Annotated in this window: 57 protein-coding genes and 1 CRISPR repeat array (2 of these 58 running past the window's edge); of the genes, 25 read left to right on the plus strand and 32 right to left on the minus strand. The window is 59.8% G+C overall.

What is annotated here, in order from left to right:
• From recN to moaC, 12 genes are all read right to left on the minus strand, one after another.
• On the minus strand, window positions 1-143 hold the 5' portion of the coding sequence (gene recN / locus KJA79_RS19500) for a DNA repair protein RecN (protein WP_213043763.1). 1546 nt of this gene lie to the left of the window's left edge; only the first 143 of its 1689 coding nucleotides appear in the window; the start codon lies at window positions 141-143; its stop codon lies beyond the left edge, outside the window.
• An 18-nt stretch (window positions 144-161) separates the two neighbouring features.
• Window positions 162-509 carry a thioredoxin gene (gene trxA, locus KJA79_RS19505; RefSeq protein ID WP_213043764.1) on the minus strand — a complete coding sequence of 116 codons (348 nt, stop codon included), beginning with the start codon at window positions 507-509 and terminating at the stop codon, window positions 162-164.
• A 108-nt stretch (window positions 510-617) separates the two neighbouring features.
• Window positions 618-1157 (minus strand): hypothetical protein, encoded by a 540-nt coding sequence (locus KJA79_RS19510; protein ID WP_213043765.1) that lies wholly within the window; start codon window positions 1155-1157, stop codon window positions 618-620.
• 65 nt (window positions 1158-1222) lie between these two features.
• A complete protein-coding gene (locus tag KJA79_RS19515) occupies window positions 1223-3706 on the minus strand; it encodes an LPS-assembly protein LptD (RefSeq protein ID WP_213043766.1) in 2484 nt (827 codons plus the stop codon).
• A gap of 1 nt (window position 3707) precedes the next feature.
• Window positions 3708-5003, minus strand: a complete 1296-nt coding sequence (locus KJA79_RS19520) for a bifunctional folylpolyglutamate synthase/dihydrofolate synthase (protein WP_213043767.1) — start codon at window positions 5001-5003, stop codon at window positions 3708-3710.
• Between the two features lie 170 nt (window positions 5004-5173).
• Entirely contained in the window at window positions 5174-6010 is an 837-nt protein-coding gene (gene accD, locus KJA79_RS19525) for an acetyl-CoA carboxylase, carboxyltransferase subunit beta (RefSeq protein ID WP_213043768.1), read from the minus strand.
• Between the two features lie 9 nt (window positions 6011-6019).
• Window positions 6020-6808, minus strand: a complete 789-nt coding sequence (locus tag KJA79_RS19530) for a 3',5'-cyclic-nucleotide phosphodiesterase (protein ID WP_213043769.1) — start codon at window positions 6806-6808, stop codon at window positions 6020-6022.
• Between the two features lie 210 nt (window positions 6809-7018).
• Entirely contained in the window at window positions 7019-7726 is a 708-nt protein-coding gene (locus KJA79_RS19535; RefSeq protein WP_213043770.1) for a HoxN/HupN/NixA family nickel/cobalt transporter, read from the minus strand.
• 59 nt (window positions 7727-7785) lie between these two features.
• Window positions 7786-8850 (minus strand): GTP 3',8-cyclase MoaA, encoded by a 1065-nt coding sequence (moaA, locus tag KJA79_RS19540; RefSeq protein WP_213043771.1) that lies wholly within the window; start codon window positions 8848-8850, stop codon window positions 7786-7788.
• 49 nt (window positions 8851-8899) lie between these two features.
• Complete coding sequence (locus KJA79_RS19545) at window positions 8900-9373, minus strand: molybdenum cofactor biosynthesis protein MoaE (protein ID WP_213043772.1); 474 nt, start codon at window positions 9371-9373, stop codon at window positions 8900-8902.
• 12 nt (window positions 9374-9385) lie between these two features.
• A complete protein-coding gene (locus KJA79_RS19550) occupies window positions 9386-9646 on the minus strand; it encodes a MoaD/ThiS family protein (RefSeq protein ID WP_213043773.1) in 261 nt (86 codons plus the stop codon).
• Window positions 9647-9685: 39 nt separating this feature from the next.
• Window positions 9686-10186 carry a cyclic pyranopterin monophosphate synthase MoaC gene (gene moaC / locus KJA79_RS19555; protein WP_213043774.1) on the minus strand — a complete coding sequence of 167 codons (501 nt, stop codon included), beginning with the start codon at window positions 10184-10186 and terminating at the stop codon, window positions 9686-9688.
• Window positions 10187-10397: 211 nt separating this feature from the next.
• Between moaC and KJA79_RS19560 the strand changes: the two genes are divergently transcribed.
• The gene (locus KJA79_RS19560) at window positions 10398-10709 is read left to right on the plus strand and encodes a hypothetical protein (protein WP_213043775.1); all 312 of its coding nucleotides are present in this window, start codon (window positions 10398-10400) and stop codon (window positions 10707-10709) included.
• 89 nt (window positions 10710-10798) lie between these two features.
• Here KJA79_RS19560 and KJA79_RS19565 read toward each other — a convergent pair whose 3' ends face one another.
• Window positions 10799-11827: a Tim44 domain-containing protein gene (locus KJA79_RS19565; RefSeq protein WP_213043776.1), complete on the minus strand. Its 1029-nt coding sequence runs from the start codon at window positions 11825-11827 to the stop codon at window positions 10799-10801.
• A 201-nt stretch (window positions 11828-12028) separates the two neighbouring features.
• Between KJA79_RS19565 and KJA79_RS19570 the strand changes: the two genes are divergently transcribed.
• The 4 genes from KJA79_RS19570 (at window position 12029) to KJA79_RS19585 (ending at window position 13284) form a co-directional block, all read left to right on the plus strand.
• Window positions 12029-12178, plus strand: a complete 150-nt coding sequence (locus KJA79_RS19570) for a hypothetical protein (RefSeq protein WP_213043777.1) — start codon at window positions 12029-12031, stop codon at window positions 12176-12178.
• A gap of 183 nt (window positions 12179-12361) precedes the next feature.
• Window positions 12362-12598 (plus strand): hypothetical protein, encoded by a 237-nt coding sequence (locus KJA79_RS19575; RefSeq protein ID WP_213043778.1) that lies wholly within the window; start codon window positions 12362-12364, stop codon window positions 12596-12598.
• Window positions 12591-12935, plus strand: a complete 345-nt coding sequence (locus KJA79_RS19580) for a type II toxin-antitoxin system PemK/MazF family toxin (protein ID WP_213043779.1) — start codon at window positions 12591-12593, stop codon at window positions 12933-12935. The genes KJA79_RS19575 and KJA79_RS19580 overlap by 8 nt, the downstream gene beginning before the upstream one ends.
• Window positions 12936-13089: 154 nt before the next feature.
• A complete protein-coding gene (locus KJA79_RS19585) occupies window positions 13090-13284 on the plus strand; it encodes a type II toxin-antitoxin system HicB family antitoxin (RefSeq protein ID WP_213043780.1) in 195 nt (64 codons plus the stop codon).
• 208 nt (window positions 13285-13492) lie between these two features.
• A CRISPR array of direct repeats spans window positions 13493-17554; the repeat unit is 29 nt; unit sequence CGGTTCATCCCCACTCGCGCGGGGAACAC.
• A gap of 78 nt (window positions 17555-17632) precedes the next feature.
• Here the strand turns inward: KJA79_RS19585 and cas2e are convergent.
• The 9 genes from cas2e to KJA79_RS19630 are packed head-to-tail and all read right to left on the minus strand — an operon-like array spanning window position 17633 to window position 26374.
• On the minus strand, window positions 17633-17947 hold the full coding sequence (gene cas2e, locus KJA79_RS19590) for a type I-E CRISPR-associated endoribonuclease Cas2e (RefSeq protein ID WP_213043781.1): 315 nt from the start codon (window positions 17945-17947) through the stop codon (window positions 17633-17635).
• Window positions 17928-18848 (minus strand): type I-E CRISPR-associated endonuclease Cas1e, encoded by a 921-nt coding sequence (gene cas1e / locus KJA79_RS19595; RefSeq protein WP_213043782.1) that lies wholly within the window; start codon window positions 18846-18848, stop codon window positions 17928-17930. Before cas1e ends, cas2e begins: the two co-directional genes overlap by 20 nt.
• 24 nt (window positions 18849-18872) lie before the next feature.
• Complete coding sequence (cas6e, locus tag KJA79_RS19600) at window positions 18873-19547, minus strand: type I-E CRISPR-associated protein Cas6/Cse3/CasE (protein WP_213043783.1); 675 nt, start codon at window positions 19545-19547, stop codon at window positions 18873-18875.
• Window positions 19523-20215 carry a type I-E CRISPR-associated protein Cas5/CasD gene (gene cas5e / locus KJA79_RS19605; RefSeq protein ID WP_213043784.1) on the minus strand — a complete coding sequence of 231 codons (693 nt, stop codon included), beginning with the start codon at window positions 20213-20215 and terminating at the stop codon, window positions 19523-19525. Before cas5e ends, cas6e begins: the two co-directional genes overlap by 25 nt.
• Window positions 20216-20218: 3 nt before the next feature.
• Window positions 20219-21379, minus strand: coding sequence for a type I-E CRISPR-associated protein Cas7/Cse4/CasC (gene cas7e, locus KJA79_RS19610; RefSeq protein ID WP_213043785.1), 1161 nt, complete (start codon window positions 21377-21379; stop codon window positions 20219-20221).
• Window positions 21376-21900, minus strand: coding sequence for a type I-E CRISPR-associated protein Cse2/CasB (gene casB, locus KJA79_RS19615; protein ID WP_213043786.1), 525 nt, complete (start codon window positions 21898-21900; stop codon window positions 21376-21378). Before casB ends, cas7e begins: the two co-directional genes overlap by 4 nt.
• A complete protein-coding gene (gene casA / locus KJA79_RS19620; RefSeq protein WP_213043787.1) occupies window positions 21897-23417 on the minus strand; it encodes a type I-E CRISPR-associated protein Cse1/CasA in 1521 nt (506 codons plus the stop codon). The genes casB and casA overlap by 4 nt, the downstream gene beginning before the upstream one ends.
• The gene (gene cas3, locus KJA79_RS19625; protein ID WP_213043788.1) at window positions 23414-26056 is read right to left on the minus strand and encodes a CRISPR-associated helicase Cas3'; all 2643 of its coding nucleotides are present in this window, start codon (window positions 26054-26056) and stop codon (window positions 23414-23416) included. Before cas3 ends, casA begins: the two co-directional genes overlap by 4 nt.
• Before the next feature lie 33 nt (window positions 26057-26089).
• A complete protein-coding gene (locus tag KJA79_RS19630) occupies window positions 26090-26374 on the minus strand; it encodes a hypothetical protein (RefSeq protein WP_213043789.1) in 285 nt (94 codons plus the stop codon).
• A gap of 548 nt (window positions 26375-26922) precedes the next feature.
• Here KJA79_RS19630 and KJA79_RS19635 point away from each other — a divergent pair.
• From KJA79_RS19635 to KJA79_RS19670, 8 genes are all read left to right on the plus strand, one after another.
• On the plus strand, window positions 26923-27831 hold the full coding sequence (locus KJA79_RS19635; RefSeq protein ID WP_213043790.1) for a caspase family protein: 909 nt from the start codon (window positions 26923-26925) through the stop codon (window positions 27829-27831).
• A gap of 48 nt (window positions 27832-27879) precedes the next feature.
• Window positions 27880-28398: a hypothetical protein gene (locus tag KJA79_RS19640; RefSeq protein ID WP_213043791.1), complete on the plus strand. Its 519-nt coding sequence runs from the start codon at window positions 27880-27882 to the stop codon at window positions 28396-28398.
• Window positions 28399-28588: 190 nt separating this feature from the next.
• Window positions 28589-29074 (plus strand): hypothetical protein, encoded by a 486-nt coding sequence (locus KJA79_RS19645; RefSeq protein WP_213043792.1) that lies wholly within the window; start codon window positions 28589-28591, stop codon window positions 29072-29074.
• Window positions 29075-29165: 91 nt separating this feature from the next.
• A complete protein-coding gene (gene folB / locus KJA79_RS19650) occupies window positions 29166-30095 on the plus strand; it encodes a dihydroneopterin aldolase (protein WP_213043793.1) in 930 nt (309 codons plus the stop codon).
• On the plus strand, window positions 30092-30940 hold the full coding sequence (locus KJA79_RS19655) for a PHP domain-containing protein (protein ID WP_213043794.1): 849 nt from the start codon (window positions 30092-30094) through the stop codon (window positions 30938-30940). Before folB ends, KJA79_RS19655 begins: the two co-directional genes overlap by 4 nt.
• Before the next feature lie 140 nt (window positions 30941-31080).
• Entirely contained in the window at window positions 31081-32478 is a 1398-nt protein-coding gene (locus KJA79_RS19660; RefSeq protein ID WP_213043795.1) for a serine/threonine-protein kinase, read from the plus strand.
• Window positions 32479-32485: 7 nt separating this feature from the next.
• Window positions 32486-33322 (plus strand): Stp1/IreP family PP2C-type Ser/Thr phosphatase, encoded by an 837-nt coding sequence (locus KJA79_RS19665; RefSeq protein ID WP_213043796.1) that lies wholly within the window; start codon window positions 32486-32488, stop codon window positions 33320-33322.
• A gap of 9 nt (window positions 33323-33331) precedes the next feature.
• Window positions 33332-34060, plus strand: coding sequence for an FHA domain-containing protein (locus tag KJA79_RS19670; RefSeq protein ID WP_213043797.1), 729 nt, complete (start codon window positions 33332-33334; stop codon window positions 34058-34060).
• An 85-nt stretch (window positions 34061-34145) separates the two neighbouring features.
• Here KJA79_RS19670 and KJA79_RS19675 read toward each other — a convergent pair whose 3' ends face one another.
• The 3 genes from KJA79_RS19675 to KJA79_RS19685 form a co-directional block, all read right to left on the minus strand.
• Window positions 34146-34751 carry a cysteine rich repeat-containing protein gene (locus KJA79_RS19675; RefSeq protein WP_213043798.1) on the minus strand — a complete coding sequence of 202 codons (606 nt, stop codon included), beginning with the start codon at window positions 34749-34751 and terminating at the stop codon, window positions 34146-34148.
• Between the two features lie 127 nt (window positions 34752-34878).
• Window positions 34879-35892, minus strand: a complete 1014-nt coding sequence (locus tag KJA79_RS19680) for a hypothetical protein (protein ID WP_213043799.1) — start codon at window positions 35890-35892, stop codon at window positions 34879-34881.
• Window positions 35893-36041: 149 nt separating this feature from the next.
• Window positions 36042-36455, minus strand: a complete 414-nt coding sequence (locus KJA79_RS19685) for a secondary thiamine-phosphate synthase enzyme YjbQ (protein ID WP_213043800.1) — start codon at window positions 36453-36455, stop codon at window positions 36042-36044.
• 281 nt (window positions 36456-36736) lie between these two features.
• On the opposite strand from KJA79_RS19685, the gene KJA79_RS19690 reads away from it, so the two are divergent.
• The 6 genes from KJA79_RS19690 to KJA79_RS19715 all read left to right on the plus strand — a co-directional run bounded on the left by KJA79_RS19690 (window position 36737) and on the right by KJA79_RS19715 (window position 42243).
• Complete coding sequence (locus KJA79_RS19690; RefSeq protein WP_213043801.1) at window positions 36737-37492, plus strand: SH3 domain-containing protein; 756 nt, start codon at window positions 36737-36739, stop codon at window positions 37490-37492.
• Between the two features lie 156 nt (window positions 37493-37648).
• Entirely contained in the window at window positions 37649-38356 is a 708-nt protein-coding gene (locus KJA79_RS19695; RefSeq protein ID WP_213043802.1) for an HAD family hydrolase, read from the plus strand.
• On the plus strand, window positions 38353-39270 hold the full coding sequence (locus KJA79_RS19700) for a cobalamin-binding protein (protein WP_213043803.1): 918 nt from the start codon (window positions 38353-38355) through the stop codon (window positions 39268-39270). Before KJA79_RS19695 ends, KJA79_RS19700 begins: the two co-directional genes overlap by 4 nt.
• 20 nt (window positions 39271-39290) lie before the next feature.
• Complete coding sequence (gene hpnD, locus KJA79_RS19705) at window positions 39291-40166, plus strand: presqualene diphosphate synthase HpnD (protein ID WP_213043804.1); 876 nt, start codon at window positions 39291-39293, stop codon at window positions 40164-40166.
• Window positions 40163-41488, plus strand: coding sequence for a hydroxysqualene dehydroxylase (locus KJA79_RS19710; protein WP_213043805.1), 1326 nt, complete (start codon window positions 40163-40165; stop codon window positions 41486-41488). The genes hpnD and KJA79_RS19710 overlap by 4 nt, the downstream gene beginning before the upstream one ends.
• Before the next feature lie 83 nt (window positions 41489-41571).
• Window positions 41572-42243 carry a uracil-DNA glycosylase gene (locus KJA79_RS19715; protein WP_213043806.1) on the plus strand — a complete coding sequence of 224 codons (672 nt, stop codon included), beginning with the start codon at window positions 41572-41574 and terminating at the stop codon, window positions 42241-42243.
• A gap of 64 nt (window positions 42244-42307) precedes the next feature.
• Here KJA79_RS19715 and KJA79_RS19720 read toward each other — a convergent pair whose 3' ends face one another.
• The 3 genes from KJA79_RS19720 to tldD form a co-directional block, all read right to left on the minus strand.
• Window positions 42308-42763 (minus strand): hypothetical protein, encoded by a 456-nt coding sequence (locus KJA79_RS19720; RefSeq protein WP_213043807.1) that lies wholly within the window; start codon window positions 42761-42763, stop codon window positions 42308-42310.
• Window positions 42764-42860: 97 nt separating this feature from the next.
• Window positions 42861-44219, minus strand: a complete 1359-nt coding sequence (locus KJA79_RS19725) for a TldD/PmbA family protein (RefSeq protein WP_213043808.1) — start codon at window positions 44217-44219, stop codon at window positions 42861-42863.
• A 2-nt stretch (window positions 44220-44221) separates the two neighbouring features.
• Window positions 44222-45658 (minus strand): metalloprotease TldD, encoded by a 1437-nt coding sequence (gene tldD, locus KJA79_RS19730; protein WP_213043809.1) that lies wholly within the window; start codon window positions 45656-45658, stop codon window positions 44222-44224.
• 398 nt (window positions 45659-46056) lie between these two features.
• Here tldD and uppS point away from each other — a divergent pair, with 398 nt between their 5' ends.
• The 6 genes from uppS to KJA79_RS19760 all read left to right on the plus strand — a co-directional run bounded on the left by uppS (window position 46057) and on the right by KJA79_RS19760 (window position 54625).
• Window positions 46057-46842, plus strand: coding sequence for an undecaprenyl pyrophosphate synthase (gene uppS / locus KJA79_RS19735; protein ID WP_213043810.1), 786 nt, complete (start codon window positions 46057-46059; stop codon window positions 46840-46842).
• Between the two features lie 43 nt (window positions 46843-46885).
• On the plus strand, window positions 46886-47734 hold the full coding sequence (locus KJA79_RS19740; RefSeq protein WP_213043811.1) for a phosphatidate cytidylyltransferase: 849 nt from the start codon (window positions 46886-46888) through the stop codon (window positions 47732-47734).
• A 32-nt stretch (window positions 47735-47766) separates the two neighbouring features.
• Window positions 47767-48927: a 1-deoxy-D-xylulose-5-phosphate reductoisomerase gene (locus KJA79_RS19745; RefSeq protein WP_213043812.1), complete on the plus strand. Its 1161-nt coding sequence runs from the start codon at window positions 47767-47769 to the stop codon at window positions 48925-48927.
• Between the two features lie 25 nt (window positions 48928-48952).
• Window positions 48953-50344 carry an RIP metalloprotease RseP gene (gene rseP / locus KJA79_RS19750; protein WP_213043813.1) on the plus strand — a complete coding sequence of 464 codons (1392 nt, stop codon included), beginning with the start codon at window positions 48953-48955 and terminating at the stop codon, window positions 50342-50344.
• A 6-nt stretch (window positions 50345-50350) separates the two neighbouring features.
• Window positions 50351-52057 (plus strand): proline--tRNA ligase, encoded by a 1707-nt coding sequence (locus tag KJA79_RS19755; protein WP_213043814.1) that lies wholly within the window; start codon window positions 50351-50353, stop codon window positions 52055-52057.
• 255 nt (window positions 52058-52312) lie between these two features.
• Window positions 52313-54625: an ATPase, T2SS/T4P/T4SS family gene (locus KJA79_RS19760; protein ID WP_213043815.1), complete on the plus strand. Its 2313-nt coding sequence runs from the start codon at window positions 52313-52315 to the stop codon at window positions 54623-54625.
• Window positions 54626-54652: 27 nt separating this feature from the next.
• On the opposite strand, the gene KJA79_RS19765 is transcribed toward KJA79_RS19760, so the two are convergent.
• The 4 genes in view from KJA79_RS19765 to KJA79_RS19780 are tightly spaced (at most 46 nt apart) and all read right to left on the minus strand, a layout consistent with a single transcriptional unit that may run on beyond the window.
• The gene (locus tag KJA79_RS19765; RefSeq protein ID WP_213043816.1) at window positions 54653-55612 is read right to left on the minus strand and encodes a tetratricopeptide repeat protein; all 960 of its coding nucleotides are present in this window, start codon (window positions 55610-55612) and stop codon (window positions 54653-54655) included.
• A complete protein-coding gene (locus KJA79_RS19770; protein ID WP_213043817.1) occupies window positions 55609-56598 on the minus strand; it encodes an MlaD family protein in 990 nt (329 codons plus the stop codon). The genes KJA79_RS19765 and KJA79_RS19770 overlap by 4 nt, the downstream gene beginning before the upstream one ends.
• A gap of 46 nt (window positions 56599-56644) precedes the next feature.
• A complete protein-coding gene (locus KJA79_RS19775) occupies window positions 56645-57376 on the minus strand; it encodes an ABC transporter ATP-binding protein (protein ID WP_213043818.1) in 732 nt (243 codons plus the stop codon).
• Window positions 57373-57671: the 3' portion of an ABC transporter permease gene (locus KJA79_RS19780; protein WP_213043819.1), read on the minus strand. It continues 514 nt past the right edge of the window; 299 of the gene's 813 nt are visible here — the last part of the coding sequence; its start codon lies beyond the right edge, outside the window; its stop codon occupies window positions 57373-57375. Before KJA79_RS19780 ends, KJA79_RS19775 begins: the two co-directional genes overlap by 4 nt.

Genomic DNA, 57671 nt, shown 5'->3' on the forward strand with positions numbered 1-57671 from the left:
CCTCCGACCAGCAGAGTGACGGCATCAATGAGGAGAGATTTGCCGGCCCCGGTTTCACCGGTGAACACGATGAAACCAGAGCCGAAGGTGACGGCCAGCTGCTCGATTACGCCAAAATTCGAAATGCGCAGCTCGGTCAGCATGCCGCGGATGGTCTGACGCTAGGCAGCGCCGGAATGTTGCGCGAGCAACGAATCGATCAGCTCTTTGAACTGGCGTTTCGGACGCGCCCCCACGAGGCGTTCCACGGCTTGGCCGTTCTTGAAGAACAAAATGGTCGGAATGCTCATCACTTGATAGCGGCCGGCAATCTCGGGATTTTCATCGGTATTGAGCTTGCGGACCTTCACCTTGCCCGCATATTCGGTCGCAAGTTCATCGACGATCGGAGCGACCATCTGACAGGGCCCGCACCACACCGCCCAAAAGTCCACCATGACCAATTCGGATGCCTTCATGACATCCTGATCCCACGTCGCATCCGTCACTTTCAACGCATCGCCTGCCACAGTACGCCTCCTTCTCCCAAGGAACCTACACGTCCATCGCTGCTATCGTCCCGAAGCCGCTTCGGGCCTATTCAGTCATCCTATACCACGGTTTTACGGAGAGTCAAATTACGGCCGCTCCCACTGCCACTGCGGCGGCGCACTGGCCCACCAATCGTCCGGTCTCGCCTGCCTCCAGGCAGTCTGCTCCTGCCACAACCGCGTCACCAGCGCATGATCCAAACGATTCGCCATGGCCGCCGTCACATCAGCCTGCCGTTGCACGGCCTGTTGGATCACCTCTTTCGCGATGCGCGCCAACACATCCGGTGGATCCAGCAAGTCTTCGGTTCGCGCGGCAGCCAGATTCAAGTACAGCTGTTCGACACGCACCCATTGATCGGTGCCGGCCAGATGTGCCACATACCCATCCAGCGCATGGTACACATAGGTCAGGAAGGTATAACTTCGCGCTGAGGGGAAATCCCGCACTTCCGCCTGACAGGCTTCCACGGCCTGACGATAGTCGCCGGCCATCATGAAGACCGCGGCTCGTTGCAAGTGTGCGGGTGGCTCTGCCGCGTCAACCCGAACAGGGCCAGCCCACTGAAGCGCAAGCCAGAATACCAGCGCCGCCCTCAAGGAGAGACTGCTCAGTCCCGGCCTCATCGGTCTCCCTCCGCCTTCCCATCGCTGATACACGTTCATCCGACGGCCCTGTACACCCGCCTGACCTAATATCGTCCCATGGGCATCGACTGCACCGGCAACGGATTCGTCACCCGTCCATAAGGCCCTCCCGGAGCCGCCCACGGCAACCCACGGTCTCCGATCAACAAGGGCCCCAGAATGGTCCTCGCCACAATCGTCCCGAAGTTCTCCGTCCACCCGATGCCGGTCATACTTAACATGAACGAATAACTCTGACGATCCGGGAACTGCAGGTAATAGAGACCGAGCGACCAGCACTTACAGGGATTCTGGTAGAGGGCTACGACATCGTATTCCGGACTGCGCCCGTTTTTGACATCGTAATACCCCTTCGCCCCGATCGTCCATCCCCACGGGGTTCTGAATCCACCGCCGATCGTGGCGAACTGAATCTCCTTGGTCGGCGCATAGACTTCATTGAATGACACGGGATTCCAAATATCACCACGTCGAACTCGATTTCCGTCGTGGCTGAAACGCTGCCCAACCTCGAAGTACCAGTAGTTCGATTGTTGGATCCGCAGATCGGTGTTCCACTGGCTCAGCGTCCCTCGATAGGGATCCACAAATGCATCGACCGTCAGGTATGAATTCGTCGGCGGCAGGATCTGGCCGGCCATGATGTTTTTTCCCAGCGCTTCCGTTTGCCCGGGGGGGCGGAAAAATTCTGGCGCCGTATTGCCGATCACGGCTCGCAACCACACATCGGACATTTTCCGTCCCTGCACCTCCACCGTGGCCGGCTGCAGAGGCTGCGTCAAGGAGCCGATAAACGGCAAGACTCCAGGCGTAAACTCACGCGCCCGCGTCTGCACCCCCCCGACGTGATAACTCTGCGCCACCGTCAGATCCAGCCAGTTGAAACTCTGCCCGTTGATCTGCTGCTCCAGCAACTTCGTGCGCAGGGAGTAGGTCAATAGATTCTTCTTCGGAATGTCGTCGATCTGGTCGATCTGCGCAATCTTGCTCTGGTCGCTGCCCGGCACATATTCATACATGACGCTGGGCTCGATGGTGTGCAGGAAACTCCCGCCCTCGGCGCCGGTGTATCGGCGACTCAATTTCGACGACGCGTCCATGGCGGCCCAGAAGGTTTCGCGGTGCAGCGGACTGGCTTCCTGGATGCCGCGTGTGTAGTAGACCTCCTTGAATTTGAAATGTGGCATCAACCCGACCACATGCCCGATATCGATCACGTCGGTGGTGATCCCCGGCATGAAATCCATGCGATTCACCGCAAACCCTTGCTCACGATAAAAATTCACAAAATTGGTATCGAGGTTCACGAGAAACGGCAGGCCGAACGGCGACGTGTTCGGCAACACATAGCCCACTTCGGGAAGGCGCTGGAACGTGTCGGGGCCGCCGGAGTTCAACGGCTGCAGATACTGGCCCAGGAAATAGGCGCTCCCGTAGGGAAGCCGCTGCGTGGCGAGCAGCGTCGATTCACCACTGGGGGAGGCCCGCTGAGCGCCTGAATTGCTGAGTTGTTGCAGGTACTGCCGGTCCGATACGAACGACGCCTGCCCGCGAACCAGCAAGGTGTCCGTGACCTGCTGCACATGCTGGCCGCTGATCAAGCCGCGCAACCGCCGCTCATCCGAACTGGACTGATCCACTCCCGACACATTCGGCAGTTTGGTTTGCTGCAGAAAACTCGCGAACCACTGGCCGCTCGATCGACGATCAAGATAATACCGGTACGTAAAATCGCTGCCATACCCGAGGTTGTTGTAGTACGAGGGCGCGATGGTCAGATCCTGGCTGGGGTTGATCGCCCAGAAATAGCCCTGCTGGTAATGCAGACCGAACCGGTTGTCATAGCCCGGCGTGGGAATGAGAAACCCGCTGTGCCGGTTGCTCAGCGGATAGGTCAACGTGGGCACGGGAATGATCGGCGTATCCCGCATGCAAAGCCAGGCGCGCTTCATGCCGATACTCTCCCCGGTATTGACATCGAGGTCCTCGAACGTGAATCGCCAGGCCGGCTTCTCCCCGTCTTTCGCGTCGCAATTAGTGAAGGTCCCTTCCTTGATGCGATAGTGATCCTCGGAGAGGCGACGGATACTGCGCCCGGTGAAAAACGAGTTACTCGGCCGAACATACATCGAGCCGTTCGTGACGACGCCGGCTTCCGTATTGACGTTCAATTCCAGCCGTTCGGACTTCAGGTCGGAGTTAGGATCGTGGAAATGCACATGCCCGGTCGCCACCAGCGTGCCCGGCAGCGAATTGATCGTCACATGATCGGCGGTCAAGCGTAGCGATCCTTGCGTCACCACCACGGATCCATCCGCCTCGTACACTTCTTGTTCCTGGAGATGATCGATGCGCTCGGCGGTAATCGTGAGGGGCTGATTGGTGGGCGAGGCCGTGGTCACCGTCGATTGCGCCCAGACGAAGTCAAGGAGGAGAAGCGGACCGAACAGCAGGGCAACGACCAACCCTACCGCCGAGCGACCGACCGTAGACCAGTGTCTGGAAGCGGCGTAACGGTCTGGCCCCATCTCAACCACGAAGAGGTGAGAGGGAACACCCTCGAAAAAGGGCCTTGATCTCGCCGACCAGCATCAAGGAACCCGTGACACAAATCAGATCGGACGAGGCAGCCGAGCGTGTGGCCATGGCGATCGCATCCGCGGCCGTCGGCACCACCTGCGCCGCAGGCGCAACGTCCGCCAACAGGGCTCGGAGTTCTGAACCGGTGGATGCGCGCGGAAGATCGGCCTGGGTGAGAATCAACGTATCGACGATCGGCAGCAGCGGAGCCAGGAATGCTCGCGGATGTTTGTCCCGCATCATTCCGACAATGAGCGTGATGCGGCCGGCCGGTCTGGCACGCCGCCACTCGGCGAGAGAGTCGGCAAGCACACGGGCCGCAGCGGGATTGTGCGCGCCATCGACCATCACCGTCGGGTCCTGGCCGATCACTTCTACTCGCCCCTCCCAGGCAACCTGCCGTAGCCCCGCACGGACCGCCGTCTCAGGCACCGTCACCCCCGTCTCATGCGCCAGCTCGATCAGGGCAAGCGCACAGGCCAGGTTGTCGAGTTGAAACCGTCCTTGCAATGGACACGTTAACCGTGTGTAGCGTCGCCGCATTCCGGCATAGCCGCAATCCGCCGTTGATTCACCCTCGGAGCGAAAGTCCCGATCCAGGAGATACACAGGCGCGGCCTCCGCCGAGGCACGCTCCTCCATCACCCGGCGGGCCGATGCGTCCATCCGGCCAAGCACCACCGGCACTCCCGGCTTGATGATCCCGGCCTTTTCAAACGCGATCGCCTCGATCGTCGAACCCAGGTACGCCTCATGATCCAACCCGATGGTCGTAATGGCTGACGCCAGCGGCGTCACCACATTGGTGGCATCGAACCGCCCGCCCAAGCCCACCTCGAGAACCGCCACATCCACCCGGCACTCCGCAAAATGCTGGAAGGCAAGCGCGGTCGTGAATTCGAAAAAGGTCGGCGCCAAATCGGGAGTCGCCGCCGCGCGCAGGGACTCCACTAATTCACTCACGCGCGCTTCCGGGATCATGACGCCGTCGACGCGGATGCGCTCGCGAAAATCAATCAGATGCGGTGACGTATAGAGTCCCACGCGATGGCCGGCGGCGTGGAGCATCGAGGCCGCCATCGCCGCCGTCGAGCCCTTCCCGTTTGTCCCGCCGATGTGCAGCACAGGATAGCGGCGGTGTGGATCGCCTACTCGGGCGAGCAGCGCACGGATCGTCTCCAACCCCAGCTTGATGCCGTGCTGTTGCAGGCTGTAGAGGAACTGCACTGTGGCGGGATACGTCATCGTGGTCACGAGACACTCACATAGCATGATGGAATCGGAGCTTCCAATAGGATGCGCAAAAAGTTCGTCCGGCAAGGCCGCAGCGAGCACGGAGGCGAGGCGTACGTTGCTGGTACGTCGAGCCACCGCGCAGAGCGAGAACGCCGGCGGCGGACTTTTTCCACATCCTGCTAGAAATGACCGACCAGCGTACTCACCGCTTCCTTCAGTTGCTTGCGCTCGACGATCATGTCGATCATGCCATGATCGAGCAGGAATTCAGCCCGTTGAAACTGATCCGGCAATTGCTGTTTGATCGTTTGCTCGATCACGCGCGGACCGGCGAAGCCGATCAACGCTTTCGGTTCGGCGATGATGACATCACCCAGCATGGCGATACTCGCCGTCACCCCGCCGAACGTCGGATCGGCCAGTATCGAGATGAACGGCAACTTGGCTTCGCCCAATTTTGCGACCGCCGCGGACGTTTTCGCCATTTGCATGAGCGAGAGGATCCCCTCCTGCATACGTGCGCCGCCGGAGGCCGTCACCAGAATCAACGGCATGCGCCCTTCCAAGGCTCGATCGACCGCACGGCAGATTTTTTCACCGACAACCGACCCCATGCTCCCGCCCATGAACCCGAAATCGAAGACACAGAGCGCCACCTTGCGCCCATTGATCGCCCCCTGGCCGATGACCATGGCGTCTTTGCGGCCGGTCTTCTCCTGCTGCGCCTTGATCCGGTCCTTATAGGTCCGCGTGTCTTGGAACTGCAGGGGGTCTTGCGGCTCCAGCTCGGGGTCCCACTCCTTGAACGTGCCCAGATCGACCAACAAGTTGATGCGTTCGATGACCGAGATGGGAAAATGATAGTCGCACTTCGGGCAGACCTTGTTGTTGCGGTCTACCTCTTTGCGATACACGATCTCCCGGCAGTGATTACACTTCAGCCACATTCCCTCCGCCACTTTGGAGCGTTTGGGGGGCTCTGCCTCCTCGGTTTTGCCTTTTTTAAACCACGCCATCCTGCTCACCTATAGTACAAGGGTTTGGCCCTCTTCAAGCGCGGTCAACCGTTGAATGCCCAGCTGACCGAGCTCCTGCCGGATCCGTTCGCGAAATCGCGGTTTGAGATGATACGCGAAGACCGGCACTTCCGGCCTCGCCATCTTGGCGAACTCCTCAGCCAGCAGCGCCGGCGTCAGATGCTTCGCCACTTTCGCCAATTCACTCATCTCGTCGGGAAACGAACTCTCAATAAACGCCGCCTTCAAGCCGGGCACCCCCTTGGCGACCTGCCAGAGCTCCTCGGTGTGATAGGTATCGCCGCTGTAGAGCACGGTGCGATCTCCGTCGCGGAGCAGAAACCCGACGGTCGGCACCACGTGATTCACGCGAATCGGCGTCACGCCCAGCCCGCACAACTCGGTCTCCCGTCCGGGGCGCAGTTCACACGACACGAAGACCGGCTTGGCGGGATCGGGCAACCGGAAGAAATCGGGGTAGACCGCTCCGTTGAAAATGTGTCGGCGCAGTCCATCCAACACTTCGGGAATAGCCGCGATGACCACCGGCTCATCGATTTCTCCGACCAGATTGTCGGCCAGCGTCGGCAACTCACGAATATGATCAAAATGCAGGTGCGTCAGCAGGACCACCCGAATACGCCGCTGCTCATCGAGGTACAGCCGTGATCCGATCGTACCGGCATCCACGACCAGCCGATCATTGAGCAGAAAGCCGCAGGTGCCGCATTGCACCGGACCGCGCTCGCCGGCGACGAGCTGACCGGACCCGTGACAGCCCAACACCCGGAGATTCATGGCCGTGGCCTTCCGGCTCGGCAGCCGGATCCCGGCGACTGCTCAGAGGCTGATGGATGGATGCTCCGCACTGCGCGGCAGAATAGCATACCTCAGACAAAGGCGCACACAGATTTGCACGGTCGAGGAGAGGGCCGTGCGGCTTGCCCAACGAACTCTGCACAGGCCGGAGCTCGAATGCGAGGCGCTGTGGAAGACCGTCTGTCGATGCTACGACCAGCCGCTCCCGAGGCCGATTCGAACCATCATCAGCACACCCAGCCCGATGCTGGCCACGCAGGCGAGGCCCTGCACGATCCAATAGGCGCGAGGCCCAACTGTCACGGAATAGATCACCGGCAGACTCAGGACCGCGCCGACCCCGACCATCCCCAAAATCGAACCGACGCCGAACACCACGATATACCCGATGCCTTGACCGATCCCGGTCACCGTCGAAAGCACGATCAACATCAGCGCTGCGGAACCAGCCAGTCCGTGGGCCATGCCGATCAAGAGCGGCCGCAACGACCCCTGATACCAATGTCCATGCACATGATCCACCTGCAGGCGGTGGCTATGCAAATGCACGTGCGCGCGTCCGTCATGTTCGTGGAGATGCAGGTGCCATTGCTCTCTGTAGATGCGGCGGGCCAACGACAAGCCGAGCACGACCAACATGACGCCGACAGCAAACTCAAAGACACTGGCCACCGATTCAGGGATCGTGAGGTTCAAGGCCAAGAGGACCGTCCCCACACAGAGCAGCATCACGGTGTGTCCGAGTCCCCAAAACAATCCGATGGCGGTGGAGGCTTGCACGGTCGGCCGCTCCGCCAGGACCGTGGAAAGCGCAGCGAGATGGTCCGCATCCAAGGCATGGCGAAGCCCCAGCGCGAATCCAAGGCTCAAGATGGTCAGGGTGTGGGGATCAAACATCCACGGCTCCGAAGGAGGGTATCGACCGATCCGTCAACGGGAACAGCACGAACCGGTAGTCATCCCCCGCGCGCGTGCATTTCCAGGTGGGGATCTTCACGGAGCCGGTTGATCTCGATGAGGTGCTGTTCACGCCGCCCCACGGCTTCGAGAGCCTTGCGATCTTCAGCGCCACGATCTGCCCGCCCTTCCCAGGCGGCGGTGATCAAGGTCTTCAGTTCCTCACGGCTGCGCCCCTGACGGAGCGGCGCGCGGAGATCGAGGCCGTCTTTGGCATACAGGCAGAGATACCACATGCCGTCGGCCGTCAGTCGGCTGCGATCGCAGGAACGGCAGAACGGCGTCGTGGTTGAAGGAATGATGCCGAACAGGGTGCCGTCCGGTAACAGGAACCGCTCGGCCGGCGCCACACTGTTTTCCACGACCGGTGTGACCCCGCCATAGTGGCGGCCGATGCGTTCCAACATTTCCGCCCGCGAGAGCACCTGGCTCATGGACCAATCCGTGGCCCCGCCGACATCCATATATTCAATGAACCGCACCTCGCCGCCCACTGTCTTGCCGTATTCAAGGAGATCGATCAGTTCATCGTCGTTGTACCCCTTGATGATGACCGTGTCGAATTTCAGCGAGGGAAACCCGGCCTGAATGACGGCCTTGATCCCGTCGAAGACCTGATGATGCAGATCCCGCTTGGTCAACGTACGGAACCGGTCCGCCCGCAGCGTATCCAAGCTGATCGTGACACGGTTCAACCCGGCAAACGACAGGTCGGCGGCCTGGTCCGCCATGAGCACGCCGTTACTGGTGAGGGCGATTTCGGTGATGCGCCGATTCTCGGACAGTTGCCGGACAAACCGCGGCAGATCACGCCGCAGTAACGGCTCGCCGCCGGTCAGTCGTACTTTGTCGACCCCTAGTTCGGTAAAGACCGCCGTCAGTTCGGCCATCTCCTCAAACGTGAGAATGGTGTCGCGCGGCAACCACGCATAGTCATCCTCGGGCATACAATATTTGCACCGAAGATTACAGCGGTCCGTGACGGAGAGCCGCAGGCTGCGGAGCGGACGCCCCAAGCGGTCGTAAATAGGAGGAATTGGTGTGTCGAGCGTGCTCTGGTCCATCGAGACTCGAAGGCGCGGGCCTCTCCTCTCACTGCATGCCGTGGGAGGGCTACGGGTGCTCCTCGACCCACACCTCTCCTTCGGGGGTGTGCTCGAGTTTCCAAATCGGCGTAATTTGCTTCAGTTCGTCGATGGCCCACTTACAGGCCTGAAAGGCCTCCGCTCGATGTTCGGCGCCGGCAATGATCAATACAATGTTGTCGCCGATGCCGATCTCGCCGTACCGGTGCAGGATCAGCAATTCGATCACGCCGAAGTCTTTCAGCGCGCGCTCGCGGATCTCCCGCAGTTTTTTCTGCGCCATCCCCTCGTAATGTTCGAAGGTGATGCCGTCGACATCCTTGCCCTTGGACCGGTCCCGGGCCGTTCCGAGGAAGATGGCAATGCCGCCGATGCGCTTAGACCGCGCGCGCACGCGACGGAGTTCCTCGTCGATCGAGAAATCCTCTCGCTGCACCCGGACCAACATGGCTTCATCGTCGGTGGCGGGCTGGTCGGCTTTGGTGACCTGTTCAAGACTCATGAGATGCTCCTATCAATGACCGCCGCCGCCGGCGAAGGGCGGCAACAAGGCGATCTCATCACCGTCCTGCACTTCAAGGTCTTCGTGCGCGATATCCTGATTGATCGACACGAGCACCTTCTTTTTCTGCAGCAATTCGCCGATCTTCGGGTAGGCCGCGTCGATGACCGCCACCAGGTCCTTCACCCGCCTGCCTTCGGGCAGCGCCAGAGAAAGTGTACCCTGATTGCCGGCCAACATTTTCGTCATGCCGAAGAGCCGCACCGTCACCATCTTACCGCTCCATCATCGCAGGCAACGGACCAACTCTGCTCACACGGGAACCGGGCGCTGATAGGTGCCGGATTTCCCGCCCGATTTCGTCAACAGGCAGATGTCGCCGAAGCTCATGCCCCGGTCCACCGCCTTGCACATGTCATAAATCGTTAACGCGGCGACCGAGGCCGCCGTCATCGCTTCCATCTCCACGCCGGTCGGGCCAGTCGTCTTGGCCGTCGCGGTAATAATAATGGAGCAGCACCCCTGATGGTCCGGCTGGGTGATCTCGTGAAAGGAGATGTCCACGCTGGTCAGCAAAATGGGATGGCACATGGGAATCAAATCCGGAGTCTTCTTGGCCCCCATGACACCCGCCACCTGGGCGACAGAGAGCACATCGCCCTTGGCGATCTTGCCCTGCTGAATTTTTTCAAGGGTTTCCGGTTGAAGAAAGACGATGGCTTGTGCGGTCGCAAGCCGCTCCGTGGAAGCCTTCGCTCCAACATCGACCATCCGCGCCCGCCCCGACTCGTTGAAATGGGTAAACTCGGCCATTCTCTGTGCCAAATCAGTTGGTTGTCGTTCGAAAACCGCCGAATTATAGGAGCCGGTCAAAATGGGAGTCAAGCCACACGCCCAAGCCACACCCGGCAACCATCGACTCACGATCAGTCATCCGCCAACGACACGGCTCCGGTGCAAATGCCGTCCAAGATCGAGTAGAGTGGGACGACACAGATACCTGGATTGAGGGAGCGCACAACGCATGTCGACATCGAGACGACCGGAACTGGAAAAGGATAATCCCACCGCCCCACAGATCTATGTCGGGCCGAGACGGAAACGGGCCCTGGCGCGTATGGCCGCCGCCGTCCCTGCACAGGCCTCGACTGGAATTGAAGCGGCACTGGAGGCGTTGGTGGATGCAGCAGAACAGTTTGCGCACAGCCTGCCTCCGACGCAGGAGACGGACCGCGAACGGCATGCCTTAATGGAGGCCATCTCACAGGCGCAGACGTTTCTATCGCTCGACAGCACGCCGAGTGATCCGGCGCGACCTGCCGCGAAGCCGCGATAGACCGGGTGCTCCAGAAAGACCACGGGGGCAGCCACTCATGTGACTGCCCCCGCATTCCTTGATCTCAGGCCCGCCCCGCGCGCAGCTTGTTAGGCCGCCTGCTGAATCGCGGACAGCAGCCACGTTCCCTTCCCGAACCGCATGAAGGTCCAGACCTCGGTCGTTTTGACCGACCGCTCGGCATCCCCCTCCACGACGTAACCGGCCTCGCCCGGTTGCTTCGTCAGGGAGACAGAGTAGTCACGGGCAGTCCACGATAGGCTGACGGTGGCGTAGCGCGTCGCCCCTTCATTCCAGGACTCCAGCACTTCCGCCCGTCCCAACTCCACATCTTCCACACGATTGGCCACACCCTCGCTGGCCTGTTCGGCCAGTCCGGTGCTGAAATACTCCAGCATTTCCGGCGTCACCAGTCGGCGCAGGCCCGACAGGTCCTGACGACTCCAGGCGGATTGAATATCGGTCAGCGCCTGCTGAAAGGCCGCCTTGTCCGACGACGTGATCTCCTCGTCTTCCACGGCCGCCGTCCCGAATCCTGCGCGCGACGACTCAGCCAGGAGCGAGCCGCTCGCGGCACTGGTTCGAGCCAGCCCGGAAAAATTCGGCGCCGGCGTGCGCCGCGACCGCATATACCACCAGAGCGCGCCGCCACCCATCAGCATCAGCAGCAACAACATGCCGTTGGAACCGCCTCCGGCGGCAGCCTGTTCACCTTCAGCCCCTTCAGTTGTGCGCGCACTCGTGTCGGTCGCCCCAAAAATCATGTGCCCCAGCCAGGTACCCGCGAGACCACCGGCGATCCCGGCGAGCAACGGATTGCGTTGAATCCAGGACGGCTGCGCCGCAGGCGCGGGTCTCGACGTGCTCGAAGCACTCCCGACCGCGGAAGGTGGAGGAGTAGCGGAAGGCCGCGCCGTCGTCGATTGCTCGATCGGCTTGGCCCCGTTGTCCTGATAGGTCCGCGATCCGCGGCTGCCCATGCTGCCCGACGAACTGCCGCCGCGCGATCCGCTGGAGAACCCACCCCCCGATCCACCACGCGCCTTCGCAAAGGACAAGGTCGGCACACCGACCAGGGCACACACCAGACAGGCGGCCATAAGCTTCGTTGTATTCACGCTATGCATCCTTTCTCCTCACGATCGAGTCACTCGACACGTGTCACCATCGTACCAGAAATGGCCCACCACTTCTGAATCACCGGCCGCCCCGATACGACGAGCACAGGACGGCTTGCGTCATGTACACTAGCCTGACAGCATGGGACACAGTCAAGGGCATCCGAGCCTGACACGAACTTCGGAGAGAAAGGCATCGCCGTGAAACAAGGCTATCGCTTGATCGTCGTTGATAAGGATGGAGTACTGGTGTCGGAATTTCAGCTGACCGAACAGGCACTCGCCGCCCCGGACGCGTTCGTGGCGGCGCTCAAGGACTCAATCGAGGCCATTGAAGAAGCGGAGCCGTGAGGGATGGGAGCTATCGTCGAAGAGCTCTGAAATCTCAATTGGCAAAGGACGACCTTATGGTCAAATTGATTCTCCAGCTACTTTGTGGTTGCTTTTCCCGTGTAGCGGTATGACTTGCCGCTTCTTGCATAGTCGATTACAGTGCTCTTCGATCGTACGATCCGATAGCATCGGGAGGTATCGATGAGCACCATTACCGTGACATTGCCGGACGACCTGCTCAAGAACAGCGCACGCTATGCCCGGTCGCTTCGCCTATCGAGGGCGGCCTACATCCGGCAATCCCTGGAACGCATGAACTGTGAAACTGAACGGCACTTGCGAGCGGATCGTCTCACCCAAGCCTCGCGCAAGGTGCGCGGCGAAAGCCTGCGTGTCAATGCGGAGTTCGACGCCATAGAAACCGACCCGCATGCGTAAGCGGGGCGCGATATGGCTCGCCGACCTGAATCCCCGACGTGGGACGGAGCCCGGAAAGACCAGGTCCGTGCTCATCGTCCAAGCTCAAGCGTTGATTGACGCCGGGCACCCTTCCACGCTGATTATTCCTCTCACCACTCAACTCATCGATGACGCGGAGCCGCTTCGACTCCGCGTCCAAGCCCAAGGCAAACTGCGGAAAGATTCGGATCTGCTCTTGGACCAGCTCCGAGCCATCGACAACCAGCGATTGATCGAAGGCCCGCTGACCCGCCTCACGGCCGCTCAACTTCGTACCGTCGCCCGCGCCATTGAGGAAGTGTTGGAACTGCACTGAGGGGATGCTCACGTTCCGCCATCAATCGTCCTCTTCACTTCACGTCGCCATCGACAGGCATGAAGTGATTGCGGCCGGCACAGTACCATCAACGCCTGCATGGATCAGGCAGTCTGTTATGATGACCGGCACTGTCCGAATCAGGGAGGGCCGCATGGACTATCCGATCGTCATCGAACCAGATCCCGAGGCAGGAGGATATGTCGTGTCCTGTTCAACCTTAAAAGGATGTGTCTCACAAGGCGAGACCGAAGCGGAGGCCTTGGAGAATATCAAGGATGCGATCAGCACCTACCTCGCAAGCATCGAAGATCTAACACTCCTCAAGAAATTGAGATCCCCTCTGTAGAAGCCCCTCGCTGGCCTTCGGCCGGTTTGGTTGACACCAACCTACGCTGGTCCGGCCGCCTTTAGAACTCCTTGGGTGCAGCATAAGACCATGTGCACGCTACTTATCACTAGCGAGGCTGGATGCGACCTCGCTAAGCCATTCCGGAGTAAGCGTTTCGCCTCCCAAAATCCGAGAATGCGGTTCTAAGATCATCAGCCAATGTCTCCGGATCATCCCCACTCGCGCGGGGAACACATCGCCTCAGCCTCAGTAATCGGCTCGTTGAGCGGTTCATCCCCACTCGCGCGGGGAACACGTGATCCACTCAGGCGAAACGATTTGCAGGTCCGGTTCATCCCCACTCGCGCGGGGAACACGCGATCGCGACGACTGGCGCGAACACGGTCAACGGTTCATCCCCACTCGCGCGGGGAACACAAGGGCAATATTCTCGGGAATCGCAATATCACCGGTTCATCCCCACTCGCGCGGGGAACACGCCATGAATCCCAAGCACCGCCAGATCGTCGACGGTTCATCCCCACTCGCGCGGGGAACACGGGGATCTAGTCGGCGTGACACATGACGTCACCGGTTCATCCCCACTCGCGCGGGGAACACGGCATACAGTTCATTGATAATGTATGACGAATCGGTTCATCCCCACTCGCGCGGGGAACACTCCAACCGCTCGCGCTGCAGGTCGAGCTGCTCCGGTTCATCCCCACTCGCGCGGGGAACACGGCAAGACCTGGCTTGAACTCGCGCATCGCCTCGGTTCATCCCCACTCGCGCGGGGAACACTTCTGTAGACGTTCTTTACACTCCGAGGTATACGGTTCATCCCCACTCGCGCGGGGAACACATGAAATGGAACGTCTACAGCGGCCCACCCCTCGGTTCATCCCCACTCGCGCGGGGAACACATCACCGAGATGGTGACGGCGCCGCTGATCGGCGGTTCATCCCCACTCGCGCGGGGAACACGCTCTCCCGTCTCGGGGTCCTGTGCCCATGAGTCGGTTCATCCCCACTCGCGCGGGGAACACCGCTCCGGCGCTGTCGCATGGGGCGGTCGGGACGGTTCATCCCCACTCGCGCGGGGAACACTCGACCAGGCTATCACACAGCTGCGGGGGGATCGGTTCATCCCCACTCGCGCGGGGAACACGCACCCATGACGATAGGCAAGAAAGAATGGCGACGGTTCATCCCCACTCGCGCGGGGAACACACCTTCACCATCGCATCGGTTCGGGTGACCTCCGGTTCATCCCCACTCGCGCGGGGAACACGCCTTCAATCCTGACCTCACCGTGTATGTACCTGGTTCATCCCCACTCGCGCGGGGAACACTTGAACACGGCGGCATGGCCGACGATTTGCGGCGGTTCATCCCCACTCGCGCGGGGAACACGCTGTGCCTCGGTTACGATTTCAGGTTGATGACGGTTCATCCCCACTCGCGCGGGGAACACGAGCGTGGCGTCATCGAGCCCGAGCAGTACCTCGGTTCATCCCCACTCGCGCGGGGAACACTGGTCGAGCAGGCACATCAGCTGGCGATTCTCCGGTTCATCCCCACTCGCGCGGGGAACACGCAACACGCCGGACGGTCCCATAATCCCGCTGGCGGTTCATCCCCACTCGCGCGGGGAACACGCGTCGCGCGGTCGGCGTATCAAGGCGGTGCGCGGTTCATCCCCACTCGCGCGGGGAACACGGGTGGCGTGGGTCGATCATAAGCCCACAGCCCGGTTCATCCCCACTCGCGCGGGGAACACTTTCCACCGGATCGTGATTCCAGAGGAGGTCCACGGTTCATCCCCACTCGCGCGGGGAACACCGAGCCAGAAGAGGGCCAGAAGCGCGTTGCAGCGGTTCATCCCCACTCGCGCGGGGAACACGCGCTGGCCGGTGCGGATGCCCTGATAGTTGTCGGTTCATCCCCACTCGCGCGGGGAACACCCAGGGTGGGCGGCTAGGTAGTTGTAGGCCGCCGGTTCATCCCCACTCGCGCGGGGAACACATCATATTTCAGCTGATCGATCAACTCACCAACGGTTCATCCCCACTCGCGCGGGGAACACATCGGCGAGCGCCGTGCGGTGGTCGTCGTGCGCGGTTCATCCCCACTCGCGCGGGGAACACGTGGACACGACTAACGGGAAAGCGGAGAACAACGGTTCATCCCCACTCGCGCGGGGAACACTTGTTCTTGACCTTCCAGTCAATGAAGGTGGGCGGTTCATCCCCACTCGCGCGGGGAACACTACTCACAGGAAGCCATTGAACTAGAACATGACGGTTCATCCCCACTCGCGCGGGGAACACTCTACCTCAAAGCCTGTGGGGAGCAGGTCGGTCGGTTCATCCCCACTCGCGCGGGGAACACGCATGAGTGAGGCGCCATGGAAAATGAAGCCGCGGTTCATCCCCACTCGCGCGGGGAACACGTTGGCTGGCCGCTTCTCGAACTGATCCATCGCGGTTCATCCCCACTCGCGCGGGGAACACGGATAAATCGATCTCCGACTCGCTCATCAAGGACGGTTCATCCCCACTCGCGCGGGGAACACCGGATCGCGCCATCACTACCCCAGCCAACCGCCGGTTCATCCCCACTCGCGCGGGGAACACGGTGGGTTGATTAAAACCGAAGTGACCGTGGCCGGTTCATCCCCACTCGCGCGGGGAACACGCGGCCATTTTTAATACGTACCGTGCGCCAACCGGTTCATCCCCACTCGCGCGGGGAACACGCGGGCTATTCCGCTGAAGCGATGGGGGAAATCGGTTCATCCCCACTCGCGCGGGGAACACTGTTTCACAAGCGTTGGCTCCAGGCTGCGATCCGGTTCATCCCCACTCGCGCGGGGAACACGTTGGCTACGAGCGTGCTGGTCACCATGGGGTCGGTTCATCCCCACTCGCGCGGGGAACACCCTAAACCAAACACCGATTGATCATCCGCATACGGTTCATCCCCACTCGCGCGGGGAACACGTGCTCCACGTAAAACGCAGCAACATGAGGGGCGGTTCATCCCCACTCGCGCGGGGAACACTAGATAAACGCCCCATCTTTGGCAAGGAAGGGCGGTTCATCCCCACTCGCGCGGGGAACACGTATCCCCCCAAAACACCTCAAAATCGTGAGACGGTTCATCCCCACTCGCGCGGGGAACACTCAGTAATCGCTCTAACAACATAGGGTCTCTCCGGTTCATCCCCACTCGCGCGGGGAACACGATGGCGCCGGAGTGCCCACTGCCATACGTGCCGGTTCATCCCCACTCGCGCGGGGAACACTCCATCACCCGGCGTGCCGAGTTCGAAGCCACCGGTTCATCCCCACTCGCGCGGGGAACACGACATTATGTTGAGGATTGTGGACGACCAGGACGGTTCATCCCCACTCGCGCGGGGAACACCGCGTCACCATTGCCAGCGACTCAACCGGTATCGGTTCATCCCCACTCGCGCGGGGAACACTTGACGGAAGATGGACGAGAAGTAGTCGATGGCGGTTCATCCCCACTCGCGCGGGGAACACGCCGGATGGCAGCATGGCGCCGGAGTGGATGCCCGGTTCATCCCCACTCGCGCGGGGAACACGATAACGGCTCACGTGGCAGTTCCACGGCGGTCGGTTCATCCCCACTCGCGCGGGGAACACTCTGCGTGGCCTAACATTCCGGGGGCCTGCAACGGTTCATCCCCACTCGCGCGGGGAACACGTCTGCTTCATCGTGGGATTCTTTTCTGGCGGCGGTTCATCCCCACTCGCGCGGGGAACACCTCGGCGACATGCTTTGCTTCCCGGCTGGCACCGGTTCATCCCCACTCGCGCGGGGAACACAGTCGGACGCACTCAGGAAAGAAAACAAACGGCGGTTCATCCCCACTCGCGCGGGGAACACGTTGTGATAGATGCCGAGATGCGTGGTGGTATCGGTTCATCCCCACTCGCGCGGGGAACACGGCGTTGCCTTCATCATTGATCCGGTAAATGCCGGTTCATCCCCACTCGCGCGGGGAACACATATAGCCAGATTGCCACCGGATCGCCTCATGCGGTTCATCCCCACTCGCGCGGGGAACACGGCGGCGTATATGAAAAGGTATAGGTCAAGGCCGGTTCATCCCCACTCGCGCGGGGAACACCAGTAGGGAAATCTCCCCACGAAGATCCAGCCCCGGTTCATCCCCACTCGCGCGGGGAACACTGTGATTTTGAAATCCAGATCCGTATCATCATCGGTTCATCCCCACTCGCGCGGGGAACACACTTCCTACAAAATATTGATGCACCAGGACAATTTCACGTCCCTAAAATCTACCGACCACATTCACAACCTGGAGATCTTACGAAGAGGGCTGCGAGGACTCCGGCGCGCTTCCACTTTCAGGCAGGAAACTAACAAGTTTTGCGCCGTCCAGCTCCACTGGAATTCGACGATTCGTGCCAAGCGTCACAAAATCAAATCCCGCTTCGTTATTGCTACGCCAGGCCATGACAGCATTGCCTTCTCCAATTCCGGCTTCGACTTGGCTCCACACATGCTCCCGCACCTTAACCGAATAGTTACCGACGTACACCCCTGCCCGGATTTCCAAGAGCCAGACTGCCAGTCGCCCGCGCAACCGCGGCGGCGCATTCTCAAGTACGATGACCAGCATCGCCGATGTTGTCCTGATTCGGAATAGCCGGAAGCACTTGCTCTTCGAACGGCGTAGGGCGAGGAATTTCTCCCGCAGCCAGCATCTCCTCAATGCCCGGGATGATGCGCTCTAACAACTTGGTTTCACGGAATCTATCTCGACAGGCCAAGCGCACCTGCTGTTCAGCATTCGGGGGATTTTTCGCCGCGATCCGGAATGCCAAGGGCACGACCGTCTCAAACTTGTAGATGTCCGCCACATCATAGACGAACGAGAGCGGTTTGCCGGTGTGAATAAACCCGATTGCTGGAGCATACCCTGCTGCCAATACCGCCGCTTCTGTGACGCCGTACAAACACGCGGTTGCGGCCGAGAGGCAACGGTTTGCGATATCGCCCTGATCCCAATCTTCGACATCATAGTTCCGAGCCTTCCATTGCACGCCGGCTTGCGCCGCCACGCGCTTGTACATCTCCCGAACACGAGCCCCCTCGATCCCTCGCAACTGCTCAACCGAGCGGCGTTGGGGTGGCTCCTCGCCAAATCGCAGCGCGTACATTTTACGCACAACTTTCAGCCGCAATTCATCGTCGAGGGCAAGCTTCGCCTGATACAGCAGACGATCTGCCCGCGCACCGCCGGGCTGGCCTGCCGAATACAGCCGCACCCCCGCCTCCCCGATCCATACCAACAATGTTCCGACGCGAGCCGCCAGCGCACAGGCGGCGTGAGAGACCCGCGTGCCCGGTTCCAGCATCAAGCACACCACCCCGCCGACGGGAATGTGTGTGCGCACTCCGTTCTTGTCGACGACGACAAACGCCCCATCCAAGACATCAAGATGGCCGTACTCGATGTAGAGCACGGACAAACGCTCTTTAATCGGGATCGGTTTCAACGGCGGCAGAATGTCAGCCATGCGACGGCTCCAATCCCATTTTCCTCATGCTATCGGCGCCACCGATAGAAGCCCAAGTCCCAATGCTTTGCCATGCCCGATACCCGTATGCAGCACCTTCACAAATGCGTCCGGATCGATCACCGTCAGCAAGCCGTCGTACAACACCGAAAAAATCCGAATCCTATTTCCATGATGTTGCATACCGCTTAGCATCCGCTCTTGCGAGACTGCCACATCGAGGCGCGGCTCTTGCTGTTCTGATCCAACAAACGAGGGAAGCTGAGGAAGCACAAATCCGTGTGCCTGCCCTTTTCGCTGAATCCACTGCTCCTGTTCGACGAGTTGGAGCAAGCCTAGCCGCTTCCCATTGCGACTCACACAGGGGTTGGCTCTGAGCCGAAACCGATACCGCTGGCCAGGTCTGAGCGCATCAAGCTTCAATCGGTTCTGCAGATCAATAGGAGCATCCGCCTGTGCAAGCCATCCCCTCACGCCAATGCCATCCCAGTCTGGGGCCGTGCGGCTTTGCACAAGCAACCGTGGATACCCGTCCGACCCAACTTCCGGCTCAAGTCGCCACAACACTTCGCCTTCAGGACATTTGTGCTCTGGCCGGCTAAACGCGCGGCAGAGCGTGGAATGCAGTTGATACGGATCGGCCAAGTCGCGGCGGGCTTCACGGCAACGTGGGTCTAGATAGATTCTATGGAGAAACATGGGCCACCCCCCTGAGGAAAGGGAATCCACTCCGAGCGGACAAACCGCGCGCCAAAGCGCCGCTCGGCAAACGAGGACAATGGTTGATCCATTCGAAGCACGCCCGAACCATCCTCTGACTCCAGAGACATCAGAAGCTGCTCAGGTAGCGCTTCCCATTTCCGGCGTGTGGCAATCCAGGGATACCGAGCCAATGCTTCGCGCAACGGCATATCCTGCATTGCGTCCGCCATCCAAATAGCTTCGGATGGCACATAGGATTTCCGGCCAAGAGCCAGAGGCCAGACAGGATTACGCAGCGCAGCATGGAGGCTTCCCAGCAACGCAACGTTCTCAGCTCCCACTCCGACTAAAAAAGCTGCGTCCGCCAGATAGTCTCGTGTCGTTACAGCCGTTTCATGAATCTTAGACCTGTCAGCTGAAATGATGTGCTGGGCAGTCTGGTAATCCCGCTTTGGCATGCCCGGCCTATCATGGCGAACACCCAAGGTCAAATGCGTGAGAGGCTCCAGATCAATCCAATTCTCACGATCGATCCCCAATGCAGCGGCCAGTAGACCAACGACACCGGACTTGCTGGGCTCCTTCCCCGTATCGCGTTGGTCAAAACGACTGGTTGTACCCCATGACTGCATGGGACCGACAAGCCGTAGCAACAGAGTGGGCATGAGTTACTCCTTCACGGCAGCGAGACTTTTCTCCAGTAATTCCTTCAAGCTGTTCACCGAGATCCCAAAGCCATCGAGTTTGGTCTCCGTGAGATTCAACACGAAGGTTTGTCCTGCGTTTCCATAGGCTGCGCGTAGCTTCTTTGCTTTGTCGACCAGCTTCTCTGCGGACACCTGGGTAAGCGATTCCTCCTTGCGGACGCGAAGAGCCGTTTCAAAGGCGTTAGCAAGGTTTGACGGCGCAGTATTACGACGAACGGACACCGCCACGAATTCTGGTTGGTTGTGTGCCGCAAAGGTATTCTGTTTGCCGGTCGGTTCGGCAACAACGAAGCCTTCCAGAAATGCCCTCAACCCTTTCTCCGCAAGGTCGGTATCCTCCTGAAGATTCTTCACCAGCCCGTCCCAATCTACTACGGCATACCGATAGAAACAGGCTGAATTGAACTCCACCGTGCCCATCATATCTGCGCCAGCCGTGTCTTCAGGCTTCAAATCGTCCACAGCCGTATAGAAGTCGAACTCCCGCTCAACTGCATGGGTCGAAATCGCATGGGCCACCTGGCAAGCCGCGTGCTGATTCTTCTCCGGCATGTCGGCAAGCATGCGCCCGAAAAGGGCGACATCGACGGCCTTGCCGCCGTTAAATACTTTGTCGAGCGCCTTTTTCAGTTCAGGATCAGCGCCTTGAGCAGCCTGCTTCTTAGCTTTTCCGGCCTTCTTTCCCGCTACAGGAGAGGCATTGTTTGGGCTAATGGACTGCCATTTCTCATGGATGATATCGGCAACGCTGGCGATTTCTCGCTCTCCTAAAAACACTAGATACTCGCTTTTCCCATCCTCCTTAATGGAAAGCTCCACTGCGGCAAGGGCCTGACGCGTTTTCTCGTCAGCCTCAGCTTCACTGTGCCCTTTCGCGACAAGATATTCGGTTATTCGCTCAAGGATACGTTTAGTACGACGAGCCAAATCATCTGAGGCCAGCCCCCCATTCTCCACCAATCCCTTGAAGTGTTGGCGCACCGCCCGCTTGAGACACTGGCTGGAGACGCGCGCACGGCGACTACCACCAAACCAGGCGTCTTTGGGAGCGCCGGTATCGTCGCGGTTGAGATTCGATGGGGCAAAGTTTTGCAAGGCGTGAATTTCGATCAAGGTCTTCATGCTGGCTGCTCCTCCTCGGTAACGGATTCTGCTTCTGTTTCTGTGTCGTCTTGCAGATTTCTGTAGAAATCTCGAGCCCAGCCGTTCTGGGTTCGTTTTTGACCATCGTTCCAATAAACAAGACCTGTCAGCAGCGCCTCAAAATCGATGGAGTAATCTTTGAGTAGCGTAATTACCTGTCGAAGACGGTGGGGCAACTCATCACTGCTCGAATCGAGCAATGTGATGAACCGGCGCTCTGTGCTGGTGGAATCACTTGCCGCTTGGTGAGCGGCACAGGCCTTTCCAATAGTCGTCGGAACTTCTGCATGTCCTTCCCGCCAATGTGCAGCCCAAAGGCCGGCAACCAAATAGTGCATCTCCCGCTTCCATTCATCGCTCTCATTCCGCACAAAGGGTTCGACATAGGGATACGCGGGTGGAAACGCTCCCGGATCAAACGCAAGGCTACGCCGTAATACGGCTCTCACCTTGGTATCTTTCTGATTGAGGCCTTCCAGCCATTCAATAAATCTCCTCATGCTTCCTCCATCGCCGGTGTAAGTTTGAGGATTTCCTCATCGAGTTCTCGTAGCTTGGCTCGTATCGGCCATTCGGCCTTTACCAGCGCCCGGATAGCCCAGGCATCGCCCATTGAAACCGAATTGCGATGCTGTTCCCATGCCTGTTTAAGGACAGCCCGGACTGAGATGAGCCACTGGCAACGGATGTCCCCGGAGTCTCGCTCCCGAGTGTATTCGCGTAGGATCTCGTGAAAATTCGATTCAAGAGTGGACCAGTACCAGGAATTTGCTGTGATCTGCGTTACGAATTTCTTGACGTCGTTCTTGTCTGGTTCTCGCTCCCCTCGACCTAGAATATGTCGCGCGTAGGATCGAGAGGCTAACCAGAGAGATCTTTGTGCATCTTCTGCTTCATGAAGGAGCTGCTTGATTTCCGTTCGGATGAATCGGTCTCCACCTAACGCTTCAGGTAATACAAACCGCTCCATGCGCCAGTACTCGATCTTTGCCTTGTTGTTCGCCTGGCCGAGAACCATCATGGATCGCGGGAAACGTTTCGGGTTGAGTCGAGTTATCGCAATAGCATGTTCTATAACTAGCGGACCTAGATGCGACGAGTCAGGCAGCAACGAATCAAAATCCCGCCATAGACCCCGGTCTCGAAATTGGATTGGCAACTTTCCATTCTTGTCATCAATCCTGTAAGCCAGCATAGGATCTATCTGGCCCTTAGAAGAATCTCCAACCCCAGAGGCAAAACCAAGCTGATCGACCCTACCCGAATCATTCTTCATCAAGACAATAGCTCGAGTTCGCCAGGTATACCGGTCGGCAAAACCATTTGCAGGGCGCTTTACTCCATCCTTCAACGTCTTCACTGATTCAGGCTCTCTCTCCCACAAAGGAAGATCCATAGCGGCAACTTCTCGGTTCTCGGGGATGAGAGAAAACAGAAGGGTATCCTCAAGATCATTTCCGAGCGGTAGAACTATTGCAGCCGTAGCTGAAGGTGCTGTGCCAGTATGTGAAAGTTCACTTTTTCCACAACTTACAGAAAAAGTTTGGGTGGCCAGAATCCAGCGTGCAGCCGCAGCTTCTGAAATGGCGCCAGGTGCCCCTACATCCACATGATCGAACAACACCTTGGCATTGTCGGCATTATGCTCGGCCGCAAGCACTGTCCAGGATCTCCATATGTTCGGCTCAAAGGTTGGAACCTGCCCAAAGGGACGTGTCTCATCAAACAGCCAGAATCGATCCCGCCACTTGGCCAGGTAGGCTGTGACCTTGTCGCTCGGCAAGCCGCTCTTAAATAAATCTTTAGCTTGGTCGATGTCCGTTGGTCCCTCCAGCGCCCGATACAGCACCGCGAGCAGAAATCGATGCAACGCTGCTACTACCAACGGCGACGGGTCTTCGATCGCGGCAATGTCCTTGGCCCGCAGCAGGACATCTTGAATGCCCAGTTCGCCTCGGCTCCCACTAAGGAATCGAACCGGAATCCACTTTTCGTCAATGAGGTTGAAGCGGCTCATTCTGTCTCCTTTGGTTCGTATACGATCCCTAAATCGTCATCGAGTCGCACGGTCGCGTCTTCCTCCCAACGCCCATCAGCGTGCAAGAACAGCGGGAAGCAACTGCGCAAGAGCGGTGATTCCTTCCAACCTTCTGGCACTCCCATTTTTTTGAGTCTCTGGACCACAGCCATTCTCGTAAGATTCACACCCCGCAAGAACCATTCTTTGGATTGCGCGAAATCCGGTGTGGTCTTAGACTCAAAGCCGTCATCAGCCAACAAAGGAATCGCGATAATCGAATCCTCGCCAAGTCTTGTCTGCGCCATGAGGGCTCGATGAATGCCTGGCTCATCTTCATCGTAGAGCACGAACCTCGCCGGATCATTCCACGAAGCATCATCGGGCAAACCAATGATGGCCTGATTTGCCTGTCCCGTGCGTGCAATAGTCTTTCCATCACTGCCCATCAAGGCTTTATCCAATCTCTCCTTCAGCGACTCAGGCACATCCACCTTCTCTTCATACACGGATTCCACGAGCACATCGATTTCATCCGGAAGCGTGAGGTGCTGTTTCCCCCGTAACAGACTCCATGTACGCAACAGGATGTCCTCATGATAGACAGAACCCCACCAGAGAGGTTTCCCGAAGGAAGGTGGTTCGTCGCTTAGTAACCCAGCTACCAGAAGCATCGGCTCGGAAACAGACCTGGTTGTCCTCGCATGCCTCCACAAACGCCCCGCACGTTGAAGGACGAGGTCGATAGGCGCCAAGTCGGTTACAATCATATCGAAATCTAAATCAAGGCTCTGCTCTGCTACTTGAGTGGCAATAAGGATCTTCCTACCACTCCGTGCCCCCAGCCTCCCGAACGACTTCAAGGCCTGCTCTTCCCGCTGTTGCCGCCTGTCTGCTGGGAAACGAGCATGGAACAGGAATACTTCCGTTCCGTCTGACAGACGCTTGCCGACTCGGTGCCCCTCGCGCATCAACGGCTCACCAGCGGGAAACAGCCGGTATACGTCTTGGGCCCGCTGCACCGTATTCAACAACGCCAGCCCCATTCCGCCCTGAGTGAGATGCGACTCTAGTGCAACACGGATATCGGATAGATCTGGAGCGATGGCTTGCAAGCGCACTGTCTGGCGGCGCGCCGGATCAGCCTGAAAATGCTTCTGGAATACTGACTCACCTTGCTGGAAGACGGTGAGCCGAGGGTATGACACCTCTTGGGCAGACATTGTCTTACTTACAACCGAGGCCAACTTTCGACGAATCGAGGGTGGAAGAGTGGCTGAGAGTAAGACCACTGAGGAGCCGAGCGCCAGGAGCCAGCGGAGCAGGTGAATTAAGAGAGTGCCAGTATAGGCATCATAGGCATGGATTTCATCGAAGACAACCACGCGATTCGCAAGACCCCAGAGACGGACGAAGTTGTGTCGCACCGGCAGAATAGGCAACAGCACCTGGTCTACCGTTCCCACTCCATATTCAGAAAGTAGCGCCCGCTTTTTATTCGTGAACCATTCTCCAGCCCGTACCTGCCCCTCTTTCTCATCCCAGATGCCGGACACTTTCAACTTCTGAAATGTATCGTTAAGTAATGCGCCACCATGTACTAATTGCAGATCGAGCCTTCGATTGACTCCTTGGTCACGCAGAAACTTGAGAGTTCGGGTGAACATCGCATTGCCCGTAGCTTTGGTCGGTAAGGCGACATAGAGACCGCGATGCCCAAACTTCCTCTGTAACTCTAGATGGGCAAAGAACGCTGCCTCCGTCTTGCCCTCGCCCATGGGTGCTTCCAGCAATAAAATGGCCGGGGCTGTCAGATCCGCGAGTGCTTCGGCAACCGCCTGCTGTAACGGGCGAGGGGAAAAACCAAATACCTCCCGAAAGGGCTTTGACTCTTTACCAAGTGGCGTTCTTGATCCCCATCCGATTGCATTCAGAGCGTGCTCAGCACAAACGCTTCGAGATTCGAACCACGCGTTCAAATCGCCGCAGTCATGAGGAGTTCCGAAGGCAAACCACTCCTCGTTCGACCCAATCCAATCGGCAAAACTTGTAAGCCCAGACAACAGCATGAAGTCAGGGCCGGACAGATTGCCTTTTGTGGGAGCAATTGTCGGTTTAAGGACCTCTCTAAGGCTTTCAATTAATCCCCGACGCACATCACTCCACTCAGGTTTTCCGATAGCCCGCCTGTTGCCCGTCAAGTCATTGAGCATGCTTGGAGAAGCTCGCTCTCCATGGTGACACCCCACTGCATCAGCGACTAAGTCAGACAAGTCATATGGCCAGTGTTGCTGCTGAAGCCATTCAGCCAAGGCGATTTGACTGACAAAGGCATGATTGATGTCGGTATTCGGGCTTCTTCCTGAATCCAGCCCGGACAGATTCTTCCACTTGCATTGGAACCCAGGACAACCCTTTCCCAAGTCATGACAGGCTATGAGGAGCAATAACCACGGCCTGGCTTCCTCCCACTCCAGCCCTAATATTGCGCCCATCCTCCTACGAGTCGAATCGGGCTCACGAAGCAGAATGGCCTCTGCACTTGCAGCAACATCCAGCATGTGGAGAATAAGCGGATGCCATCGTTCGTCCTGATCGCGAGACGTTTTGGCCCAAAGATTTCGCAGAACGTTGTTCATCACCGACAACATCCTGTATTCATCTGAAAAGGCCTACTCTTCCTTCTCTGCGTCATACGGCTGCTCCATCAGCCCCACCACCCAGCACGACTCATCAGGATCGGCTGCCTCATCCTCCCGCGCCACCGGCACTGCGATGCATCGGCCTTCGTCGCTGTGTCGCCGCGCGTCTGCCTCCGACAGCGCGAGGTGTACATTGCGGTTGCATGCAGCACAATGCCGCACATCGTGCTGCTCCGTCGGCTGCAGCTTGCTCCATTGCTGCGGACAGGTGAATGCGAACCGGCACCTGACCCGCGCTTCGTCATTCCACGCCATGCGGTCCTCCGATCGGCAGCGCACTGTAGCAAGAACCAGGACGCGCGTCCCGCGAGAAATAGGCCATTTCGCACCAGGCAAATACCTAGGGCCGCTCTCGTGAAACGTGCCTCGCATTGCGGACCCATGGTGGATTTTCAATGATGAATGTTCGATCAAACATTGAGCACTGAGCATTGACCCTTCCGGGGAGGCCGAGCGCCGCGTCACTGCCTCCCCCTCGGACCATCAGCCATAGTCCATCAGCACTCCACGGTTCGTTGCCCCCGACCCTACCACTGCGGTGTGACATCCGGGGTCACAGTTCAGGGCGAGCCAAAAATTATTTTTCTTTGCGAATCAGGCTGGGTCTGCGGCGGGCGGTCAGGGCAAGGGGAGAAGACGCCATCGAGTTCGTCGACATCGCGGGATGCCCTTGCATGAAATACCCGTATTTTCCACGCGACTCCGTTGACAGATGTCGTCGTAACGATTACCGTACCGCCCATCATTCGCTATTATTTCCACGTAGCCGCACGACATCGATCCGGTCGACCAAGGAGGGACCCATGGCCAACACCACATCATCATCCGTCAGCAAACCGAAGGCACTGTCGCTGCACATCGGCCTCAATGCGGTGAGCCCCTCCGCCTATGGGGGATGGAGCGGCGACCTGACGGCTTGCGAGTTCGACGCCAAGGACATGGCGGCCATCGCCAAATCGCAGGGCATGAAGTCCACGGTGCTGCTCACCAAGCAAGGCACCCGCGCGAAAACGCTGGCCGCGATGCGAAAAGCGGTGAAGCAGCTGAAGAAGGGCGACCTTTTCTTTCTCACCTATTCCGGACACGGCGGACAGGTGCCCGATGTCACAGGCGAAGAAACGGACAAACAGGATGAAACCTGGTGTCTCTTCGACGGCCAATTGATCGACGACGAGTTGTACCTTGAACTCAGTCGCTTCGCGGCGGGCGTGCGCATTCTGGTGTTCTCCGACAGCTGCCACAGCGGCACCGTGACCCGCGCCAGGCCACGAACCCCCGTTGGCGCCGCCCCGGCCAGCCGTTCGAAGATGATGCCGCCTGCCGTTGCCCTCCGCACCTATCGCGAGCACCAGCAGTTTTACGACAAGGTCCAGCGGGACGTGGCCAAAGTGGCGGGCAAGGCGGCCGTGGATCCGGACAGTGTGCTGGCGCAACTGGCCGTGAGTCCGCGTTTGACGGCGATCGCCAAAAACTTCAAAGCCTCCGTGATCCTGATCTCGGGCTGCCAGGACAACCAGACCTCGATGGACGGCGAGCACAACGGCGCCTTCACCGAACAGGTGCTGAACGTCTGGAACCATGGCACGTATCGCGGGAACTACGCCAAGTTCCACGCGGCCGTCCGGGCCGAATTACCGGCCAGCCAGACACCCAATCTGTTCACGCTGGGAGCCGTCGCGAAATTTCTACGACAGCAACCGTTCAGTGTCTGAGGAAGAAGCGCGGCGTTCCCTGTGAGATGGCTCTGGGAGGTCAGGCTCATGATCGGCAAGTCTCTCGTGACACTCGCCATGACGGTCGTCGTGCTGGCGTGCTCCGTCCTTCTGTATGCGGCGGACATGTCCGGTGTCTGGAAAGGGCTGCTCAGCAGCGCCGACGGCAGCCAGGCTGAGGTCCAGATCGATTTCAGTCCGCAGGGCTTTCCCCTCTATTCGTACACCAACAACAAGGGACTCACGCGGCACGTGGAGCTGTCCCACGTGGGTCAATCGGTGGAATACGTCCCGTCGGGTGGCGGCGTGCAACGGATGGTCGTGGAACGTGTAGAGAAGGGCCCGGGACGATTGACAGTGGGGATCACCGGCTCCTTCGAGCGCGCGAGTCAGGGCTATCTGGACCAACAGCAGGAAGCGGCCCTATTCGAATACACCCTCGTGCCGCAGGGACTGAAGCTGCGGATCACGACACGCACGGCCAGCCACTTCGGCGACAAGGACATGATGGTGGGCGGCGATCCGAACGCCGTCGTCGCGGAAGGCGTCCTGCACCGGCTGCCCTGAGTCACCGCTTCACACCATTGCGGCGCTGCCCGCCCGTCCCGTTCTCCGGCGACCGGTTCAGCATGCCTTGCATCCCGGCAAAACTACTGAGTCGGCGCCTGCAGAAATTCGCTCTTTGCTATCCCGTTCGACCGACCTGTCCTAGAATGTCTCCTGACAACCTTGTTGTTCACGACAGGAGGTATCCGGAATGTTCCGCCCCGCTCGATTGTTCAGTTCGAAAAACCGCCGCGCGCCGCTGCAATGGACGCCCCGCCGCCCGAACGGCCAACCCGTCGACGAACAGATCCGCGCCCTGCAATGCGCATGGGGTGACGCGTTGTCGCTCCCGCTCTGTCTGGCGTTGCTGGCACTGTACGAATGGTGGCGATGGTTGTTTTCCATGACACCGAATCCCCTGTTGCTCACCTTCGCCGCCTCCATCGCCATTCACGCCACCTGGCGACGCCGCAAGCTCTATCGATCGGAGCTGAAGCAGCTGCGCCTCGCCTCCCCCGCGCAACCGATCGCGAATCAAGTGCGGGAACTGCTCCACGTCGTGGGCCTTCGTGCCGCGCAGGAACTGAGGGTACAACTTGCCCCGGCCGCCATGGCTGCCTCACTCCGTCGGCTTCTCTCGCCGGCTAACGGCCTTGCCAAACGTCTCGCCACGGTATTCATGAATACTCCGGGATAGTTTCCGCAGGTACCTTTCACGTTTCCCGTTTGCCCTTTCACGTCCTCCCGCCTTGCTTGACAGTCCAAAAGCCCATCCATGACAATGCGTCATGGCTGCGCGCATCATCATCGAACGCTTGGAGTTTTACGGCCGCTGCGGCGTCACTGAGGAGGAACGCCGGAAACCCCAGTTGATCGCCGTTGATCTTGAATTGGACGCGGCGGTGGAGCCGGCAGGCCTGTCGGACCGCCTCGACGACACCATCGACTACGCGCGCGTGGCCGACCGCGTGGTGGCCCTGGGCGCCAGCCGCACCTGCCAACTCCTCGAAACCCTCGCCGAGCAGTTGGTCGACATGTTGTTCGCTGAATTCCCCGTTACACATCTCCGCATGTGGATTCGCAAACTGCACGCCCCGCTGGCCATGGTGGCCGGATCGGTCGGGGTCCGATTCGAGCGCACGCGCAGCGCGCCGCCACCGACGCAGCCGATGCCCTTGCCGTTCCTTGTCGAGCAACTCGGGCGCATCCCCAAAGGCCACATTCTGGATGTCGCAGCAGGCCGAGGCCGCAATACCCTGTATCTCCTCTCACAGGGATCACAGGTTGAAGCCATCGACCGGGATGCGGAGGCACTGGCCGAACTGGGCGCAGCCGCGAAGGTCAGACATCTTTCCGGACTGACGACACGTGTCCTAGACTTGGAAGCCGACCCCGATCGCCCACCGAGCCTTGGCCAGGCCTGTTACGATGCGGTCATTGTCTCCTATTACTTGCACCGTCCCCTGTTTCCGTCGCTCATCGACGCGCTGAAACCGAACGGCATGCTCATCTACGAAACCTTCACCATCGACAATTACTTCCGCCATCGCCATCCACGCCGATGGGAATTCTGCCTGGCACCGAACGAACTCCTTCGCCTCACGTCTCCGCTACGTGTGCTGCACTATGACGAGGGCGAACACGACGGGGGCCAGGGCAGCGGACCGAGTTATACCGTGCGACTCGTCGCGCAGAAAGCGGGGCCCGAGACAACATGAGCCGTATCGACCTTCATCTCCACACGACCCATTCGGACGGCAGCTTCTCCACGCGTGAGGTCATGGACTTCGCCAAACAGGCCGGTGTCGCCGCGTTGGCGATCACCGACCACGACATCGTCGACGGCATTCCTGAAGCGACGGCGATCGGACACGAACTTGGCATCGAGGTCGTGCCGGGCGTCGAAATCAGTTCACGCCTCGGCGAGAGCGAGATCCACATCCTCGGCTATTTCCTGGATTGGACCGATCCCCTGCTGGCGCAACGCCTGAAGACGCTGCGTGACAGTCGTCATCTGCGCAATCCACGCATCGTGCAGCGCCTGAATGAGCTGGGCATCCCCATCACATATGAGGAAGTACGGGCACTGGCGGGTACAGAATCCGTGGGGCGCCCACACATCGCCCGCCTCTTGATGGAGAAGAAGTTTGTGACCTCGGCGAAGGAAGCCTTCGACCGCTACCTGGCCAACGGCCGGCCGGCCTTCGTCGATCGGGAATTGCCGGAACCGGTCGACGCAGTCCGATGGATTCGTGACGCAGGCGGCGTCCCGGTCCTCGCCCATCCGACCTGGGTTCGCACCTCAGCCGACGGCTTACGTACACTGGTCCGCGACCTCAAGACGGTCGGGTTGGGAGGCATCGAAGTCCACTACAGCACCCATACGCCGAGCCAGACGACCGAGTATCTCGATCTGGCCAAACAATGTGACTTGCTCGTGACCGGCGGCAGCGATTTTCATGGTGTCACCAAGCCGGATATCGAGGTCGGCATCGGACGTGGCCAATTGAAGGTCTCGCACAAACTGCTCGATCCGCTGAAAAAAGCCGCAACCACCGCCTAACGCACGTCGCCCCTGCCTGACACTCCCACTCCTCCCGGGCATGGCCTCACCGCGCCTGCAGTGATGCATGATTCCCTCGTTTCGTTGACACTCCCGGACCTTCCGTTACACTGAGACACAACGACGCATCACGCCAACTCATGAGCACATCCTGGGGCTGGATCGGCCCGTATTTCATCGTCATTGCCCTCGCGTTTCTGGTGGGACCGTTCCTGGCGTCCCTCCCGCTGTTTACCCATACCTTCATTCGCCCCCTGGGCATGAATGTCTCGCAGATCGTGCAATTCATCGCCGACGGCATCTGCCTGCTCATGGTCTGGGGCGTCGCCACTCGAGCCAGAGACGACCTGCGCGACAACGGCAGAGGCCAAACGTTCGTCCGCGCCATGCTGTTTCCTTCCGCGTTGTTACTGATCGTCCTCATCGCCTCACAGGCCTACGAAGCCCACGGCATCCCGGTGCTCGGCCCGCCGAAGCAGCCGCTCTACAACTGGCTGGTGACGGGCGGTCTCATCGGCGCGGCCACCTGGCTGACGTTTGCCTGGGTTCGACATGTCGATGCCTTAACCCAGGCCTTCACGCGACGCCCACGCCGCCAGACAAAACCGACTGCGGTGCCGACACACCAGGCACCGGCAACATCGGCCGCCGCCGAGCCCGCGCCGGCCCGCCAAGTTGGAGCAGCCGCTGTCCGGAACGGCGGGAGTGCGCCCGCCACGCTGGGTCGCTATCAGGTCATGAAGGAATTGGGACGCGGCGCGATGGGCGTGGTGTATCTGGGCAAGGACCCCACGATTCAACGGTTCGTCGCCATCAAAACCATGCGCCTGGATGACATCGACAGCGCGGAGGAGCTCAAAGAGTTTCGTGAACGCTTTTTTCGCGAAGCGGAATCGACCGGGCGCCTGTCCCATCCTAACATCGTCACCGTGTACGACGCCGGTGAGCAGGACGGCCTGGCCTTCATTGCCATGGAGTACCTCGAAGGCACGCTGCTCAGCTGCTATTGTCAGAAATCGACGTTACTCCCCTCCAAACAGGTGCTGCAGATCGTGGCGTCCGTGGCCGACGCGCTTGACTATGCGCATGGCCAAGGCGTCGTCCATCGAGACGTCAAACCCCCGAACATCATGATCCTGAAGCAGCGCGTGGTGAAGGTGATGGACTTCGGGATCGCCAAAATGGCCAGCGCATCGAAAACCCACCCCAGTCTGATCGTCGGCACGCCGCGCTATATGTCGCCGGAGCAGGCAACCGGAAGGGAGGTGGACGGCCGCTCCGATGTGTTTTCGCTCGGCGTCGTGCTGTTCGAGCTGTTGACCGGGGAACGACCGTTCGACGCCGACAACATGCCCGCGCTCGTGACACGCATCACCAAGGCCCCGCATGCGCCGCTTCTGAAGTACCGTCAAGACTTGCCGACACGCGTCCAAAGCATCCTGGATCGGGCTCTCCAGAAGGAGATTCCGAATCGCTACCGTCATGCGAGCGACATGGCGCAAGACCTCCGCGACATCTTCCAGGTCATGCCGAGATAATGCCGCCATGCATGCCTGGCACATCACACATGGAGCCGCCTCGGATATCGGGCTCATCCGGCACCACAATGAAGACTGCTTTCATGCCGATCCCGCCACCGGCCTGTTTCTTGTCTGCGACGGCATGGGTGGGCATCGAGCAGGAGAAGTCGCCAGCAGCCGTACCGTGGCGCTGATCCCGCAACACCTGGCCGCAGCCACCGCCGATCCGACGTTGCCGCTCGTCGGCAGCGTCCGGCCTGAGTGGTCGACCGCAACGAACTGCTTGGCCAGTGCCGTGAAGCTGGCCAATCACCAAGTCCATCAAGAGGCCACGCACCACCCGGCCTATGCCGGAATGGGCACGACGGTGGTCGCCGCCTGGCTTACGGAGTCGATGGTGTCGATCGCCCATGTCGGAGACAGCCGGCTCTACCTCATCCGTGACCAGGCGATTCGGTTGCTCACCCAAGACCATTCCCTGGTGCACGAGCAGGTGCGCTCCGGATTGCTGACCGATGCCGAAGCCATGCGCGCCGCACACAAACATGTGCTGACCCGCGCCATCGGAGTCCACCCCCTGGTGGATGTGGAACTGGGGGAGGTTCCCCTCATGAACGGCGACCTGTTTCTCCTCTGTTCGGACGGATTGACCGCCGGTGTCTCCGCCGACTCGATCCTCCAGGTCGTCCTGGAATCGTCCAATCTGCAGGCGGTCTCGAACCGGCTCATCGCCCTCTCGAACGACGCCGGGGGATCGGACAATACGACTGTTGTGGTGGTCAAGGTGACACGGCGGGAGTCCGGCCTGTGGGACCGCCTCTACGGCCGATTCCGTTTCTCCCCCACGATGGATCCGCACTAAGGAACGTCCATGTCGCAGCCCCACTCACTTCCCACGCTTCTGGCGAGTCCGCCGCAAGGCGGCGTCCGAGTCTATGAAATCTCCCGCACCCCCTTCAGCATAGGACGGAGACAGGACAACGATCTCTGCCTGGACGACATCGCGATCTCGGCCCGCCATGCTCGAATCATCGCGGTGCAAGCCGTGCTGTTCCTGGAGGACCTGGGAAGCGCCGCCGGCACCTTCATCAACGAACAACGCATCGACCGTCGGCAGCTCCATGACGGAGACAATATCCGCCTCGGCACACACCGCCTGATGTTCCGACAGGACTACAGGGCAGCTACGGGATCGACTCCCGCCCAACAGCCGATCAACGGGAACAGAGGCGCAGTCGTGTCATGTCGGGCTGAGGGAAAGGTCCCGGCGACTGATCGCACAATCGGAATCGTGGAAATTCTTTCCGGCAACACCGGGCAGGCACAGTACCATTTGACCAGACAAGTCTCGCTGGTCGGCGCGCAGGATGATGCCGTCATCACCCTCACCGGGTGGTTTGCACCGAAAACCGCGGCGGTCATCAACCGGAAGGGCGAGGGCTACCTCGTGAGCCAGACGGAGAGCGGGAAACGCATTCTCATCAACGGTCGACTGATGCAAGGAGAACAGGCGTTACGACATGGGGATGTCCTGGAAGTGGCCGGGATTACGATGCGATTCCTCCTGCAAGACCGAAACGCACCGTCGCCGAACATCTGAACAAGAGGGTGGCCTTTGCCTTTCGGTACGCCTGCCTCTGCCCACCATCAGCCGGACCCGCCCGCGGCGCCTGCCACACACCGATTCAGTTGAGCAACCGTCCACGCTTCGGCAACAGTTGAAAACACTGGTCGGAAACGGACTGGGCGTGGGACTCCAAACACTGGACCAGCCCCTCGCCGCTCGCGGGCACGTCTCGACAAAACTGACGTCGGTCTGCTTCACACGCGACACGCAGCTGCTGCATGCGCTCTTTCATCCGTACGAGCTTTTCCCGCAGCATTGGTCGACAGGGTTGGGACAGTTGCGCCGTCTTGCGCTGCAAACAAGCGTGACGCTCTCCCTCTTCTTCGGGGCAGAGCGCGGTGATCTCCAGGTCACACTTGACCTCCCTACCCTGCGGGTTGCCCCCGCGTTCCGTCGAGCCCGGACGAGCGGTCTCCTGCACGACCGGCGGCCCCACCGTCTGCGCGACCGCCTGCGGTGGAGGTTCAGTCGGCACAGTGTTTACGAGGGGAGTCGTGGATGAAGGCGAGGGAACCGGTGGGATAGTCGGGGAGACCGGTGCGGTCGCGGGCGGCACCTCGCTCTGCGGCAGAAGCAGGATGACCAATCCCCAGACTCCTCCGAGGACCAGACAACTCAGCAATGTGACCAGAATCACGGCGCCGATTCGGGATGAGCCAGCCAAGGAACTCCGCGGTGACAGAGATTCGGTGCCGATGGATCAGTGGGACACCCAACGTGGCGGCTGAGCGCTCACCGTCGCGTGAACAGCACAACCCGGTTCGCAGCACAGCCCGCGAGCCGGGCACCGGTCAGTTTTCCGGTGCTTCCACGATATGATTTTCGAACCGGGTGCAGCCTTCGGCCAGCAAACGATTCGTCAGCATTTCGCCGGGCCATTCGATCGGGAGGTCTGCCGTGAACACCCACACATCCGGCGACGTCCATACAGGACCATGGTCTTCAGGCAGCTCCGGATCGAAGAGGTCGGTCCAGACCGGCATATACACCCCGTTCCCGCACTGCGTATGCAGATGGACGATGGTGCGCGCCCGCACCATCGGATCGAGGTCGCGCCAAACCGCGGCCGTTTCATCGGCCAATCGATGTAATCGCACCGCATTCTGCGCATCGAACAACGCATAGGAGGCATACACCGGCACTTCCAGCGTATCGGGCGCCAGGGCCAGCTCCGAACATTGCGCCACCAGGCCTTCGAGCAATGCGCGGCGCTCCGGTTCCTCCAACGCCTCCGGCAACCCCGGATCAGGCAGCCCAATCAGTTGGAAAAAGAGAAATGCCGTATTTTCCACCGGGGGATAGAGCCGGGATGCGATAGGCTGGGTTCGTTGAGAATCGGCGATACTGACGAGATGCTCGTTCAAGGCCTGGAGGGTCAAGCCTTCGAGAGTGGCATCCGTCAGCAGGCGAGGCTCCACGCGCACAACCACGCCAGAGGGAACCTGCAAATGCCGATGGAGAAGGTCTGCCGTGGCGACAGGATCGATTTTCAAACCGAGCGGCTGCCCCAGATTGGCCTGCAACGGCAACTCCAACGCGGCCATCACCGCGTAGGCGCCCTTCTCTTCGTCCGGGCCATCCATGATGACGGCGCACGAGGCTTCCGCCACCAGGTCGAACATCCATTCCGCCATCTCTTCATCGAGCGCGGCCAGAACCGTCAACAGATCCTGTTCTCGCCCTTGCTCGATGAACGCCTGCAGCGTATCGATCGCCGCGTCCGTATCCCCATGGTCGTGACGACGGGCATTAATCAGGTGAATCAAATCTCGCGTCAGCGGATCCGGTCGTGACCAACTCAACATGGCTGGCCTCCCAGGTCGATGCGACGTCGCGATGCACAGTATGCGGTCATCCTGTTGTCCATGTTGCCAAACTTTCCGGGACGTGGCAAGCGTGAATGCGGTTCTTCATGGCATCGATCTCGATGCCCGATCCCATAAAGGCCCGCAGCTTACTCTCCGATCACTTTCACCAACACTCGCTTGCGCCGCCGCCCGTCAAACTCACCGTAAAAAATTTGTTCCCAAGGTCCGAAATCCAACTTTCCATCCGTAATCGCCACCAGCACTTCCCGCCCCATCAGTTGTCGTTTGATGTGCGCGTCGCCGTTGTCCTCGCCGGTTTCGTTGTGGCGATACGTCGCCTTCTGTGGCGCGAGCCGTTCGAGAAAGGCATCGTAATCCTGGAGCAGCCCGCCCTCGTCGTCGTTGATATAGACGCTGGCGGTGATGTGCATGGCATTCACCAGCACCAGGCCCTCGCGCACGCCGCTCTTTCGCACGGCGGCTTCTACCTGCCCGGTGATATTCAGATAGGCGCGTCTGGTGTTCGTCTCGAACCAGAGTTCCTCGCGATACGACTTCATCGTCCTCCCCGCTCACATCTGGTGGGCGATTCTGCAACGGCGCTGTTCAAAGTTGCAAGCCCTTGCCCGCTCGACAGGCGCGGCCGATCGCCGCAGTTCTCGATACCGTCGCCGGGTGGTGCGCTCCCGGTTCTCCCCGTTGAAGAGCGAGCCCCCATCCATGCGTTGATCGATACGGGGAACGTATCCTGTCGCTTTCTCGAACAAAATTGACAGGCCCTAGTACCGGTGATAAGTACCTACGATGAGAGAGTGATGGTTCCGAATGAGGAGGTCCTCCGATGGTGTCATCCATGGGCATTCCCGCGATCGGCAGTGAGTGGACAAACTGGCGTCTCCTGTTCGCGAGTCAGCCCGAGCCCGACCTGGAATTTACGGAAGAAGATTTAGAGGAAGCGGCGCCGCCGCCGGCCCCGCCGATGCACGAGCCGAAGCGGTCGAACAAAGGACCGCTGCTGTGGATCCTGCTGCTCCTGCTCGTGGGCGGCATCGGGTACGTAGCCATGGACCCCGATGGAGCCATGCAACTCATCCAGCCGTACATTGATGGTGGAACGGAGACCACTCCGCCGGTGGCCCAACGCCCCGCCCCGCCCGTGCCCAGGCCGGCTGCCGTTCCGACGCCTGCGCCTATCGCAACACCGGCCCCGGCGCCGATGACGAGCGCTCCACCCACGGTGGTTGATAGCGCCCCCGCCGCCCCGGTAGAGACGCCGACCCCGAAGCCCATCCCAGCAACTGCCGCCCCGGCTCCTGCACCGGTCGTCAAGCCAGCCCCGCCGACCATGCGCGTGGCCGGTCCTGTGTTCGCAGAGAGCCAACGTGTGACGGTGGTGGCCGATCCTACTCGACCCAAGGCCCCCATGCCGTTGTTCACCGACGCCATCGGCAGCAAGACCAGCACGACGGTACCGGCCGGCGCGACGCTCACCATTGTAGATGGCGAGTATCAGAAGCGCGGGTGGGTCTATTCCGTACGAACTCAGGACGGCAAAAAGGGCTGGATCTCCGAACGCCATTTGAAGCTGAAACGCTGACGGCTTCTCGATCGTTCGCCTCCCATACCGCGGCCCGTTCCTTCCCGGAACGGGCCGTTGTCTTTTTTTGCCGGTCTACCCTTGCTATAATGCCGCGCCCGCTCTACCGGCCCCAACTCGCGGGGATCTCCGCACAAGGATGTATCTGTACGAACTATGAATGAACTACGCGCCATTATTTTTGATTTCGACGGAGTGATTGCCGACACTGAACCGCTCCACTTTGCCGCCCTCCAGCGGGTCTTGGTCGGCATTGATATCACGCTGACAGAGGCGGAGTACTACGCAGACTATCTCGGCTTCGACGATCGCGGATGTTTCCTGGAGGCATTGCGGGCACACAAGCGCGAGGCCTCACCGGCGCTCGTCGGCGAATTGATGGATCGTAAGGCGCAGGCCTACCTTGCCGCCATCAGGGATCATCTTGCCATTTTCCCGGGGGTGCGCGAACTCGTCCATGACGCCGCCGCGCGCGTTCCACTCGCCATCGCCTCGGGAGCGCTCCGGAACGAAATCGAAGTGATTTTGGAGGAAGCCGGACTTCGGAAGGCGTTTTGTCATATCACCAGCGCCGAGGACGTCATGCGAGGCAAGCCCGCGCCTGACCCCTTTCTCCATGCCATGGCCGGGTTGAATCGACAGCCGGCCCAACCGACGTTGACCCCGCAAGACTGCCTGGTGATCGAAGACTCCTTGCCCGGCATCAGGGCCGCACGGGCGGCAGGCATGAAGGTGCTGGCCGTCGCCAACACCCACACCGTGCAGGACCTGGGTGAGGCCGACGCGATTACCCATTCCCTCGCCGACACACGGCTCTCCGACCTCCAGTCACGACTGTGGGGACCGGCGCAAGGGCACTCATGAACATTTGTTCGCTCGTACCCGGAGCCACTGAGGTCGTGGCCGCACTCGGGCTCCAAGACCACCTCGTCGGCATCAGCCATGAATGTGACACGCCCCAGACCCTGGCCCATGTTCCGGTGATGGTGCGTGGACGCATCGACAGCCACGCGCTTTCGAGCGCAGAGATCGATGCACAGGTCGGCGAGTGGCTTTCAGGTGGTTCCGGGCTCTACGAGTTGGACGAGGCGCGACTCCTGGCCGCCAAGCCGGATCTCCTCATCACGCAGGATCTCTGTGATGTTTGTGCCATCACACCGACACAGCTCGCCCGGGTCATGCAGACCCTGTCGCCGCCGCCGCGCATGGTCACGCTCAATCCGCATCGGCTGGACGATGTGCTGCGCGACATTGAAACGCTTGGTGGTGCAATGGAGCGGGAAGAGGCCGGAAGACAGTTAGCCGCCGCCCTGCGCCGCAGACTCGATGCGCTCCGAACCACGGTACGTGCAGAGCCGTTACGCCCGAAGGTCGCCTGCCTGGAATGGCTCTCCCCGCTCTACAGCGCCGGCCATTGGGTGCCCGACATGGTGGAAGCCGCGGGCGGCACAGATGCGCTGGCGACTGCGGGAACCCCCTCCCGAAACATTGAGTGGGAGGCGCTCGCGGGTTGCGCCCCAGATGTGATCGTGCTGATGCCCTGCGGCTTCACCGTCGCACGCACCAAAGCCGAATTGACCGCAGTGACTGAACATCCTGGATGGCAGCACCTTCCGGCTGTCCAACGAGGCGAGGTCTATCTGGTCGATGCCCTCTCCTACTTCAGCCGCCCCGGCCCGAGATTGGTTGATGGGGTCGAACAACTGGCCGCCATCCTTCACCCAACCTGTTATGCCCGCCGCCTCCCGGCTACCGTCGAACGACTTGCAATGCCGTAGACATCCACCCCGATGACAAAATGATGACACCGACTCAAGCCCAAACCTATTGCACGACCCTCACCAAGAAAAGCGGGAGCAACTTTTACTACTCGTTCCTGTTTCTGCCCAAGGCCCGGCGAGACGCCATGTACACCGTCTACGCATTCTGCAAAGAGGTGGATAACGCGGTCGATGAACCGCCTCCCGGCAGCCACCCCCAAGAGGAGTTGGCACGCTGGCGTCGGGAACTGGCCGCGGCGTACGACGGGACCCCGACCGTTCCAGTCACGATCAGCCTCGCGCAACATGTCCGTGAACTGTCCATTCCTCACACCTACTTCGAGGAACTCATCAAGGGCGTGGAGATGGACCTCACCACCAAGCGCTATGCCACCTTCGATCAGTTATCGCTCTACTGTTATCGTGTCGCCTCGGTCGTGGGGTTGATTTGTCTCCATGTGTTCGGCACCACCTCACCTCGGGCGCAGGACTATGCGGTCAATCTCGGCATGGCGTTTCAATTGACCAACATTCTGCGCGATCTGGGCAACGACGCTGAATGCGGCCGCGTCTACCTACCTCAGGAAGACTTCGCGCGCTTCGGCTATCGGGAGGAAGACCTCCTTCACCGGCGATACAAGCCTGAATTCACGGACCTCATGAAATTCGAAGTCGCGCGGGCGAAGGAGTATTACGCCAAGGCCGCACGGGCCCTGGAGTCGCTGCCGCGGAATGAACGCCAGGCCCTGACCGTGGCTGAAATCATGCGCGGCGTGTACGGCAGAATTCTGCAGCGCATCGAGGAATCCGGATATCGCGTGCTGGGAGATCGCGTCACCCTGTCCTCCAGCCATCGATTGGCGGTGGCCGCCGGCGTCTGGCTACGCTCGCGCTTACCGTCTACCACTCCATGAGCCGTCAGGTGCTCATCTTCGGCGGAGGACTCGCAGGCCTCACCGCGGCCCTGCACCTTGCGACCTCCGGGCATGCCGTCACCATCCTCGAACAGGCCGACCAAGTAGGCGGACGCCTCCGCCATGCGCCGCCACCGATTCTCCTCGAAGCCCACCACGCCACCTGGTCACTCCTTCACAACCTCGGCACCGACTTCGCCGCTCGACAGCTGCGACACACGCCGCTCGAATTCCTGCAAGCCACCGGCGCCCGCGTCCAGTTTCTCCACCTTCCCCTGCCCAGCCCGCTCAATACCCTGCTCGGAACGACTCTCTTCCAAGGCCTCTCCATGCGTGATCGTTGGCACCTGCTGTCCTTTCTCGAGCGGACGTGGGAACAGGATCCGCCCTTGCCGAACGACCTGGATACACGAGCCGCCGACGAATGGCTCACGAGCATCGGCCAGTCCGAGCCGGCGCGACACGGCGTCTGGAACAGTCTCGCCCGGTTGTTGTTGGGAGCCGCGCTACCGATGGTGTCCGCAGGCCTGTTCATGCGTACCCTGCGGCGATGCTTTCTCACCGGCGCCCGCGCCACGAAGCTGATCGTGCCTCCGCAGGGAGTCGATACGTTCTTGCTGGCGCCGCTGAAGGCGCGTCTCGATACACTGGGAGTACAGTTTCGGATGACTGCACCAGTCGCCCAACTGCACTTTGCCCAACACCGTGTGACGAATGTCGAACTGACGGATCGCACCAGGCTCACCGCCGACTGGTACATCTCCGCACTGCCCCACAACCGGCTGACCCCGCTGCTGCCGGAACGGGTCGTGACCCACTATGCCTATTTCCAACAACTGAGCCACCTCAGCGAATCCTCCATGCTGGTGGTTCGCCTCCACCTCGACCGACCGGCTGACCACACACAGCTCGTCCTCTTGGAAGGGAAAACGTTCCATTGGATGATCCGGCACGCCGATGAGACACGACACAACCAGGCGTCGGTGATCTGGGCTATTGCCGTCGGAGAGCCGAGTCTTCTGCCGCAATCGCAAGAGGACCTGATCCGACTCGCACGGGAAGATGTGGCGGCCACCTTTCCGGCAGAGACACCGTCCCGCCATGTCCTGGACGCGGAGATCCTCCGCCTGCCGTCGGCCATGCTCTCGGCCAGACCCGGCGCGCAACAATTCCGACCACTCTCGACCAGCCCCTTCACTAATTTTTTGGTCGCCGGCGCCTGGACCGACACGGGATGGCCGGCCAATCATGAATCGGCCATTCTGAGCGGCCAGCGTTGCGCCACCGCGCTCGCTGCCGTGCCGCCGGATTCACACCGGTAATCTTCGCCGTTCCCCTCCGGCATCACGTTGACAAGACGGGGGACCACGACTAAGATTCGGCTCTCCACCCGGATCTGTCGCCCATGTCCTCACCTCTGATCGCGCTGCAGGAGCTTGCGGCGTCACTGCACAATTGCCAACGCTGTCCCCTCGCCACACTCGGACGGCGACAAGTCGTCTTCGGCGTGGGCAACCCGCAGGCGTCGGTCATGTTTGTCGGGGAAGCGCCCGGATATCACGAAGACCAGAAAGGGGAGCCGTTTGTCGGCGCGGCCGGTCAATTGCTCAATGAATTGCTTCAGTCGGCCGGCCTCTCTCGGGCGGATATCTATATCGCCAACGTGATCAAATGTCGCCCACCCAATAATCGCGACCCCGAACCTCAGGAAGTCGACACTTGCAAGCCCTTCCTCTTGAAACAGATTGCGCTCATCCGCCCAAAGATTGTCTGCTCGCTTGGCAACTGGGCCACCCAGACGTTACTGGAACGTAAAGTCGGCATTACCAGAGTGCGGGGACAGGTGTTCTACCTGAAAGATTTTGTGCTCTTTCCCCTGCTGCATCCAGCCGCAGCGTTGCATCAGGCCGCCATGCTGCCGCCGTTGCGTGAGGATTTCCAGAAACTGAAGGCGTTTCTCGACCGGCACAGCACGCCTGCTAAACCGGAGACAGCAGCCTCGTCCGGCGCAGCACACACGGTCCAGATCGAGCGTCCGGCCGCCGCTGCCCAACAGATGGATTTATTCGGATCGTAGCGAGAAGAAGAAGGGCCGCCCGCCTCGCCTGAACAGGAAGGGCGGACGGCGGCGTGAAGTTCAATTAGCTACGGGCAGAGCTGCTCTCAGTGCCGGCCTCGGAAGCGGTTTCCTCTGCCGTTGGTTCCACTGCCGCCTCATCCTCCGGAGCGCCGAACCACTGCACGAGCATCTCTTCCCACCAGGCCTCATCAATGTCCGGCCCCGGATCGGTTCCCAGAAGGGCAACATCCTCGGCTGTTATCCCCTGCCCGACGAGATGGGGCTGGAACTTTGCCCGATCGATCACTTCTTTCGTGGCATACCCACCGAGAATCCAGGAGTCCGGATCAGCCCGCCTGGACTTGTACGCCTTAAGATTCAACTTCAGGTACAGAAAAATCTGCTGCTGCCGCTCATCACCGACTCCGCTCTGGGGCAAACTGAGCGTCTTCTCAATTTTCTTCCGCCAATGTCGATCGTCGTACCGTGAGGTGATCAATTGCAACATGCTTTTTCCGAGTTCGGCATCCAGCGCCATAATGTGTTTCCTTACTGTCTGCTGATAATTGCTGATCGCCGAGTGCGGAGCGCCCTGAGCATGAGCCCGGCCGCGCATCACCGGCCTTCCAACCGATCTAGTTGCCCGCCACCATCATTTCCGTAATCTTCACAGTCGGGCTGGCAATCCGTCCACGGAACACCAAATCGGACCCGATGGTCTCGATGGTGGCGTACATCTGCTTGAGGTTGCCGGCGATGGTAATCTCTTCGACCGGGTAGGCCAACTCCCCGTTCTCGATCCAAAACCCACTCGCGCCGCGTGAATAATCTCCGGTCACCATATTGATCCCGAACCCGATCAAATCGGTGACATAGAGTCCCTGTTTCACGGTTGCGAGAATCTGCTCCGGCCCGGTGGTTCCCGGCACCATGTAGAAATTGGTTGGGCCGGCGGAGGGACTTTCCCCGATGCTGCGCGATGCATTGCCCGTGGATGGCAGCCCCAGTTTTTTCCCCGAATAGGTATCCAATAAATAACTCGTCAGGCGGCCGCGTTCCACCATCGCCTGCTTCCGCGTCGGGAGTCCTTCACCGTCGAACGGCCGCGTACCAAGCCCACCAGGCATCCGTCCATCGTCATAAATGGTCACAAAGTCCGGCGCGATTTGCTGGCCGAGTTGCCCGATGAGAAAGGAAGCACCTTTATAGAGCGCATACCCCGACAGCGCACTGCAGAGATGACTGAGGAGGCTCCCCGCCACCTCCGGATCGAAAATCACCGGGACTCGACCGGTCGGCACTTTACGCGCCCCCAGTTTTCGGACCGTCCGTCTTGTGGCTTCCTGCCCGATGGCCTCCGGGCTCTCCAGCTTCGAGAACGCGCGATTGACGCCATACCAATAGTCTCGCTGCATGCCCGTCTCGTTGGAGGCAATGGGCGAGACCGACAAGGAAAAGCTGCTGTTGGCATACTGACCCAAAAATCCGTGACTGTTGGCCAGGATGATCCGCCCTGAGGAGGAATCGCACTCGCCCCCTTCCGAGTTGGTAATACGAGAATCAGCGGCAAACGCGGCCCGTTCGGCGCGAAGCGCGAGATCAATCTGCTGATCGGTTTGTAGTTTCGTCGCGTCGTAGATGTTCAGATCCGGACACTCCGCGGCATAGTGCCCCGGCTCGGGCAATCCAGACACGGGATCCTCAACGACCGCCTTGGCCAGGGCGCAGGTCTCTCCTACGAACCGATCGAGAGAGTCGGCAGAAAAATCGGAGGTCGAGGCACTGGCGGAGCGTTGGCCGAAAAAAACCCGCAACCCCAGCCGTTTCTCACGCGCCTTCGTCAGACGATCGACGGCTCCCATTCGAACTTGTACCGAGAGCGTCTCCCCATCGGCAACCATCACGTCCGCTGCCGTCGCCCCCTGTTTCGCGGCTCGAGCCAGCAGATCCTGGGCGACATTGGTATAGTCCGGTGCTGCGATCTCACGTGTCATGGTTATGCTTTCGTTCCGCCGACAGTGATTTCATCGATCCGAATGGTCGGCAACCCGACGCCGACCGGCACCGACTGCCCTTCCTTTCCACAGGTGCCGATGCCTTCGTCGAGCTTCAAATCATGTCCCACCATGGAGACCTTGGTCAGGATCTCCGGACCGCTGCCGATCAAGGTCGCACCCTTCACCGGCTGGGTGATCTTCCCGTCTTCGATGAGATAGGCCTCGCTGGCCGAGAATACGAACTTCCCGTTGGTGATATCGACCTGCCCGCCGCCGAACGAGACGGCGTATAATCCTTTTTTCACCGACCTGATGATGTCTTGCGGGTCGGATTCCCCGGCCAACATGAAGGTATTGGTCATGCGAGGCAACACCACGCTCTGATAACTTTCCCGCCGACCGTTGCCGGTCACGGGAATGCCCATGAGCCGCGCATTCAACTTATCGGTGATGTAGCCGCGCAAAATTCCCCGCTCGATCAGTACGGTGCGGCTGGTCGGCGTTCCTTCGTCGTCCACATTCAACGAGCCACGCCGGAACGGGAGCGTTCCGTCATCCACGATCGTACAGACGTCTGAAGCCACGCGTTTCCCCACGAGGCTGGAAAACGCCGAGGTCTTCTTGCGGTTAAAGTCTGCTTCCAACCCATGGCCGATCGCTTCATGCAGCAGAATCCCGGGCCAGCCTCCGCCCAGCACCACCGGCATCACCCCTGCCGGAGCATCAACTGCGCTAAGGTTCAGAATCGCCTCTCGAGCCGCTTCCCTGGCAAACTGCAGATACCGCTGATCGTTCTGGAAATATTCTAAACCGATCCGGCCTCCGCCGCCGAAGGTGCCTACCTGGCGGTTTCCATTCTCTTCGGCAATGCAGGTCACCTGCAGCCGGGACAACGGCTGAATGTCGCCGACCATCAACCCGTCGGACGTCGCCACCAGCATGACCTTGTATTCGGTGTTGTACGCAGCCATGACATTCTTAATCCGCGGATCGTAGCGTCTGGCTTCCGCGTCGATGGCATTCAAGAGTGTCACGCGATCCCGGGTCGCAACTTCCACATGCGCGCGATCGTGAGGATAGAGATTACGCGCCAGGGCCGGTCGATGCGTGACGGGAACGGGAGCGGCCCCTTGAGCGGAATTTGCGATATACCGCGCCGTATCGGCAGCGATATTGAGATCTTTGGAGGTCAGCTCATCGGAATAGGCAAATCCGGTCTTCTCGCCGGCTGTCGCCCGCACCCCGACACCCTGACCGATGTTCTTCGTCGCCCGTTTGACAATCCCCTCTTCCATGGAGACCGACTCGGACTGACAATATTCGAAATAGAGGTCGGCATAGTCGACATTGGAAACCTTGACCCGTCCCAACGCCTGCTCGATGTCTCGATCGGTGACCCCGAAACGCGCCAATGCCCCCGACTCGTCCTTGGCCATGAAAATTCTCCTCTCCTAACCCGCATGATTCATGAGCGCTTCTGCTGCACTCGCCGATCCGCTACTGCGACGAGCCTTCGGCCGGCGGGCTCGCCCCTCGGCCCCTCAACGTACTGCACGAGTACGATTCGGGCCCTCCCGGCTCCGCGCGCCGGTCTCGCCACGCGGCCCAACGATTTCGCGACGAACCGTCATGAATCATGCGGGCTAACGGTGCGTGAGTATAACGTACTCATTTCCGGAGGCGCAATGCGAACACGTTCGAACCATCTGCAAATACAGCGAAATCGGGAAATACTGTTTGACTTTACCAGACCTCACCGCTAGACTCGGCCTACGAGATTAGGGCTTCCGCTGCAGAACATACGTGCATCAGCAACAGGTGCCCACACCGCTCCATGAACGATCCGCAATCCCCCGACATTGAGCCACCCCCCGACTCTGATCTGCTCTCGCAACTCGACCCGGACCTGTTGCCCAAACATCTGGCCGTGATCATGGACGGCAACGGTCGATGGGCTGAGCTCCGAGGGCTGCCCCGCATCGCCGGACATCAGGAAGGCATCAAATCCGTGCGTGAGCTCATTTCGCTCTCGCTCGAACTCGGCATTAACATCCTGACGATCTATGCGTTTTCTCAGGAAAACTGGAACAGGCCGGCCCAGGAAATCACGGCATTGATGGGTCTCTTGGAGCATTATCTCTCGACCGAGCGATCGAGCCTGGTCGAAAAGGGTGTACGCTTCCAAACGATCGGCCGTGTGACGGCACTGCCTGCGTCGGCGCTCCAATGGGTACGCACCACCGAACGGGAAACGGCGCATCTGGACAAGTTGATCCTCAACGTCGCCCTCAGCTACGGCGGCCGGGCGGAACTGGTCGATGCGGCCAAGGATCTCGCGCGGGCCGTACAAGGAGGCCGGCTCTCGATCGACCAGATCGACGAACGGGTCATGCAGCAGGCGCTCTATACCCACGATCTCCCCGATCCCGATCTCCTGATTCGGACCAGCGGGGAGACGCGAATCAGCAACTTTCTGTTATGGCAACTGGCCTATACGGAACTCTACTTCACCCCGACTCTCTGGCCGGATTTCCGTCGACGCGAAACGTTGGTCGCGCTGATTGAATACCAGCGGCGCGAGCGCCGTTTCGGTCGAGTGTTCAGCAGCGTGTCCTCCTAGTCTCTTCGTGGTGAAACCCGGAGCATGCCAGTGCGAGGAGACGATGCCGCCGCCCCAGGACAATGCGCGTCCCCGTTCTTCGTCGGAAGCGATTCGCCGCGTGTTGGCGGCACTGGTGTTTGTTCCGATCTTCATTTTCCTCGTGCACGACCTGGGACCAATGGCGTTTTTCGTGCTGGTCGCCGTCTCAGGTATGTTCGCCGTGGGAGAGTTTTATCGCCTGCATCTTGGCACTATCGCGTGGCCCTGGTGGGGCTGGGTAGGCATCGCCGCCACCGGGCTCTTCTTGAGCAGCACCCAGTGGCCCGCGTTCTTGAGCGACCGCACCGTGCTGATGGGAACCCTGGCCACGGCCCTCTGTATGCCGTTGAGTTCCGACAAGCCCTTGAAGGAATCGCTGCAGGACGGCATGGTGCTGATTATGGGCGTCTTGTACGTCGGCCTCTCGCTCGGCTATCTCCTCCTCACGAGAGCGCAGCCGGACGGAGCCATGCTGATTTTTTTCGTGGTCCTCGTGACCTGGGCTGGAGACTCCGGCGCCTACATTGCGGGAAAATCCATGGGGCGGCACAGGCTCGCGCCGATCGTCAGCCCGAAGAAAACGTATGAAGGATTGGCTGGGGGACTTGCCCTCGCAATCCTAGCAGCCGTCCTTGCACGAGTCTGGTTTCTGCCGCGCTTCTCGTTGGTCGATTGCCTCGCGCTCGGCGTGCTACTTACGATCGCCGGCCTCATCGGCGACCTCGCAGAGTCAGCCATGAAACGCAGCACGGGGTTCAAAGATTCCGGCGCGCTGATTCCCGGCCATGGCGGGATGCTGGATCGACTCGATAGCCTCTTGTTCACGGGACCGGCGTTCTACTACTATGTCGCGATCGTCGCGGCCGTGTAACGCATGATTGTCCGCCTGCTCTGGAGCACGCTATGAAGAACATCGTCATTCTTGGTTCGACCGGCTCAATCGGCACGAACACGCTCGACATTGTGGATCGGTTTCCGGAGGAGTTTCGCGTCATTGGCCTGACCGCCGGCTCAAACGACGACAAACTTGAGGCCCAAATTCGCCGCTTTTGTCCGACCTTCGCGGCACTTGCCAGCGAGGCCGCGGCAGAGAAGTTACGCGGGCGCTGCTCCGACCTCCCCGTGAAGATATTCGCAGGGCAGGAAGGGGTCGCGCGGGTGGCGCAATCACCGGATGCCGAGCTGGTGATCTCCGCCATCGTCGGCGGGGCCGGTCTGCTCCCGACGTTGGCTGCCATACGAGCCGGCAAACAAATCGCGCTCGCCAATAAAGAACCGATGGTCATGGCCGGGGCGCTGATGCAAGCGGAAGCCAAGAAACATGACGTCCGCATTTTTCCCATCGACAGCGAGCACAGCGCCATCTTTCAATCACTGGAAGGGCATCGCCGTGAAGACGTCAAGCGCGTGATTCTGACTGCCTCGGGAGGACCGCTCTGGAACTTCTCCCGCGAGCAACTGCAGGACGTGGGGCCCGAGCGCGCGTTGCAGCATCCCAACTGGAAAATGGGCGCAAAGATCACCATCGACTCGGCCACCTTGATGAACAAGGGGTTGGAAGTCATCGAAGCCCGGTGGCTCTTTGATATTCCGGAGACGCAGATCGAAGTGCTGGTCCACCGGGAGAGCATCATTCATTCTCTGGTAGAATATAGAGATCGATCGGTGATCGCGCAATTAGGACTTCCGGACATGCGAACCCCGATCTCCTATGCCATGCGATATCCTGAGCGGATGCCGCTGGATCTTCCATCGCTGGACTTAACCGAGATCGCCACCTTGACGTTTTTCAAGCCGGACCACGACCGATTCCCCTGTTTGCAGCTCGGATATGATGCCTTACGTATCGGAGGCACCATGCCGGCCACAATGAATGCCGCTAACGAAGTAGCCGTGGATGCTTTCCTCCAGAATGGAATTCGTTTTCTGGATATTCCGGAGATTATTCGGAGTACAATGGAAGCTCACACGCCGCGACCAATCGCCGGCCTGGATGATGCGCTCGAGGCCGATCGGTGGGCTCGCGAAAAAGCCGAGTCCCTGGTCCATGCCTTGACGCGGTAATACCCTGAACCCAAGGAGTGCTGTTGTGGGAACAACCTTTGCCTGGTCCCCTGACGTGGTCTCAATGCTGACCCACTGGGCGCTTCCATTCCTAGTGGTATTAGGCGTCCTCGTCGCCTTTCATGAAATGGGACATTTCCTGGCCGCACGTTGGGTCGGAGTGAAGGTGCTCAAGTTCTCTCTCGGCTTCGGACCCAAGATCTTCGGCCGTCAAATCGGTGAAACCGAATACCTCCTCTCGATCGTCCCCCTCGGTGGCTACGTCAAGCTCTTCGGCGAAGACGAACACGAACCCCTGACACCCGACGAAAAGAGGCGGGCGTTTGTGCATCAATCGCTCTGGGGCAAAACCCTGATCGTGGCGGCCGGACCAATTTTCAACTTCATCCTCGCCTATTTGATTTATACGGCCTATATCGGCCTCGGTTACACCCTGCCGGTTCCCAGCTTCAAGGACATCATTCCGGAAATTGAAGCCGTGCTTCCCGGTTCGCCGGCCGATCAGGCGGGGCTGAAACCGGGCGATCGCATCATCCGGGTGAATGAGAAGGAAATCTCCACCAATGCGGAGCTGCTGAAATTCATCGCCCAAAGCAACGGCAAACAACTCACGCTGGACCTCACGCGCGGCGAGCAGATCAAGACCGTGCTCGTGACGCCGAATAAAACGACCGTGCAAGACAACGGCAAGCCTGTAACGATCTATCAACTCGGCATCGAGGAACGGGCCCCGGTCATCACCGCCGTCATTCCCGGATCCCGCGCGCAGGCCGCAGGGCTCCTTGCCGGAGACCGTGTGGTCCGCATCGACGGACATGACATCTTCACGTGGTCCCAAATGACCGCGCTGGTGCGAGAGAATCCGAATCACGCCTTGCAGTTTGAGGTTCAACGGAGCGGGTCCGCGCAAACGGTCTCCGTGACTCCCATGGGCGAAAAGGCGACCGTGGACGGGAAACCGGCCGAGGTGGGGAAAATCGGCATTTCGGCCCAGAACCAGACGATTCTCCAGACCAACGAACCGCTGAAGGCGCCCTGGCTAGGAGCTCAAGCGACCTGGGGCTGGACTGAACTCACGGTGGTCGGGATCTATAAAATCATTACGGGCGACATCTCGCGTAAAAATATCGGCGGGCCGCTCACGATTGCCAAGACGGCGGGAGATGCTGCGGAACAGGGGACCTCGAGCCTGGTATTCCTGATGGCCATGCTGAGCATCAACCTGGGCGTTCTGAACTTGCTTCCCATTCCCATTCTGGACGGCGGTCACTTGTTATTCTTTTTTATCGAGGCGATTCGACGAAAACCTCTTGAAGATCGGCAGCGAGAACTGGCACAACAGGTGGGACTGGTCCTGCTGGTCGGCATCATGATTTTCGCCTTCTGGAACGACATCGAGCGGCTGATTTCCCCATAACCCCACATGCGCGTCTCTGAAACCCTCATTCCAACCCTGCGAGAAGATCCAGGCGAAGCTGAAACCGTCAGCCATCGATACATGCTGCGCGCCGGCATGATTCGAAAGGTCGCGGCCGGTATCTATACCTACCTGCCGCTTGGACTGCGGGTGCTGCGAAAAATCGAGAAGATCGTCCGCGAGGAGATGAACCGCGCCGGGGCCCAGGAAGTCCTCATGCCGGTCGCCTCCCCAGCGGAACTGTGGCGAGAGACAGGACGATGGGACTTTTATGGCAAGGAACTCCTGCGTTTCAAGGATCGGCACGAACGGGACTTCTGCCTGGGTCCGACGCACGAGGAGGTAATTACGGACCTCTTTCGTCGCGAGGTGCGTTCCTATCGCCAAATGCCGCTCAACTTCTATCAGATCCAAACCAAGTTCCGAGATGAAATCCGGCCCCGTTTCGGGTTGATGCGTGGGCGCGAATTCATCATGAAGGATGCGTATAGCTTCGATCGGGACGAAGCCGGAGCGAGGTTGAGTTATCAAAAAATGTATGACGCTTACAACCGGATCTTCGCCCGCTGCGGGCTCACGTTCAGACCGGTAGAGGCGGACACCGGCCTCATCGGCGGGACATCCTCGCACGAATTCATGGTCCTGGCTGAGACCGGAGAAGAAACCATCGTCTACAGCGAAGAAGGCACCTACGCCGCCAACGTCGAGCGCGCCGAGGTCCTGCCGCCGGATGCCTCCGAGTTGCCTGCTCCTCGTCCGCTCACAGCCGTCTCGACGCCGGGCCGACGGACGGTCGAGGAAGTGACCAAGTTCCTCAAGATCGCACCGACGCAGCTGGTCAAGACGCTTTTGTACACTACAGGGAAAGACACCGTCGCCGTCCTGGTTCGGGGCGATCACGACGTGAACGAAATCAAGGTCAAGCACCTCCTCGGGGCCACCGACGTTGAGCTGGTCGTGCCGGAACGAGTTCCAGAGTTGACCGGCGCCCCGGTCGGATACGCAGGGCCTGTCGGGCTGAAAAACATCCGGGTCCTGGCAGACTGGGCCGTGAAAGCCATGGCCAACTTCGTCGTGGGAGCCAACAAGGCCGACACTCACTTCGTCGACGCCAACTGGGCACGTGACTTTACGGTCGATCACTTTGCCGATCTACGAAATGCCCAGGCCGGTGACCCCTCGCCCCGCCAGGACGGAACGTTGAAAACGGCCAAGGGCATCGAGGTCGGTCATGTATTCATGCTAGGCACGAAATACAGCCAGGCCATGAAGGCCACCTTCCTCGACGCTCAGGGACAAGAACAGCTTGCCGTCATGGGTTGTTACGGCATCGGGGTGAGCCGGGTGGCGGCCGCATCGGTTGAGCAAAATCACGATGCCAAAGGCATCAAGTGGCCGATTCCCATCGCGCCGTTTCACGTCACCCTTCTGCCGCTCAGTCAGTCTGAGCCGGTCACCCAACTTGCTAGCTCCCTCTATCGCTCGATGCAGGAATCCGGTATCGAGGTGCTGTGGGATGACCGTGACGAACGCGCTGGTGTGAAATTCAACGATGCCGACCTGATCGGCGCTCCCTTCCATCTGGTGATCGGAGAAAAAGGGTTGGCGCAGGGACAAGTCGAACTCAAAGTCCGTCAGACCGGCGACACCAAGAAAATCGCTCCCGACCAGGCGCTCCCCACGCTGACGACTCTGATACAAGCCGCATCGTAGCTGTTCCGCCACCCCCACGCATCACCGCCCTGATTACGCTCTCCCCCGACAGACCTCGGCTTGACTGGCGAAGTCGAGCCGGCGCAGACAGGTTTGAGAAAATGCCTTTTGCTTGCCTTGACCCGCCGTTGCGATACACTGACACACACGGAAGAAGCCCGGCCAGGAACCCGTGCCAGGCGCAGGTTCCCAATTCAGCAGCGCAATCCCGACACCACGCTCGGCTCCCCGTTCAGCCTGTTTGGAGAGAACTTGATGCAGCCCAAAGCTCCGCTGCCTGGTGTCAGTGAGACCACGCTCAAGGCCGGGAACGCCGAAAACGTCAAGCGGATCAGCGCACAGATTCTCGCCGCCGCAGACATCGATCAAATCCTCCTGGATCTCCGCCACGATATCCTCGGCTGCTTCGACGCGGAAGACCTGACGCTCTTCGTCGTGGACTCCGAAAAAAAGGAAATCTTTTCCAAGATTCCCCACCTCGATACGGTCCAGGAAGTCCGCACACCGATTACGGAACAAAGTCTTCCGGGGTTCTGCGCCAAGTACCTCCGCCCGGTCAATGTCGGTGACGCCTATAGCCTGACGGAGCTTGCTACGATCCACCCGGCGCTGACCCATGACGCCACCTACGACAAGAACACGGGGTTCAAGACCAAACAGGTCCTCACCTATCCCGTCGTGGCCGAGAACAAGTATCTCATGGGCGTCATCCAGCTTCTCAACAAGAAGAGCGGCGGACGATTCACCCGCAAGGACGAGGAATGCGTCGCGGAAATCGCGAAGGCCCTGGGCACGGCATTTCACACCTTACGAAAAACCTCCAAGAAGCCGCCGTCAAAATTCGATTACCTGCTGACCAACGGCAAGATTTCACAACAGGATCTGGATGTCGCCCTCAACGAAGCGAAGAAGGGCACGACGGACATCGAATCACTCCTGATTGAGAAATACAAAGTGCCGAAAGCCGAAATCGGCAAATCGCTCGCGAATTTCCACAAGTGTCCCTACATCGAGTACAACGAACGGACCATCGTCGATATCGAATTGCTCAAGAATCTCAACGTCGACTATTTGAAGAAAAACCACTGGATGCCCCTGAAGCGGGACCGCGCCGCGATCGAGATTCTGACCGACGATCCCGGTGATTTGGATCGCGTCCAGGACATCAAGCGCACCTTCCCTGGCCTCAATATTCGCTTCGCCGTCAGTCTGCGCCGCGACATCGCCCTCTTTCTCACGAGCACCACCGGCGGCCCCGAGGTCAGCAACAAAATGAATGAGAATGTCTCCGACATTCTCGGCGAGTTGGTCAGCGAGTCCCAGCTGGAAGCGCAGGAAGAAGCATCCAGCGCAGGACTCGATGAGAACGACAACGCCATCGTGCGTCTCGCCAATCAGATCATCGCCGACGCCTTCCGGCAAGGGACTTCAGATATTCATATTGAGCCCTATGGAGAAAAACGCGATACCCTCGTGCGGTTCCGAGTCGACGGCGACTGCTTCGAGTACATGAAAATTCCGCCGAGTTATCGCCGCGCCATCGTATCGCGCCTGAAGATCATGGCGAGCCTCGACATCGCGGAACGCCGGAAGCCTCAGGACGGAAAGATCAAATTCAAGATCGGTGAGAACAAGGAAATCGAGCTACGTGTCGCCACCATCCCGACCGCCGGCTACAACGAAGACGTGGTCATGCGTATCCTCGCTGCGAGCGAGCCGTTGCCGGTCGACAAGATGGGGTTCTCTGATCGGAACCTTCGCGAAATTAAGAGTATCGCCGAAAAACCCTACGGCATCATTCTCTGCGTCGGACCTACCGGATCCGGAAAAACCACCACGCTGCACTCCGTGCTCGGGTACATCAACACGCCGGACATCAAAATCTGGACGGCGGAAGACCCGGTCGAAATCACGCAATACGGACTGCGCCAGGTACAGGTCCATTCTAAAATCGGATTTACATTCGCGGCGGCCATGCGCGCCTTCCTCCGCGCAGACCCGGACGTGATTATGGTCGGAGAAATGCGGGACAAAGAAACGGCGGATACCGGCATCGAGGCTTCGCTGACAGGCCACTTGGTGCTGAGCACGTTGCACACGAACAGCGCGGTGGAAACCATCACTCGTCTGTTGGACATGGGATGCGACTCCTTCAGTTTTGCCGATGCCATGCTGGGCGTGCTGGCCCAGCGGTTGGCACGACGCATCTGCAAAGAGTGCAAGGAAGCGTATCAACCGTCCAAGGAAGAATATGAGGAATTGCGGCTGGGATATGGCCCTGACTATTGGAACACCCTGAAAGTCCCCTTCGATGCCAACTTTCGACTCTATCGAGGGAAAGGGTGTGATGCCTGCAACCGGACCGGCCTGAAAGGCCGCGTGGCGCTGCACGAGTTGTTGCTGGGCACGGATCACATGAAGAAGTTGATCCAGAACAAAGCCAAGACCGATGAAATGCTCAAAGCCGCCATGGACGATGGGATGACCACGCTGGTCCAGGACGGCATTCAGAAGGTGCTGCAGGGGCACACGACCTACAAGGAGGTCAAGGCCGTCGCCATCAAGTAGGCGGCAGGCCTCTGATCGGCATACGACCTACCTCGCGGAAGCAGGCACGGACAGTTGGCTCAGTGCCTGCCCTAATCGCGCAACATCTGCTTCCCGGCCCAACTTCTTCGCGCACGCCACGGCCTGAGTCAGAGCAGCCCCGGCGCCGACTCGATCACCTTGCGCAAGATAGCTGTGGTAGGCGCGTTCAAAAAAAGCGAGGCCGCGATCGGGAAATCCTCGGCGGTCGGCTACCCGTCCTAACCGCAAGAGATCTGCGGCAATCCCAGTCCGATGTTCCGCGGCCTTATCTAATTCCAACGCCCGTTCAAATTCCTGCTCGGCTGCATCGTAGGCCTGGCGTGCCTCAGCTACCATACCCAGGTTCACGTGGTTGCTGGCTTCGGAGGCAAGGTTGCCGGTAGCTTGATTCAACGCCATGGCGTGACGGAACTGCTGGGCAGCCTGCTCAAGGTCTCCCTTCGCCTGCCGCAGCAAACCGAGATTGTTTCGCAGCGTCGCCTCCGCCCCTTGATCCGCCTTCTGTTGAGCCAACTCCAGCGCTTCCTGATAGAACTGCTCGGCCTCCTCGGTCTGTCCGGCCTGATGCGTTGCCGTCCCCAACGCCGTCACGCTCTCGAGTAAGAGGTCTGGCGCACCCAGTTCCCGGGCCAGGGTTACCGCCCGCCCATGCGAGGTGATCGCGAGAGTCGAATCCCCACGCGCAAGAGCAACACGCCCGATATCATTAAGCGTGCCGACGAGGGTTCTCCTGTCGTCGAGACTTTCCGCCACGCGACGCGCCGCCTCATACGCCTCCGCTGCACGGGCGCGATCCCCCCGTGTCAACCAATGATCGCCCTGCCGCCGCAGAGACTCAAGCTGTGCAGCCCATGGGCCAGGCTGAGGTTCGGGAGGCACAGGTGGCTGAGCAGTCGCGCATCCCAGCAAGGCGCAGAGCGCCAGGACGCTCATGCCTGCATGGCACCCTTCCCGTCGCGATCTCATCGACGCAGTTGATCTCCTCTCAAGCTCTGAGTTCCCATCTGGGGTCGCACCGGTGACGACTTCGGTGCCGGCCCGGCGTTCTCTGCAAACCGGTTGAAAGGGAACGTCTGCTTCGCGCCGCGTACCAGAGTCGAGACCTCGGTTAAGGTGCCTTCGGCCGTCCGAATGACGGGGATCAATTCCTGACTCACCTCATCCACGGAATCCGAGAGGCGCTTTACGCTTGCCAACGTGGATTCGGCACTATTCAGGATAGCCGGTAGACGGCCGGTGGCCTGCTGCACGTCCGCGGTCACTCGATCCACCACACTCAAGGTTCGCTTGATGGAGCCGGTCATGGTCGGCAGTGCGGTCGCCGTTTGCTCGACCGAGGCGATCGTCCGCTGAACCGATGCCACCACCGAGGGCAAATCCTGGGTCGCCACGGCCACCTGCTCAAGTGCCTTCCCGCCGGCTTTGAGCCCGCCTTGCACATCCTGCGTGATGGTTTCCACCCGAAGTAACGTTTGCTTGACCGCCATCAACACCGGCTCGACCTCGTTGAGCAGATCACCGATGTCCCTCGGCTCCACGGCTCGAATCGTCGCACCATCAGCCAACGGCGGGCTGTTGGCCGTCCCCATCCCAATATCGACTTGCGTCTGCCCGACCACTACACCGCTCTTGGTAACCCGTAAATCTGAATTGTCCTTCACCATGTTTTGGTATCGAGTCAACAGCTGCAGCGTCACATCGACGGTTCCGCGATCGTTCAAATCCACCCGCTTGACCCGCCCGATCGAAATGCCCGAGACGACCACCGGCGCTCCAGGCTCCAGACCATAGGATTTGCTGAGACTCGCCTTGAGCGAATACTTCGGTTCAAAGAGATGTTCAGCCCGCGACATCCAGAACCCCGCCCCTGCCAGAATCAGCAGGGGGATCACCACAAAAGTTCCGACGATCTGTGCCAGTCGCCCGCTCGACAGCTGATGTGAATAATGCATATCGCTCCTCTTTCACCCCCGCGACCACAGCGTGATCCGGAGCCGCCTACTCCACATATCGTCGTAGCGCGGGAGGGACCGTCCTGCCCACCGACTCCAGACTGCCGTCGGCCTCCACCCGCCCGTCCTGCAACACGACCAGTCGATCCGCGCCTTCGATGAAGGGCGAAAACGAACGCAACGCCGCCACCACCGTCAAGGGTTGCTGCTGCCGTCGTGCTTCGACATACTGTTTCAGGACCAACACCATGTCCGCATCCAGCCCTGCCACGGGATCGTCCAATAGCAGGACGTCCGGCTCTAACATCAACGACCGCGCAATGGCCCCACGGCGAATCTCCCCTTGATTGAGCTCAGCGGGAAAGCGGTCCCGCAACGAGGCCAATCCCAATCGTTCCAACTGCGCCATCACCACCTGCTCTCGTTGACGATCCGGCATCGCCCCTCGATGATACCGCAGCGGTAAGAGCACATTGTTGAAGAGGGTCATGTTGCTCAGCAACCCCGGCTGTTGCAGCACGGCCCCCACCCGAAGCCGTACCGGGCCGTCGCCTGCCTCCTCAACAGCACTCCAATCCTGTCCTAAGACCATCACCTTCCCGGATTGCGGCGGCAAGAGGCCTGCCGCCAACTCGATGGTCAGGCTTTTCCCCGAGCGACTCGGCCCCACCAGCGCAACGAACTGACCCGCCGTGATCTGTAGGTCCAGTTGCAAGCAGGACGTGCTCCCGGCAAGAGGCGCTCGAACCTGCGCAAAGCTGATGGCTGTCTCGCTCATAAATAGAGCGGCACCGTCACGACAACATCCACCAGCAGACACAACACGAACGAATTGATCATCGCCCGGGTCGTTTGTTGCGGCACTTCCGTATAGGAAGACCGCACCGCTAGGCCATGGTAACAACAGACCGCCGCGACGGCTGATCCGAATCCGAACCCCTTGATCGCCGTCATCAACAAGTCGGTCGTCGACAACGCCCGAGTAACACTTTCGACGAATGCAGAAAAAGGAATCGTCAGTTGCGCGTCGGCGACCAGGTATCCGCCGAACACCGCCACGACGTCAAAGTAGA

The sequence above is a fragment of the Nitrospira defluvii genome (assembly GCF_905220995.1).
Taxonomy (GTDB): domain Bacteria; phylum Nitrospirota; class Nitrospiria; order Nitrospirales; family Nitrospiraceae; genus Nitrospira_A; species Nitrospira_A defluvii_C.

Bases quoted from the DNA above. Each gene is read 5' to 3' on its own strand.
- cas7e (WP_213043785.1), bottom strand. From the start codon at position 21,379: ATGAAGACCTTGATCGAAATTCACGCCTTGCAAAACTTTGCCCCATCG.
- KJA79_RS19710 (WP_213043805.1), top strand. From the start codon at position 40,163: ATGAGCCGTCAGGTGCTCATCTTCGGCGGAGGACTCGCAGGCCTCACC.
- KJA79_RS19545 (WP_213043772.1), bottom strand. From the start codon at position 9,373: ATGAGTCTTGAACAGGTCACCAAAGCCGACCAGCCCGCCACCGACGAT.
- KJA79_RS19685 (WP_213043800.1), bottom strand. From the start codon at position 36,455: ATGAAGTCGTATCGCGAGGAACTCTGGTTCGAGACGAACACCAGACGC.
- cas5e (WP_213043784.1), bottom strand. From the start codon at position 20,215: ATGCCCACTCTGTTGCTACGGCTTGTCGGTCCCATGCAGTCATGGGGT.
- moaC (WP_213043774.1), bottom strand. From the start codon at position 10,186: ATGGCCGAGTTTACCCATTTCAACGAGTCGGGGCGGGCGCGGATGGTC.
- KJA79_RS19515 (WP_213043766.1), bottom strand. From the start codon at position 3,706: ATGGGGCCAGACCGTTACGCCGCTTCCAGACACTGGTCTACGGTCGGT.
- uppS (WP_213043810.1), top strand. From the start codon at position 46,057: ATGAACGATCCGCAATCCCCCGACATTGAGCCACCCCCCGACTCTGAT.
- KJA79_RS19745 (WP_213043812.1), top strand. From the start codon at position 47,767: ATGAAGAACATCGTCATTCTTGGTTCGACCGGCTCAATCGGCACGAAC.
- KJA79_RS19560 (WP_213043775.1), top strand. From the start codon at position 10,398: ATGTCGACATCGAGACGACCGGAACTGGAAAAGGATAATCCCACCGCC.
- cas2e (WP_213043781.1), bottom strand. From the start codon at position 17,947: ATGCTGGTCATCGTACTTGAGAATGCGCCGCCGCGGTTGCGCGGGCGA.
- KJA79_RS19765 (WP_213043816.1), bottom strand. From the start codon at position 55,612: ATGAGATCGCGACGGGAAGGGTGCCATGCAGGCATGAGCGTCCTGGCG.
- KJA79_RS19715 (WP_213043806.1), top strand. From the start codon at position 41,572: ATGTCCTCACCTCTGATCGCGCTGCAGGAGCTTGCGGCGTCACTGCAC.
- KJA79_RS19510 (WP_213043765.1), bottom strand. From the start codon at position 1,157: ATGAGGCCGGGACTGAGCAGTCTCTCCTTGAGGGCGGCGCTGGTATTC.
- KJA79_RS19635 (WP_213043790.1), top strand. From the start codon at position 26,923: ATGGCCAACACCACATCATCATCCGTCAGCAAACCGAAGGCACTGTCG.
- KJA79_RS19755 (WP_213043814.1), top strand. From the start codon at position 50,351: ATGCGCGTCTCTGAAACCCTCATTCCAACCCTGCGAGAAGATCCAGGC.
- KJA79_RS19535 (WP_213043770.1), bottom strand. From the start codon at position 7,726: ATGTTTGATCCCCACACCCTGACCATCTTGAGCCTTGGATTCGCGCTG.
- KJA79_RS19655 (WP_213043794.1), top strand. From the start codon at position 30,092: ATGAGCCGTATCGACCTTCATCTCCACACGACCCATTCGGACGGCAGC.
- KJA79_RS19760 (WP_213043815.1), top strand. From the start codon at position 52,313: ATGCAGCCCAAAGCTCCGCTGCCTGGTGTCAGTGAGACCACGCTCAAG.
- KJA79_RS19770 (WP_213043817.1), bottom strand. From the start codon at position 56,598: ATGCATTATTCACATCAGCTGTCGAGCGGGCGACTGGCACAGATCGTC.
- KJA79_RS19695 (WP_213043802.1), top strand. From the start codon at position 37,649: ATGAATGAACTACGCGCCATTATTTTTGATTTCGACGGAGTGATTGCC.
- casB (WP_213043786.1), bottom strand. From the start codon at position 21,900: ATGAGGAGATTTATTGAATGGCTGGAAGGCCTCAATCAGAAAGATACC.
- KJA79_RS19630 (WP_213043789.1), bottom strand. From the start codon at position 26,374: ATGGCGTGGAATGACGAAGCGCGGGTCAGGTGCCGGTTCGCATTCACC.
- accD (WP_213043768.1), bottom strand. From the start codon at position 6,010: ATGGCGTGGTTTAAAAAAGGCAAAACCGAGGAGGCAGAGCCCCCCAAA.
- KJA79_RS19575 (WP_213043778.1), top strand. From the start codon at position 12,362: ATGAGCACCATTACCGTGACATTGCCGGACGACCTGCTCAAGAACAGC.
- KJA79_RS19775 (WP_213043818.1), bottom strand. From the start codon at position 57,376: ATGAGCGAGACAGCCATCAGCTTTGCGCAGGTTCGAGCGCCTCTTGCC.
- KJA79_RS19645 (WP_213043792.1), top strand. From the start codon at position 28,589: ATGTTCCGCCCCGCTCGATTGTTCAGTTCGAAAAACCGCCGCGCGCCG.
- tldD (WP_213043809.1), bottom strand. From the start codon at position 45,658: ATGGCCAAGGACGAGTCGGGGGCATTGGCGCGTTTCGGGGTCACCGAT.
- KJA79_RS19700 (WP_213043803.1), top strand. From the start codon at position 38,353: ATGAACATTTGTTCGCTCGTACCCGGAGCCACTGAGGTCGTGGCCGCA.
- KJA79_RS19690 (WP_213043801.1), top strand. From the start codon at position 36,737: ATGGTGTCATCCATGGGCATTCCCGCGATCGGCAGTGAGTGGACAAAC.
- KJA79_RS19550 (WP_213043773.1), bottom strand. From the start codon at position 9,646: ATGGTGACGGTGCGGCTCTTCGGCATGACGAAAATGTTGGCCGGCAAT.
- KJA79_RS19680 (WP_213043799.1), bottom strand. From the start codon at position 35,892: ATGTTGAGTTGGTCACGACCGGATCCGCTGACGCGAGATTTGATTCAC.
- KJA79_RS19665 (WP_213043796.1), top strand. From the start codon at position 32,486: ATGCATGCCTGGCACATCACACATGGAGCCGCCTCGGATATCGGGCTC.
- KJA79_RS19585 (WP_213043780.1), top strand. From the start codon at position 13,090: ATGGACTATCCGATCGTCATCGAACCAGATCCCGAGGCAGGAGGATAT.
- moaA (WP_213043771.1), bottom strand. From the start codon at position 8,850: ATGGACCAGAGCACGCTCGACACACCAATTCCTCCTATTTACGACCGC.
- KJA79_RS19640 (WP_213043791.1), top strand. From the start codon at position 27,880: ATGATCGGCAAGTCTCTCGTGACACTCGCCATGACGGTCGTCGTGCTG.
- KJA79_RS19720 (WP_213043807.1), bottom strand. From the start codon at position 42,763: ATGGCGCTGGATGCCGAACTCGGAAAAAGCATGTTGCAATTGATCACC.
- KJA79_RS19530 (WP_213043769.1), bottom strand. From the start codon at position 6,808: ATGAATCTCCGGGTGTTGGGCTGTCACGGGTCCGGTCAGCTCGTCGCC.
- cas6e (WP_213043783.1), bottom strand. From the start codon at position 19,547: ATGTTTCTCCATAGAATCTATCTAGACCCACGTTGCCGTGAAGCCCGC.
- KJA79_RS19740 (WP_213043811.1), top strand. From the start codon at position 46,886: ATGCCGCCGCCCCAGGACAATGCGCGTCCCCGTTCTTCGTCGGAAGCG.
- casA (WP_213043787.1), bottom strand. From the start codon at position 23,417: ATGAGCCGCTTCAACCTCATTGACGAAAAGTGGATTCCGGTTCGATTC.
- KJA79_RS19580 (WP_213043779.1), top strand. From the start codon at position 12,591: ATGCGTAAGCGGGGCGCGATATGGCTCGCCGACCTGAATCCCCGACGT.
- cas1e (WP_213043782.1), bottom strand. From the start codon at position 18,848: ATGGCTGACATTCTGCCGCCGTTGAAACCGATCCCGATTAAAGAGCGT.
- KJA79_RS19520 (WP_213043767.1), bottom strand. From the start codon at position 5,003: ATGACGTATCCCGCCACAGTGCAGTTCCTCTACAGCCTGCAACAGCAC.
- hpnD (WP_213043804.1), top strand. From the start codon at position 39,291: ATGATGACACCGACTCAAGCCCAAACCTATTGCACGACCCTCACCAAG.
- KJA79_RS19670 (WP_213043797.1), top strand. From the start codon at position 33,332: ATGTCGCAGCCCCACTCACTTCCCACGCTTCTGGCGAGTCCGCCGCAA.
- KJA79_RS19725 (WP_213043808.1), bottom strand. From the start codon at position 44,219: ATGACACGTGAGATCGCAGCACCGGACTATACCAATGTCGCCCAGGAT.
- KJA79_RS19660 (WP_213043795.1), top strand. From the start codon at position 31,081: ATGAGCACATCCTGGGGCTGGATCGGCCCGTATTTCATCGTCATTGCC.
- cas3 (WP_213043788.1), bottom strand. From the start codon at position 26,056: ATGAACAACGTTCTGCGAAATCTTTGGGCCAAAACGTCTCGCGATCAG.
- folB (WP_213043793.1), top strand. From the start codon at position 29,166: ATGGCTGCGCGCATCATCATCGAACGCTTGGAGTTTTACGGCCGCTGC.